This is a genomic window from Streptomyces sp. BBFR51 (assembly GCF_044591655.1).
GTDB lineage: Bacteria > Actinomycetota > Actinomycetes > Streptomycetales > Streptomycetaceae > Streptomyces.
Window position 1 is genome coordinate 9,084,931 of sequence record NZ_CP172448.1, and the last position, 56,567, is coordinate 9,141,497.

A 56,567-nucleotide genomic window follows, 5' to 3' on the forward strand; every position below is an offset into this window, starting at 1 on the left:
CGTACACCGGGTAGTCCTTCCCCAGCCGCTCGGTCCCGAACCGGGACCACTCGGTGCCCGTGACGTTCACCTCGAACAGGCCCGACGCGTCCAGTTGGCGCTCTATCTCGTTGAACTCCTGCCTGGTGGCCGACCCGTAGTGGTCGATCGTGTAGTTCAGGGTGAGGCGTACCGGCGTCTTCACTCCGTCGGCGGCCAGCAGCTTCCTGGCCTTCTCAACATTCGGTTCGCCGTATTTGTTGGAGAACGAGTTCACGTGCCCGAACATGTGCGCCGGGATGATGGAGTGGAGCTCTTTCCCTGTGTCGGGGTAGACCTTCTGCACGATGCTCGATCGGTCGATCAGCTGTGCCATCGCCTGCCGGACGGACCTCTTGGCGACAGCCGGGTTCTTGGAGTTGAAGACGAGATAGCGGGTTTCGAGGCTCGGCAGCTTGTAGAGGTTGATGGTGTCGTCCTCCCGCCACTGCAGTTCGCGCACCTGAGTGGAGGTGAACCCTCGGGTGATCACGTCGATTTCGGTCCTCTTGAGGGCCCTGCCCATGTCTTCGGCACTCTTGAAGATCTTCAGGTCGATGCCTGTGTTCTTTAGAGTGAGAGTTCCCTTGTACTTGGGGTTCTTGTCGAATGTGACTGATTTTCCGCGTTTGCCCTTTGAATTCACCTTCATGGTGTACGGGCCCGTTCCGTCGACGTCGAAACCCTTCCGTACGCTGGACGACGGATAGTACTTGTCGCTGACAATACTGGCGACGGGTGTGGACAGCTTGTAGGGGAAGGTGGCATCCGGTCGCTTGAGGTGGAAGACAATGTTCCGATCGTCACGGGCCTCCACCCTCGACACGTTTTCCAGGAGACCGAAAGGCCCTCCGGCATACTTGATCCGCAGCACACGTTCTATGGAATACTTGACGTCCTTGGACGTGACCGGTTCGCCGTCAGAGAATTGAAGGCCGTTACGGAGAGTGCAGGAAAATTCGGTCTCTTCGCCGTCGGCGAAGTAGCACTGCTCTGCCGCCTCGGGGGACGGCTTTCCGCCGGCCATCAACGGGGGCCTCAGCAGAGTCTGGAAAACGTTGCGCATGACGTTCCATGCGCCCAGGTCGTATGCGGCCGCGGGGTCCAGCGGGGCAGGGGCGTCAGCGCTGTACTCGAGCTGGTCCGTGGTACCCAGCGTGACACGGTTTTTTTCACTGCCAATAATTCCGCAACCCGTAGCCGCGGACACGGTAAGGATGCTTGCACAGAGGGCTACTGGGTATTTTCTGTTCACTGTTGAAGTAATCCTTCGAAGGCGGAGCCGGTCACGGCGGGACGCCAGGCAGCAGACGGGCACAGGCGCGCAGGGACTGGAACGTGGCTCCTGGCTGTTTGGTTCAGTTCGGATTCGTCACGCGGCCTCAAAGACAGGCCGGCCAGGGCAGCGACCGAAGAACAGCGACTCAGCGACTGTTCAGTCGCTGCGGCAGCTCAGGCAAAAGCGCAGGTCAGGCGGGTTGTCGAAAGCTTGCAGTGACTGAAGCGACTGAAGGTACGGGTATATGACGTCCTCATGTGTGCGTGTGTGCGTCATATATAGAGGTCTTCAGTCGCTTCAGTCGCTGTTTTGGCTCTGGCGGGTCTGTGACCTGGGGTTTTTCAAGAGACTGTGGAGAGTGACTGAACGGCCTTCAGTCGCTGTCGATGTTCCTTCGGTCGCTGGAGGGAGCCCGTGGCTCGAACGTCTGCCCCGGCAGGCCGCGCGTTACGGGATCACGTTCCACGACCTTGTGCGGCACGTTGGATAGGCTATGTCTGTCGTTGAGTCGCTTCGGTCGCTTATAAGGGGTGTGCGTGTCCGTTGAGCTGCGGGTTTTCTCCAACAAAGCCAAGCGATCGGGCTCCGTCGCCGCCACCAAGGACGCGCTGACGACCGCGAGTTGGTTCGCTCGTCGTGGCTGGCCGGTGCATCCGCTCGCTCCCGGGTGCAAGACCCCGGTGGCCAACTGCGCCCGCTGCCGCGAAGGTTCCCACCAGCCCGCGCAGTGTCCCTGCCACGCCGAGGGCCGGTGGTGTCACGGCTTCCACGCGGCGACCCTCGACCAACGACGCATCGCCGAGTGGTGGGGTGGTCGCCCCGGGCTGGGTATCGGCATCGCATGCGGACCCGCGCGCCTGGTCGTCATCGACATCGACGCGCACCCCACCCAACCCCCGGTCCGGGACCGGATCCTGCCGGGCATTCCCATCGCGGACCACGTGGACCTGACGGGGCTTGCGAACGGCTTTCACACACTGGCGGTCCTCGCGGCCCTCCGCGGCTGTCCCAGCCCCGCAGACGACGACACAACGCTCCGCGTATGCACGCCTTCGGGCGGCCTCCACGTCTGGTACCGGGCCACGGCCAACCGGCGCTGGCACTGTTCTTCCGGGTCGAGTTCGGGCCGTGCGCTCGCCTGGCAGGTCGACGTACGGGCTCACGGCGGCTACATCGTCGCTCCGGGCACCCGGACCCGGGACGGTGTCTACACCCCGGTCGGAGACGTGCGCGAGCCCGCCGTCCTCCCGGTCTGGCTGGAGCAGGAACTAGAGCGCACCGGGCACCTGTCCGCGGCAGCCGTCCCCGCACCCCGGCCGGTGCCGCTCCGTGCCCAACAGGCGGTGCTCGCTGCGGGAGGCCCCCACACGGGCGCTCAGGGGGTGCTCGCCGCCGTCATGGCGCCGGTCGAGGCCTGCGGCAGAGTCTCCGAGGGTGCGGGCTTCTCCGATGCTCTCAACCGGGCCGCGTACACGCTCGGCGGCCTCGTCGCGGCGGGCAGGATCGAGGAAGAGGCCGCACGACGAGTTCTGCGGGAGAGCGCCGCGGCCGCGCGCCCGGGTCAGGAACGCCGGGCGGAAGGAATCGTCGGCAGCGGCCTGTCGGCAGGTCGCGAGCATCCACTGCCCTCACGGGGAAGGCGCCCATGACATCGCCCCGTAACGAGGTTCTCTTCGACTTCGACCCCGATGCCGTCGCCGCGCAGATTCGTTCGCAGGACAAGGCGGTGCCGCTGCCCGTCCAGTCCGGCGGTCAGCCGGCCGTGTACGGCGAGGCGACGGCATCGGGACTGCTGCCCGACACCCTCACCGACCGGGGCAACGCCAAGCTCTTCGTGAAGCTCTACGGCCGCGACTACCGGCACGTCCCCGGGATCGGCTGGTATCGCTGGGACACCACGCGCTGGCAGATCGACGAGGACGACACCGTGCTCTGGGCGGCCGGTGACCTCGCGGAGGCCATCACCGTCCAGGACCCGCGCGGCATCCACACCGCCCAGGCCCTGCAGACGCATCGCCGCCGGGCGCTGTCCACGACGGGGATGAACGCGATGCTCGCCCAGGCGAAGTCGGCCCCGGGCATGGTCCTGAACGCCGCCCTGCTGGACGCCGACCCCTACGCCCTGTGCACGCCCGACGGCATCGTCGACCTGCGTACCGGCCTGGTCAAGCAGCCCGACCCGAACAAGGACTTCCACTCCCGGTCCACGTCCGTCGGGCCCGACCACGGACCCGCGCCGCGCTGGGTCCGCTTCATGACCGACACCTTCGGCGACGACGCCGAGGGCCGGGAAGTGATCGCCTACCTCCAACTGCTGCTCGGCTACTCCATCACCGGAGACGTCGGCGGCCAGATCCTGCCGTTCCTCTTCGGCTCCGGCAGGAACGGCAAGAGCGTCCTGCTGGACGTCCTGATGAAACTCCTCGGCGACTACGCCGACGCCGCTCCCCCCGGCTTCCTCATGGCCCGCCCCTACGAGGGCCACCCGACGGACCTCGCGGAGCTGCACGGCCGTCGCGTCATCGTCTGCTCCGAGGTCAAGCACGGCGACAAGTTCGACGAGGCCCGGGTCAAGCTGCTCACCGGCGGAGACCGCATCAAGGCCCGCCGCATGCGGCAGGACTTCTTCAGCTTCCAGCCCACGCACAAGCTGTGGCTGCTGGGCAACCACCGTCCCGAAGTGGGCACCGGCGGCTTCGCGTTCTGGCGCCGGATGCGTCTGATCCCCTTCGAACGCACCGTGTCCGACGACCGGAAGATCGACAATCTCGCCGACATCCTCGTCACCGAGGAGGGCCCCGGCATTCTCGGGTGGCTCATCGACGGGGCCCGCCGCTACCTCTCGGGCGACCGTGACCTGACCGGGCCCGAACGGGTCCGGATCGCCACCACGGCCTATGCCGAGACCGAGGACCACGCCGGCCGCTTCTACGACGAGTGCTGCCGCCTCGGCAGCGAACTGCGTGCCGAGCAGACGGCTCTCTACGCCGCGTATCGTGTGTGGTGCCAGAGTGAAGGTGCGCCCGCGATGACTTCACGCGCGTTCGCCACCCGCACTCGGGAACTGGTCGGGCTGGCTTCGCCGAAGGAGATGATCCTGTCCAACCAGCGCAAGCACTACCCGGGTATTGGCCTGCTCACCGAGGAAGAGGGGGAAGCGGCGGCGTGAGTTCCCTGATCACTGAGGACGAGATCAGCCATGAGACCGAGCTGGTGTGGCTGGAGGACATCGGACCGCTCGACTACGTTCGCCAGAGTCTCGACCGGCTGCCCACCCGCGGCGGCAAACCGGCCTACCACCGTGACGGACGCATGGTCGGATACGCCCGGCTGAGCCCCAGGGCGAAGGCGTCCCGTTCCTCCGGCACGTTCCGGCGCCGGGTGTTCTGGCTGCTGCCCCACGACCGCGACGCCGAGCCCGAGGGGCTGTACACCAAGGGCGCACCGGCCGAGGCCGTCGATCCCCGCACCCTCGACGCCCGCGTGAGGGGATACAAGACCGAGCGCTCGGAAGGCGGGCCCCCGTCGATCGCGATGCGGGAGCTGGGCATAACCCTGCCGTTGTGAGGCGGTCGCCTTCAACACCTGGCGGCAGCGGTGCGTATCCCCTTCCGTGGGTGTCGCGTTCGCCCGCAGTGGCATGCCCCTACTCCCCCCAGGGGGTTGTGCCGCCCGGGTACGGTTCGTCCCGATCGGACGGGCCGTACCCGGTCACGCCGCCGCTCACGCCCGCCGCCGCGCCGCGACGGCGAGCAGGTCGGCGGCAGGGCCGATCAGAGACCGGCCGGAGGGCCACACGGCCCGCAGCACACGCCGCAGTTCGACCCCGTCGACGTCCACCTGCACGAGCCGGCCGTCGGCGAGGTCCGTGCCCACCGCGAGTTCGCTGATGACCGCCGGCGCGGTGCCCGCGATCACGGCCCCCCGCACGGCCGCGGCCGAGCCCAGTTCCAGCAGTGGGCGGGTCTCCTTCACTCCGGCCCGGCGCAGGGCCTGCTCCAGAGCGACCCGGGTGCCCGAGCCGCGTTCGCGGACGACCAGGGCAGTGGCGGCGAGTTCGGCCGCCATCAGAGGTCGGCGGCGCCGGGCCCAGGGATGGGCGGGCGCCACCACGACGATCAGCCGGTCGGTGGCCACCGTCTTGCAGGTCAGCCCGCGGGGCACATGGGGCGACTCGATGAATCCGATCTCCACCGCGCCGCTGCGGAGCAACTCCGGGACCTGCTCGCTGTTGGTGACCTGAAGACCGACGTGCAGATGCGGGTGGTCGTGACACAGCTCGCCGATCCAGGGTGGGACCAGGTATTCCGCCACCGTCATGCTGGCCGCCACTCGCAGGGTGCCGTTGAGCCTGCCGCGCTGCGCCTCCACGTCGGCCATGAGCGCCGCGAGTTCGTCCAGAACACGCTGCGACCGGCCGGCCACCGCCTGACCGTCCGTCGTCAGGGTCGAGCCGCGCCGGGTACGTTCGATGAGCGCCAGACCCAGCCTGCGTTCCAGGGTCGCCACCCGCTTGCTCGCCGACGGCTGGGCGATGCCGAGCTCGGCAGCGGCCTTGCCCAGGCTGCCCAGTTCTCCGACGAGCACCAGCAGTCGCAGCGCTTCCACATCCGGCAGACCACTCATGCCGCAAGCGTAGGAACCGCTGACCGGCGAGTCAGCCCGCGCAGTCATTCCCCTTGTTTATGACCTCCCCACCATGAGAGGGCTACCGGCCTGGTCAGAGGGCTGCCCACAGTGTCGCCATGAGTGATGACAGCGGCAGTGCGGACCCTGACCGGAGCGGGAGGGCGACGGAACGGACCACCGGTGCACCGGCCGTGCCGGAACCCGGCGGCTCGTGGTCGCGGCGGTTCGTGGACCGGCTGCCGGGCCTGGCCGTCGCCGTGGCCGTCGCCGCCGTGGCCACCGTGGTGGGCGGCTGGTTCCCCCTGGTCGGGGGCCCGGTCGCGGGCATCGTCATCGGCGTCGTCCTGGCGGCCGTGCGGCGTCCGGCGGAACGGCTCAGGCCGGGTATCACCACGGCGAGCAAGTTCGTCCTGCAACTGTCGGTCGTCCTGCTGGGGTGCCAGCTCTCGCTCACTCAGGTGGTGCGGGTCGGGGGGAGTTCGCTGCCGGTCATGCTGGGCTCGCTGGTGGCCTGTCTGGCCGCCGCGTACTTCGTCGGCCGCAGGTTGGGCATCGGACGCGACCTGCGCACCCTGATCGGCGTCGGTACCAGCATCTGTGGTGCTTCCGCCATCGCGGCGGTTACTCCGGTCATCGGCGCCGTGAGCGCCGAGGTCGCCTACGCGGTGTCGACGATCTTCCTGTTCAACATCGCGGCGGTGCTCGTCTTCCCGGTCCTGGGTCATCTGCTGGACATGAGTCAGCAGGCCTTCGGGCTCTTCGCCGGAACCGCGGTCAACGACACGTCCTCGGTCGTCGCCGCCGCCGCGACGTACGGCGACGAGGCCGGACAGTACGCGGTCGTCGTCAAGCTCACCCGGACCCTCCTGATCATCCCCATCTGCCTGTGGCTGGCCGCGCTGACCAAGCGCCGTGCCCTCGCCGCGGGTACCGGCGCCGCGGGTACCCGCGGCCCGGGTCCCGGACCGCGTCTGAACGTCCTGAAGCTGGTTCCCTGGTTCCTCGTCGGATTCCTGCTGACCGCACTGGTCAACACCCTCGGACTCATCCCCTCCCGAGCCCACCCCGGCCTGACCACCCTGTGCGTCTTCATGATCACGGTGGCGCTCTCCGCGATCGGCCTGACGACCGACCTGCGCGGACTGCGCCGTGCCGGACCGAGACCCCTGCTGCTGGGAGCGTGCCTGTGGGTCGTGGTCTCGGTCACCAGTCTTGTGCTGCAGTACCTGACATCCTCCATGTGATGCGGAGGTCTCCAAAAACCGTGTGAACCGGGGGACGGTTCCCACCGTTGACGCGATGACGGCCCGGACAGTACTGCACCGCTGCCCGGGCCGTCATCGCCGCGAGAGGGAGACCAGCCAAGTGAATATCGCGTTGACGGCCGTGACCGTGCTCTACGGGGGAGTGTTCGTGGTGAGCGGCACGGGGCAACTCGCCGGTCGTGGACCCCTGCGGACCCCCGCCGCCGCGTGCGGCTTCTCACCGGCGGCGTGCCAGGGCATCGGGGCTCTCGAACTGCTGGGCGGCGCGGGTCTGCTGACGGCGCGCTATCTGACGGCGGCCGGTGCCGTCGCTGCCGCGGGGCTCTTCCTGCTCACCGCGGCGGCCTTCCTGTACCACGACGGCCAGGAGGACCGGGGGCCTCGCCTGTGGGCGCCCGCCGTGACGGCCGCGGTCATGCTGTGCGTTGCCGTTGGTCTGCCGTTGACCAGCGTCGGCTGAGTCGAAGACAGTGTGCCGACACGCCAGGAAGGTGTGTTGGCTGAGCCGGCCCGAACACCGCACCACCGGCATTCCCACCGGCCGGCTCAGCCGGCCCCCGGCCCTGGCGGATGCGGCAAGGAATCCGCCAGGGCCGTGCCACACGCGGCCGGGGAACCGTGCGTGGCGTCACCTGCCGGAAGCGCCGCCCCCACAGGCAAGTGCGGCTTCCGGCTTCCCACAACCGGCACAACGGCCTGGTCAGTGGTTCGGTTCACCGGACGGGAGGGAAATTTCTGACCGTGTGGGGCATCGGGCCGTCAGCCGTCGAGCACCCCCTGGTCCTCGAGCGCCTTGCGCAGCGCCCGTATGGCGTAGAAGGCGCGGCTCTTGACCGTGCCGGACGGGATGCCGAGGTACTCCGCGGCCTGGTCCACCGTGTACTCCAGGTAGTACACGAGCCCGATCACGGTGCGCTGCTGTTCGTTGAGGTCCAGCACCGCGTTGTGCACCACGTGGAGGGTGAGCTCGTGGTCCGGACGCTCCCAGACGGCGTCGAGTTGCTCGGCGGGCACCAGTTTCAGGGGCCTGAGTCCCGCGGCCCGGTGATGGTCGGTGACCAGGTTCCTGACCACGGTGAACAGCCACCCCCGTAGGTGCTGGTCATGACCGCGGAACACGTCTGCGTGCGTCCAGGCGCGGGCGGCGGTCTCCTGGAGGATGTCCTCCGCCTTGTGCGAGTCCCCTCCCAGCAGCCGTGCCGCGTAGCGCAGGAGCGAGGGGCCGTACTCGTCGTAGACGCCCCGGACGAAGCCGTCGCGGTCGGCGTCCTGGGTGGGACGCCGGGGTCGGACGGGGCGGATCCCCGCCTCCGTGATCCCGTGCATGGGTGGTGCCCAATCTTGTGCCGCCGGTCGTGTGGGGGTCACTCCCGTCCCGGACCAGGAGATTGGAACCAATACTCATCGCACGTCCTTGGCCGAACGTTGTCGTTCGCTTGCCCCCGGTTTCCGCACACGGTCTCGCTAGTGCTCTGACCGGGAAGGTTCGCCGGGTCGGCGGTTCCAGCGGTTGGATGTCACGGAGACGTCCGACCCAACCGTTGGGGGTGTGGTGGCTGAGCCTGTCCGTGTGCGCAGATTGACCGACCAGGACAGGAGGGGCAGAAGCTGCAGCAGATCGTGCACCGGGGCAGCACCAGCTCGGTGCGATACCGGCGCGCGATGATGCTGTTGGCCTCGGCCGGCGGAATCCGGGTCCCGGTGATCGCGAAGCTGGTTCAGGCTGACGAGGACACCGTCCGCGACGTGATCCACCGGTTCAACGAGATCGTCCTGGCCGGCCTGGACCCTCGCTGGGCGGGAGGCCGTCCCCGCCTGCTCAGTCCTGACGACGAGGACTTCGTCGTCCAGACGGCCACCACCCGCCCGACCAAACTCGGCCAGCCCTTCACCCGCTGGTCGATCCGTAAACTCGCCGCCTACCTGCGGAAGGTGCACGGCCGTGCGATCCGGATCGGCCGCGAGGCATTACGGTGCCTGCTCGCCCGCAGCGGCATCACCTTCCAGCGCACCAAAACCTGGAAGGAGTCGCCCGCCCCCGAGCGTGACGCTCGGCATCCGCCCCACCGCCGGGGCCGGCTGGGCTCCCGCCGGTCACCCCGAGCGCCATCCCGCGACCTACCACCGCACCCACGGGGTGCGGTACTTCCACGGCTGCCATTCCGTCGGCGACGACCGGCTGTGGGGCGTCAACCGCCGCAACCACAGCGTGCAAACCCGGGCCCTGCACGCCTACCCGCGCTGGCGAAACACCAACACCCGCCACCCCGACCTCCTCGCGGCGCAGCGTCGCGAACGTGCTCGCGTCCGAAGCGAGAAGGGCATCCGCTGGGGCGGACGTCCCTTGCCGTCGCAACCTGAACGATCTGACGAATCCATGCGGTCGCGGCCCGAACGTGCAGTAGAGCACTGGACAGACGAATCACTCGCGCATACGGCCTGACGCGGGCGAGGCGAGCATCGCTTTGAGGATACGTTGCAGCTCAACGCGGTCCCTGGGGGTGACCCTCGCCAACCTGCGGTCGTACTCCGCCGCGAGAGCTGCAAGTGCTCGATCGCGTGCTTGCGTGCCCTCAGCGGTCAGCACGAGCCGATGACGCCGCAAGTCCGCCTCGTCGATCTCGCGGCGGACAAAGCCCTTGGCGACGAGGTTGCGAACGTAGACCGTCACGCTCGCCTTGGGCAGCAGCAGCGCAGTCGCGATCTCAGCCGGGTATGGCGATGCCTCCACCTCGGCCAGGACGAAAAACTCCTTCGTCTCCAACCCGAGCTCGGCCAGCTCCCCCGTGCAGGCATCCATCACAACAGCCAGCAGCCGCTGGTTCAGCGTCCACAGCTGCGCCCCGTCGACTGACATCGACCCTCCATCCAGATGATACAGTTTCGTATTAGTTTTAGATCGTACAAGATATTGTTTTGTACTGGACTCCTATGGAACAACAATCTCACGAAGGAAGCCAGGCATGCTTCAGCACCTCACGATCCCGCGTGATCCCATCGACCTCGCCGCGGACCTCCACCTGCCCGACAACGCCGGCAGCAGAGCACCGCTGCGCGCCGTGGTGCTCTCCACCCCAGGCAGCAGCGTGAAGGAGCAGATCGGCGCCAACTACGCCTCCCGTCTCGCCGCCCGCGGCATCGCGGCGCTCGTCCTCGACCCCGCCCATCAAGGCCAGAGCGAGGGCGAGCCCCGCGACCTCGAAGACCCCTACCGCCGAGGTGAGGACATCTCCTACGCCATCGACGTGCTCACCACGACCCCCGGCATCGACCCGCAGCGCATCGGCGTCCTCGGCATCTGCGCCGGTGGAGGCTACGCCGTGCACACCGCCCGCACGGACCACCGCATCAACGCGGTCGGCACGGTCGTCCCCGTCAACATCGGCGCCTCATTCCGCAGCTTCCAGCCCGACGGTCCGGCCGCAGCACTCGACGCCCTCGCGGACGCACGCACCGAAGAGGCCCGCTCCGGCGAGACGACCCGCGTAAACTGGCTGCCCGACACCCTCGAGGACGCCACGGCAGCGGGCCTGACCGACATCGACACCACTCAGGCCATCACCTACTACCGCACCGAGCGCGGCGGCAACGAACACTCCACGAACCGGCGCCTCTTGCGCAGCGACTCCCACCTGCTGGGCTACGACGCGTTCCACCTGGCCGATCAGCTCATGACCCAACCACTCCAGGTCATCCTCGCCGGACGCATCGGCAACACCGGCTCCTACGACACCGGCATGCAGCTGTGGAAGCTGGCCCCCAACCCCGTCGACCTCCTGGTGATCGACGGCGCCGGCCACTACGAGATGTACGACGAACCCGAATACGTCGACGTCGCCGTCGAACGACTCGTCAGCTTCTATGCGAACAACCTGTAAGGCATGCGAACCGGCGAACCTATGCGGTCACAGCACTAGACTCCGTTCGTGGACATCGGCTGGCTGGAAAGCTTCCTCGCACTCGTCGAGCACGGCAGCTTCACGCGCGCCGCGGAGGCGCAGCACGTGAGCCAGCCCGCTTTCAGCCGCCGGATCCGCGCGCTGGAGATCTGGTTCGGCGAGCCGCTGGTGGACCGCTCGACGTACCCGGTGAGCCTGACTCCGGCCGGGGTCAAGGTCCGGGCCGGGGCGATCGAGACCGTGGCGGCCATCGGCGCGGTCCGTGACGAGATCCGCGGTCGGCAACGGGCACCGCGGGGCGCCGTGCGGGTCGCGGTCACCCACACGCTGGCGACGACGTTCTTCGCCCGGTGGTGGGCGCGCTGCGGTGAACAGGGGCCCGTGCCGTGCGTCCTGCTGCCGTCCAACACGCTCGACGCCTACGACGCGCTGTTCCACGGTGGCTGCGACCTGCTGCTCGCCTACGCGGATCCGTCGCTTCCACTGAGCATCCCGGTCGCCGACGTCGAGTGGATGGTACTGGCGGACGACGTGCTCGCCCCGTACACCTCGGTGCGGGGCGGACAGCCCGGCTTCTCGCTGCCCGGCACCGCGGCCCGTCCCGTCCCGGTGGTCACGCACAGCCAGGGAGCCTTCCTCGGCCGGGTGACCGAGCGTGTCCTGGCGGACCGGGACCTGCACCTCACACCCGTCGCGCAGAGCGACTTCACCTCCGGACTCGCGGCGCTGATCGGCGCGGGTCTGGGTGTGGGCTGGCTGCCTGAAAGGCTGGTGAGCGCCGAGCTGGCCGCCGGTGCCCTGCGGCAGACCGGCGACCCGTCGCTGACGGCGAGGCTCGAGATCCGGCTGTACCGGGTGCCGAGCGACAAGGTGCCCTCGCGTGCGGCGGCCATCTGGCACCGGGCCGCCGAACTGGCGATGACCGATACCTGACCGGGACCTGTCGGTGTGTCAGGTCACCGTACAGGTCCCGGCAGGTCCCTCCCGGCCGGCCCCCGTCCCGGTCGGGATCCCGGCCTCTACCCGGCCCGTCGCCGACCGGTCGCGGGCGGAAGGCCGCCGCACTCCCGGATCACCGCGTCGGCCAGCACATCGGTGGGGTCGAGGAGCTCGCTGTGGCCCACCGCGGTCAGGTGCCGTGCCGCCAGGGGGAGTTCGGTGCAGGCCAGGACGATCAGGTTCGCGTCGGTGCGGGCCATCGCGCGCACCGCGTTGTCGAGGTGCTGGCCGGCCTCCTCCGGGTTGCCCTGCTTGACCTTCCTGATCGCGAGGTCGACCTGCCACTGCGTCGGTTCCTCCGGCAGCACGACGTCGAAGCGTTCCTCGCGCAACCGGTCCTGGTAGAGGCCCGAGGCCAGCGTGGCGCGCGTGCCGAGCAGGCCGACCCGGCCCGCCGTGCCCTCCCGCCGCTCCAGTGCGGCCATCGTCTCGGCGACCATGTCCAGGAACCGCAGCCCCGAGTCCCTGACGAGGGCGGGCAGGAAGACGTGCGCGGTGTGACACGGCATCACGGCGACGGTCGTGCCGAGGTCGCGCAGCCGCCGCGCACCTTCCAGCATGGCCGGGTAGGGGTCGGTGGTGCCGCCGAGCACGGCCCCCACCCGGTCGGGGACGGTCGGGTCGGCCCAGATCGCGACCCGGAGATGGTCCTGGTCGCGGGTGACCGGCGTGCGCCGGATCAGCTTGGTGTAGAACTCGGCGGTGGCGGCCGGCCCCATGCCGCCGAGGATGCCCACCAGGTGGTCGGGCCCGCTCATGGCGTCTGGAACGTGGACCGGTAGCCGAACAGCGCCGCGCTCCCGCCGGTGTGCAGGAAGACGACGTTGTCGTCGGTGGCGAAGCGGCCCTCGGCTATGTTGCCCAGCAGGCCCGCGAATCCCTTGCCCGAGTAGACGGGGTCGAGCAGGACACCCTCGGTGGAGGCGACGAGGCGGACCGCCTCGATCATGGAGTCCGTCGGCACGCCGTAGCCGCCGCCGACCCAGCGGTCGTCGACCAGGACGTCGTCCCGGGTGACCGCGCCCTCGGCCCCGATCAGAGCCGCGGTGCGTTCCGCCAGACCCAGGACGGTGGAGATCTGCTTCTCCTCCGGCTGCCGCACACTGATGCCGAGCACCTTCGCCGGGCTGGTCATCGCCCGCAGCCCGGCGACGAGGCCGGCCTGGGTGCCCGTGCTGCCGGTGCCGTGCACGACCCAGTCGACGGGTACGGGGGCGGCCTCCAGTTCCTGGGCGCACAGGACGTAGCCCACCGCGCCCAGCGGATTGGAACCGCCGCCGGGAATCACGTACGGGCGCCTGCCCTGCCCACGCAGTTCGTCGGCCAGCATCTCCATGGCCTCCTGCATGTCGGTCCCGGCCGGCACGCGGTCCACGACCTCCGCCCCGAGCAGTTCGTCCAGGAGCACGTTGCCGGAGAGTTCGTACTCCTCGTCCCGCGTCTGGCGCTTCTCGAGGAACAGCTTGCACTCCATGCCGGCGCGGACGGCCGCCGCGGCGGTCTGCCGGGCGTGGTTGGACTGGGTCGCGCCCTGGGTGATGAGGACGTCGGCGCCCTGCTGAATGGCCTCACCGACCAGGAACTCCAGCTTCCGGGTCTTGTTGCCACCGGTCGCGAGCCCCGTGCAGTCGTCGCGCTTGATCCACAGGTTGGGCACCGAGGCATGGCTCTGCCGCAGATGGTCGGTCAGCCTCTCCATCGGTTCGAGGGCGGTCGGGAACTGTCCCAGAGGAAACCGTGCGAAACGTGCCGTCTGGACCATGGAATGCTCCTCTACAGGTGACCTCGGGAGAATGTGGCAACAGTTAAGCCGCCGGGTGATCCGCTGTCCAATGTCTGTTTCGGCGACGGCCATGCACAGGACGCATGACACGTTCCTCCTTCTTGACCTGAGGGGTGCGATCCCGCCAAATGTCTCCTCACCGGCAAGGGAAAGGGACGTGTTGCTCATGTCGAATTCAGGAACAGTCGTCGCGGAGAATGCTCCGCCCGCTGCGAGCCGCCGACGACGGATCACGCTGCCGCCCCTCGGCGTGCAGGTTCTGATCGCGCTCGTGGTCGGCGCCCTGCTCGGTGTGGTCGCGCCGGCCTTCTCCAACGAGCTGAAGATCGTGGGAGACGGCTTCATCCGGCTGATCAAGATGACCATCGTTCCGCTGATCTTCCCGCTCATCGTCGTGTCCGTGGCGCGCATGGAGTCGGCGAAGACGGTGGGGCGCATGGCCACCAAGGCGCTTCTCTACTTCGAGATCGTCACAACGGTGATTTTGGCATTCACGTTGTTCGCCGCCTTTGTTTCCGGAATTGGAAAGGGTGCGAACCTGGGATCTGTCGACCCTGCCGACACCGAAGGAATAGGCCGGAGTGTCGATCTGAAGAACCTGTTCCTCCACATCATTCCCGAGAACGTGTTCGCATCGGCGGGCGAGGGGGAGCTGCTGTCGATCCTCTTCTTCGCGGTCTTCCTCGGGATGGCGCTGACCAAGATCGGCGACAAGGCCAAGCCCGTGGTCGCCGTCTTCGACGCCGTCGCCGACGCGATGTTCCAGATGATCACATGGATCATCAAGCTGACCCCGCTGGCCGTCGTCGCGTTCGTCGCGTACAACACCGCTCACTACGGCTGGGACCTGGTGGTGAAGCTGGCGGTGTTCGTCCTCGTCTTCTACGCCGCCGTCCTCGTGGTCCTCGCCGTGCTGTTCCCGATCGTCGCCGTCGTCTTCCGGGTGCCGTACGTCCGGATGCTGCGCGCGGTCGGGGACCTGCTGTTCCTGTCGTTCGTGACGCGCAGTTCCGAGGTGGTCCTCGCCCCGCTGATCGAGCGCCTCGACAAGTTCGGCGTGGACCGGAAGGTGTCCTCGTTCACCCTGCCCCTCGGCTATTCCTTCAACGCCGACGGCGCCACGATGTACGAGGGCCTCGCGGTGGTCTTCCTGGCCCACGCGTACGGCGTGGAGCTGACGGTGCCGCGTCTGATCACCACCCTGCTCGTGCTGATGCTGCTGACCAAGGGCATCGCGGGCGTTCCCTCGGCGTCGATCGTCGTGCTGTTCTCCGCCGGCTCGACCATCGGCCTGCCCGCCGAGGGGATCGCCATCCTGCTGGCCGTCGACTTCGTGGTCGACATGGCACGGACCGGTCTGAACGTCACGGGCAACTCGCTCGCCGCTCTCGTGATCGCGAAGTCGGAGGGCCGGTTCACGGACCGGGCCAAGGCCGCCGACCCCGTCGCCGAGAGGGTGGAGGCCTGACCCCGGCCGACGACCGCCGTCGGCGCCCGTGACGCCTGCGTGACCGTCGCGTCGGCGCCGCCGCACCCCTGTGACCGTGACCGGGCCCGTGCCACCGCTTCCCGCGGTGCTCGGGCCGTTCGCGTGTCCCGTGCACCGAAGATCAGCGAATGCAAGGATGTGACCTGCGTGTTTTCCGCCGGACCAACAAATTTTCAAGCCCTTTCAACACGGATGTCGAAGGCCGCGTATCCCCTGGTGACCACATCGTCTGCGGAAATGGACGGCATCATGGCCCCCTGGCACGGATCGGACACGGACGGCCGCGTCGGTGAGCGGTAGCCCCGTGAAGTGGCTGCGCGGACGGTTCGCGTCGAAGGACGCGGAGCCGACCGCGCTGCGCACCGACCGCGAGGTGCAGGCCGCCTACGACCTCTACGGCGGTGAACTCTTCGGGTTCGCGTTCAAGGCCCTGGACGACCGGCAGCTCGCCGAGGACGTCGTCCAGGAGACCTTCGTGCGGGCCTGGAAGTCGCCCCGCGGCTTCGACCCCGCCCAGGGATCCATGCGGACCTGGCTGTTCGCCATCGCCCGGAACGCGGTGGTGGACGCCATCCGTCGGCGCAAGGTCCGCGAGGGCACCGGATACTCCTCGTGGGACGCCGTGTCCGAGTCGTCCTCGGCGTTCGACCCCGTCGATCAGCTCCTGGAGCGGATCCAGCTGGGGGAGGCGCTGGAGCGGCTGAGCCCGCAGCACAGGGAGGCGGTGGTGGAGGTGTACTTCGGCGGTCGTACCTGCGCCGAACTGGGGGAGGAGCTGGGGGTCCCGGCGTCCACCATGCGCAGCCGGCTGTACTACGGCGTGCGGTCGTTGCGGCTCATCCTCGAGGAGAACGGGTGGCTGGCACCATGAACAAGGCATGCGTCCCCTACCGGCCGCTCCTGACCGAGCACCTGCTGCTCGGCACCCCCCTGCCCGAGGAACTCTCCCGGCACCTCGACCAGTGCCCGGACTGCGCCCGCGAGGCCGCCGAGACCGAAGACGTGGTGCGCACGATGCGGCGGGTCGACCCGTTCGCCGACCTGGTGGGCGAAGGCGCCCCGGCGGTGCACCCGCGGCCCTCCAGCGATCTCGGCGACCGTATCCGCCGGGTCGTGGCCGCCCCGCAGCCCGTCGCACGGCCCCGGTACCGGCGCCGCATCGCTCTGGGCGTGTCCGCCGCCTTCGTCACGGCGGCGGCGGTGGTCGTCCCGCTCACGCTGGACCAGGACCAGTCGCCGCCCGCGACGACGGCGTCGGTGCAGCTCGTCCGTGACGGAGGGATGGTCGAGCGCCCCGGAGGCACCGAGGTGCCGGTCGTGCTGTCCGGGCTCAAGAAGGGCGAGACCTACCGGATGGTGACCGTCAACGCGGAGGGCAAGCGCTTGCCGGGCGGCAGCGTTCGGGCCGAGTCCGACGAGGACTTGTCCACCCGCATGATGACCGCCATGCGCCGGGACACCATCACCGCCCTGCTGGTCGAGGACGAATCGGGGCGCGTGGTGACTCATGTCAGCGTGTCGGCGCCCCCGCCGCCCTCACCGTCCGCGTCCCGGCCGGCCTGACACCGCAACCGGACCCCTTTACCAACTGACGCCGAAATCACCCGGGCGCTCGGGCGGTCCGCCGTACCCGAAAACCCCCGGCGGTCCGTCCTGCCCGGAAACAACAGCGAACAGACAACGGAGACAAGAGATGTCTACTGCGCGTCGTGCGACATGGATGCTCATCGCCACACTGGGAGTGGGGGGCGGCGGTGTCGCGGCCGCTTCCATTGCACAGGCGAGCCCCGAAGCCGCGGGGACCAAGACCGTCGCCACGGACAAGCACCGCCCGATCCCGGTCACGGGCCGCGACCGGATCTACACCGCCGACCAGTCGTCCAACACCGTGTCGGTGATCGACCCCTCGACCAACAAGACCCTGGGCACGATCGCCCTGGGCGACCAGCGCGTCGGCAGCACCTTCAGCCCCCAGTACACCGGCGACTCCGGGGTGCACGGCCTGGCCTACTCGTCGGACCACCACCTGCTGGCCGTGGTGAGCGTCTCGAGCAACACCGTCCACATGGTCGACACCAGGACCAACAAGGTCCTCAACACCACCGATGTGGGCCGCGCCGCACACGAGGGCAGCTTCACCGCCGATGGCAAGGAGTTCTGGGTCGCCAACCGCGGCCGGGACACGGTCTCCATCGTCGACACCAAGCACGGCGGCGTCACCGGCACCGTACGCGTCGGCGACGGCCCCTCGAAGGTGCTCATGAGTCCCGACGGCAAGTACGCGTACGTCAACTTCACCACCAAGGCCGAAGTCGACGTGATCAACGTGCGCTCGCACAAGATCGTCAAGCGCATCACCGGGCTCGGTTCCACCTTCTCCTCCGACCAGGCCATCTCCCCGGACGGAAAGCAGATCTGGGTCTCGCACAAGCGCGACGGCAAGATCAGCGTGCTCGACCTCAGGCGCAATGAACTCGTCACCGTGCTGAACACCGGCCCGGACACCAACCACCCGCAGTTCGTCGACAACCGCAAGGGGAAGTTCGTCTACCTGACGATGGGCGGACTCGACGAGACCTGGGTCTACAAGCGGACCGACGGCGCCCCGCAGCTCATCACCAAGATCAAGAATGGTGGTCACGCCCCGCACGGCGCCTGGGGCAGCGGCGACGGTTCCCGCCTCTACATCGGCCTGGAGAAGTCCGACGCGGTGGACGTGATCGACACGGTCACCAACAAGGTGGTCGACACCATCGCCTCCGGCCAGGAACCGCAGGCCATCGTCTACGCTCCCCGCGCCACCAACCGGCCCGGCGGCGCCCCCAACCTCGGCCACCAGGGACTGGGCCAGCAGGCCCACAACGTGCCCACCACGCTGCCCGACGGCAAGCGCGGCGACACCCTCGACCCGGTCAAGGGCCGCGTCCTGGAGGCCACCATCCGCCCCGTGGCCGGTCTGGACATGATCCAGCTCCAGGCGCGCGGGCTCAAGGCCGACACCGTTTACCAGGCCTACTCCGTGTCCGACAACGGCAAGAAGACTCCCCTGCGGACCTTCCCCACCGACAAGAACGGCACGACGCCCATGGCGCTCTCCTTCGGTGCCTTCGACGGCAAGAGCGTCTCGATCGAGGTCAAGGGCGCGGTGTCCCCCGTCCAGAAGGCGGCCTTCGCCTCCCAGGCCAACGGTCACACCCACGGTGTGAAGACCGCCGACCTGCTGTTCTGCGACTGCTGCTGACCCCGATCCCGACACCAATCCCGACCCCGACCTGAGAGGACGTTGCCATGTCCCGCCGCACTCGACGGCACATCACCCCACTGATCACTGTCGCCGGGGCGGCGGGCGCTGTCCTGCTCTCGGCCGGCGCCGCCACGGCCCATGTCCGGGTCATCGGAGATGTCATCCCCGGCAAGCCCGCCACCCTGCAGTTCCGCGTGCCCAGCGAGCTGGCGGAGGCCACCACCGTCCGGATCACGGTCGAGGTTCCGAAGGACCTGATGATCACCTCGGTGCCGAAGCTCGACGGATGGAACCAGGAGACACTGCCCGGGACGGGCGACAAGGGCACGCAGTTGGTGTGGACGGCGGAGCAGGGACACGAGATCCAGCCCGCCCAGAGCGAGACCTTCCAGGCGAACGTCGGCCCGATTCCGGACCGGTACTCCCTGACCTTCAACACGGAACAGACCTACTCCAACGGCACCGCCGTCGCGTGGAACCAGCCGCAGACCGGCGCCGAGGAACCGGAGTTCCCCGCCCCGGTCCTCGTCGTGGACCCCGAGGCCAGCCCGCCGCCCGGATCCGCCGACGGTGCCCAGCAGCCGGGCACTTCCGCATCCGCTCCTGCTCCTTCCGCCGACGCGGCGACACCCGCACCCGCCGCCGCCGAGGACTCCGACTCCGGTTCATCGCTCCCGCTGATCGCGCTGATCGGAGCGGGAGTCGCGGTGGCCGCCGCCCTCACCGCCGCCGTACTGCGTCGGCGCGGTGCGCGGGACGGCTCGCACGCATAGCCCCCTCCGGCCCACCAGGACACTCGGCCACGGTCTTGCCCCGACTCCCCAGAAGGCGACCCGATGTCCCACACGGCACTGTTACCCGACAGTGGTGACGCCGCCCCACCGCCCGCTCCGGTCCGCAGGAGGGCCGCGGTGGCCATGGAGGCACACGAGCAGGGCGTCCGCACCACCCGCCACTTCACAGCGGCCGTCCTGGTCCGCTGGGGAGTGCACGGGGAGGACCGCGAGGCGGCCGTGCTCATCGTGAGTGAACTCGCCACCAACGCGGTGCGGCACGGCCGGTCCGACCTGACGGTCGCACTCGCCCTGGCCGGGGACACCCTGCACATCGACGTCACCGACCACGGCGAGCCGTCCGCGTCGCCGGAGCCGCCCGCGCCCGGCGAATGCGGGCGCGGTCTGGACATCGTCGGCTGCCTGGCCGACCGGACCGAGACGGTCTGCCGGCCCTGGGGACGACAGGTGAGCGCCGTGCTCGGTGTCGCCGGACCGGAGCGGCCGGAATGACGCCCACGGCGCGGCGGACGTGTCAGGGGCGGCGGGCGTTCTCCAGGTAGTGCAGGATCGCGGCGACCCGCCGGTCGACCTGCTGGTTCGGTGCCAGGTCCAGCTTGGCGAAGATGTTGCGGATGTGCTTGTGCACGGCACCGTCCGTGACGACGAGGCGCTGGGCGATGGCGATGTTGCCGAGCCCCTCCGCCATCAGCGCCAGTACGTCCCGCTCACGCGGGGTCAGACGCTCCAGGCGTACGTCCTGACGCGAGCGGGTGAACAGTTGCGAGACGACTTCGGGGTCGATGGCGGTACCGCCGGCGGCCACCCGGTGCAGCGCGTCGAGGAATTCCTCCACCCGCCCGACCCGCTCCTTGAGGAGATAGCCGATGCCGCCGACGCCGTCGGTGAGCAGATCGGTGGCGAAGCTCTGCTCCACGTACGCGGACAGGACGAGGACGGCGAGCCCCGGGTGACGGCGGCGCGCCTCGACGGCCGCGCGGATGCCCTCGTCGGTATGGGTCGGCGGCATCCGCACGTCGAGGATGGCGACATCGGGCCGGTGGGCGTCGATGGCGTCCAGCACCTCGTCGGCCGAACCCACTTTGGCGACCACGTCCAGCGACTCCGCGCGCAGCAGCAGCGCCAGCCCCTCGCGCAGCAGGGAGTCGTCCTCCGCCATCACGATCCGCATGGGAAATCCACCTCGAGAACAGTCGGTCCGCCGTGCGGACTGGTCAGGCGCAGCACACCGTCGTGTGCCGCGATACGGCGCCGGATGCCGGTCAGACCGGACCCGCCCGTCTCGTCGGCGCCGCCGTGGCCGTCGTCCTCGACGCGCAGCAGGAGCCGTCCGCCCCGGCTGCGCACGGTGACGGCGACGTTGGCGGCGCCACTGTGTTTGGCGACGTTGGTGAGGGCCTCGGCCACCACGAAGTAGGCGCTGGCCTCGACCGAGGCGGGGCACCGCTCCGGGAGGTCGACGTCCGTCCGGCAGGGCACGGCGCTGTTCGCGGCCAGGCCGGAGAGCGCTCCGGCCAGCCCCCGGTCGGCGAGTACGGGCGGCAGGATGCCGCGTGCGACGGCGCGCAGCTCGGACAGTGCCTGTTCGGCGGCCGACTGGGCGCGTTCGAGGAGCTCCTCCGCGCCGGCGGGATCGCGGGCCACCATGCGGCGGGCCGCTCCGAGCAGCACGGTGACGCTGACCAGGCGGTTCTGCGTGCCGTCGTGCAGCGACCGCTCGATCCGGCGCAGCTCGACGGCGTGGGCGTCCAGCGCGGCGGCCCGCGTCGCGGTCAGCTCGGCGATCCGCAGGGAGAGGTCGGTGCCCGGACCGGCCGCGAGGAGCCGCACCGCGGGCCGGGACTGCAGGCGGGCCAGGCCGGGGCCCAGGCCCAGGATGATGGCGATCCACCCCACACCCAGCAGGGACACCACACTGGCCTGCGCCCACGAGTCGGCGGTGCCGAACCCCAGTGACGTGCTCGTGGCACCCGACGGGGCGAACGGCCACACCAGCGGAAAGGTGGTGTCGCGGACGGCGAAGACCGGCAGCAGCAGCCCGAGCAGACCGGTGAGCAGACCGAACGAGGCGTGGACCGCCAGCCAGCGCAGCTCACGCCGTGTGGTGTCGTCGGCCAGGGCGAGCCGCAGCCGGGTCGGTGGCGGATCAGGGGCGACGATCTCGACGCCGTGGCGGGACAGGCGCCCGCGTTCGCGGCGGGCGAGCGCGTGCACGGCCCGCAGAAGGGCGGGCGCGAGCAGCAGACCGACGCCCGCCAGACAGGCGACGGCCGTCAGCACGAGAAGGCCGAGGAGTGCCAGGGCGAGGACGGCCGTGCCGAAGCCGCCGACGAGCTGCCTGAGCGCGGCGAGCGCGGCGGACAGACTGCCGGCGACGGCCGCCTTCCAGGACTGACCCGGGCCGGTCCCGCTCGCGGTGGCTGGATCGTGTTTGTGCCGGGCGGTCACGTTTCGCCTTTCACCGGCCCTCCAGTACGCCGTCACCCTATGTGCCGTCACGGCGTGTGCGGAGGGGCGGAAGGAAAAGGTAGAGCCTGCTGTACCACCGATCCGGCGGCCTGAGGGATCGGCACACGGGGCGCCGGTCCGTAACGTCGAAGACCTCGCACCGTTTCTCCTCACCCCTCACGGAGCAGCCATGACCTACCCGGACCCCGCACAGCTTCCGCCGGTCTCCGTCCGCGGCGGGACTCCGCAGGAGGGCGCCGAGGGGGGAGTGCTCCGCACCGTGCTGTGGGTGGTCCTCGTGGTCAGCGTCGTGGGCAACACGGTGGCCTCCTTCGCCGGGGCCGGCACCTGGGTGCACCTGGTCGCGGGTGTCATGACCGCGGCGTGCGCCACCGTGCTGGCGGTGCGCCGGCTGCGCAGCGGACGCTGAGCGGCCGGAACACGCGTGTGTCCGAAGGCGGTTCATACCGGTGCGGCTCCCGGCGGCGTGACCACCGCGAGGGCGTCGACGCTGCCGCGGCGTTCGAAGCGCAGGGTGAAGCGGACGAGGTCCCCGGTGCGCCAGCCGGGCCGTGCCGTCAGGGTCACGTCCACACCGTGGGGGGACATGGACAGGGTGTCGCCGGCCGAGACGTCGACGGAGTCCAGGGACTTCTTGGACGCGGCGCCGCTGGGCGTCATGACGTGCCGGCTGAGGCCGGCCTCCCGGCCGGAGTAGGCCACCGCGACCAGCCGGTCCTCGGTGTCACCGGTGTTGGTGATGTCGAAGTAGGCGGACGTCTCCGTCGTCGCGCCGAACGGCAGGAAGACCCGGCCGTAGGAGACGTCGATCCGCACGGTGGGGCTGCCGGCCCCGCCCGCACCGGCCCAGGCGGTCAGGCCGCCGAGGGCGACGCCGCACGCGGCGACGGGGGCGAGGGCGGCCAGCGCGGTGTCGGCCAGCCGGCGCCGGGACAGGCGCCGCAGGAGTCCGTTCGTCGGGCCGGTCATCAAATCCTCCTGCGTGCGGGCGCGGGCTGCCAGGCGCGCAGCCGCAGACTGTTGCCGACCACCAGCAGGGAACTGAGCGACATCGCCGCGGCGGCCAGCATGGGGTTCAGCAGGCCGACCATGGCCAGCGGCACGGTCACCACGTTGTAGCCGAAGGCCCACACCAGGTTGGTCCGGATGGTGCGCAGGGTGTGCCGCGCGAGCTGCACCGCGTCGGCCAGGGCGTCGATGCTGCCGCGGGACAGTGTCACGTCGGCGGCTCCGATGGCCACGTCCGTGCCGCTGCCCATGGCGATGCCGAGGTCGGCCCCGGCGAGTGCGGCGGCGTCGTTCACACCGTCGCCGACGACCGCGACCCGGTAGCCCTGCTCCCGCAGTTCCCGCACCAGGGCGGCCTTGTCCTCGGGGCTGCGACGCGCGTACACGTCGGTGACACCGAGAGCGTCGGCGACGGCTTGTGCGGGCGCCTCGCGGTCCCCGGTGGCGAGCACCGGGCGCACCCCCAGCCGCCGAAGCCGCTCCACGGCCCGGTAGCTGCCGGGCCGTACGACGTCACCGACCTCGATCAGGGCCTGCTCCACCCCGTCCACGCACACCAGTACCGGGGTGTGCGCGGCCTTCTCGGCCTGTGCCAGCGCCCCGGCCAGCGGGCCGGGCAGGTCGTCGCCGGGTGCCAGGACCTCCACCCGGCGGTCCTCCACCCGCCCGGACACCCCGCGCCCGGTCAGCGCCCGGAAGCCGTGCACCTCGGGCAGGTCCTCGCCGGGCAGCTCCCGGCGCGCGTGTCCGACGATCGCGCGGCCCAGCGGATGCTCCGAGCCCTGCTCCACCGCACCGGCCAGCCGCAGTACGGCGTCCTCGCCCAGTTGGCCGGGGACCGCCGTCACGCGGGCGACGCTCATGTGCCCGGAGGTGAGGGTGCCGGTCTTGTCCAGTACGACCGCGTCGAGGTGCTGCAGGCCCTCCAGGGACTGCGGCCCCTTCACGAGAACGCCGATCTGGGCGCCGCGGCCGGTGGCGGCCATCAGCGCGGTGGGCGTGGCCAGACCGAGCGCGCAGGGGCAGGCGACGACCAGGACGGCGACGCACGCGGTGACGGCCGGCTGCGCGTCGGCTCCCGCGCCCAGCCAGAAGCCCAGCGTGGTCACGGCCAGCGCCAGCACCACCGGAACGAAGAACCCGGCGACCCGGTCCGCCAGCCGCTGCGCCTTCGCCTTGCCGGCCTGGGCGTCGGTCACCAGCCGTGCGATCCGGGCGAGCTGGGTGTCGGCGCCGACGGCGGTCGCCCGTACGAGCAGCAGCCCGCCGGCGTTGACCGCTCCGCCCACCACGGCCGATCCCGGGCCCACCTCGACCGGCTCGCTCTCGCCGGTGACCAGGGACAGGTCCACGGCGGAACTGCCCTTCACGACCTGCCCGTCGGTGGCCGCCCGTTCACCGGGGCGGACCACGAAGACCTGCCCCACGGTCAGCTCCTCCACGGGGACGAGCCGCTCGGTGCCGTTCTCGCGGACCGCCACCTCCTTGGCCGTCAGCCGTGCCAGCGAGCGGAGCGCCTCCCCGGTCCCGCGCCTGGCCCGTGCCTCCAGGAAGCGGCCCGCGAGCACGAACAGCGGGACGCTGACGGTCGCTTCGAGGTAGATCGCCGGGGCGTCGGTGGTCGCGCCGGGCAGGAGGGAGAAGGCCATCTCCATGCCCGGCTCCCCGGCACCGCCCAGGAACAGGGCGTACGTGGACCACGCGAAGGAGGCGACCACACCCAGGGAGACCAGGGTGTCCATGGTCGCGGCCGAGTGCCGCAGCCCCCGCAGGGCCCGCACGTGGAACGGCCACGCGCTCCAGAACACGACGGGGGCGGTGAGGGTGAAGCACAGCCACTGCCAGTTGACGAACTGCAACGCGGGCACCATGGACACGGCGAGCACGGGCAGCGAGAGCAGGGCGGTGACCACGAGCCGGTGGTGTTCTCGCCGGTCGGCCCCGCCCCCGGCCCCGCCGCCCGGGCCGGCGGTCTCGCCCGCGTCGTCCGCGGGCCGCGCCTCGCCGGGCGGTTCGGGGATCGCGGCGGTGTAACCGGCCCTTTCCACGGCCGCGACGAGTTCCTCGGCGCCGATGTCCGCGGGGTGCTCCACCCGGGCCCGGCCGGTCGCCAGGTTGACGCTGGCCGTGACCCCTTCCAGCTTGCCGAGCTTCTTCTCGACGCGGTTCACACAGGCCGCGCAGGTCATGCCGCCGACGGTCAGGTCGGTGGTCATGGTGACGGGATCCGGGGCAGTGGATTCGGTGTCCATCGGTGCTCTCCTCAGCCCATCTCGTCCATGTCGTCCTGGCCCCCTCCGGTCCCGCCCCCGCCGCCGTCCCCCGGGGACACGACTCCGCTGTCCGACGAGCCCGACATGCCGGGCGAGACCGGGCCGGCGGCGGACCCGACGGCGTACGACACCGCGAACATCAGGGCCAGCAGCAGGAGGAAGCCGTACAGAACCGGGGGCGGAGCGAGGGCTCGGGCCGACGCGCCCGCCTTGGGGGACTTTGGTCGGTATTCGGCCGTCACGGGTTCTCCAGGTCGCTCGCGGTGCGCGGCGTCGAAGGGATCGGGCCGCGTTTCCTGAGGAGTCGGGGAGCTCGAGGCGTGAGTTCCTCGACGGGCGCGTGGCGCGCGTCACAGGAGCGGCGTACGGGCGGCGCGCGGACGCCGGGCCGCTTCAACGTTTCGCCGCAACGGCGCGTAAACCCGCACGACACCCGGGGCCGCGCTCCCCGGCGGGAGGAGACCCCGCAGACAGCACAGACAGCACATGCCCGGCGTAAGGAGCTGGTGGCGATGACCCCCGAACGGCCCCACTCCGGCCCGCGTTCCGCCGTCGGCCGCTCCGGGAGGCGGCACACGGCGGCCTCCGACGCGGAGGCGACCCGGCTCGCGCTGGCCGCCAGAGACGGCGACGCCCGTACGGCCGATCTGTTCGTCCGGGCACTCCACCACGACGTGCGGACCTTCGTGGCCCACCTCAGCCCCGACCCGCAGGAGGTCGACGACCTCACCCAGGAGGTCTTCGTACGGGCACTGGTCGGTCTTCCCCGGTTCGAGGGACGTTCGGCCGCCCGCGTCTGGCTGCTGACCATCGCCCGGCGCACCGTGGTGGACAGCTTCCGGTACGCCGCGGCCCGGCCCCGGCGCGCCGACCGGGAGGACTGGTGCCGTGCGGCCGAGGAGGCCCAGCCCCGTGACCTTGCCGGCTTCGAGGAAGGCGTCGCCCTCAGGGAGCTGCTGGCGACCATCTGCGCGGAACGACGCGACGCCTTCGTCGTCACCCAGCTCCTCGGCTTCCCCTACGCCGAGGCCGCCGTCATCCTCGGCTGTCGCGTCGGCACGGTCCGTTCCCGCGTCGCGCGGGCCCGGACCGCGCTGGCCGGACTGGTCGGCGAAGCGGAGGCGGCGCACACGGGCGCCTGAGGACCGGGCCGCTACAGGTGAGAAATTCCGAACGGGCCGGGAACCCGGCGCCTCGCCACTGCGACCCCTTGTGCGGAGCCGGCTGACAGGGCTTCTCGATCGCACGCGACCATGGAGGTTGAACGTGTCCGGACTGTGGCGCCCGGTCAGTGGTGTCGTGCTCACCGCGGGGCTGCTCACCACCGCCTGTGGCGGGGACGGCGGCGGGAACGCGTCGCCGGCCGCGCAGGGAGCCGGCCCCCGGGTGTCGGTGCAGAACTGCGACGGTGAGAAGGTCACCTTCGACTCGCCCCCCGGCAGGATCGTCACGAGCAACGCGTCGGCGCTGGAAATGCTGCTGCGGCTCGGGGCGGGACCCAAGGTGATCGGTACCGGATTCCCGCCGGGAAAGGACGCGTTGCCCGCCGATCTCGCCGACCAGGCCTCCGACGTGCCGGTCCTCGGGCGGACGGTCATCCCCAAGGAGAAGCTGCTCGGTTCGGGCGCGGACGTCTACCTTCAGACGTTCCGGCCCGCGAACGGCACCTCCACCGGACCCCGCCCCGAGGAGTTCGACGCGGCCGGCATCGAAGTGGTGGAACTGCTCTCGACCGCCTGTGCCGCCGAACACCCCGGACCCCAGAAGGACCTGTCCGCGGTCATGGGCGACATCGAGCGGCTCGGGACCCTCACCGGGACGTCCGACCGGGCCGACGAGATCGTGGCCCGGATGCGCGAGAAGGTGGACGCGGCGGGGGAGCGGGTGGCGGCCGTGCCGGAGGCGGAACGGCCCACGTACTTCGTCTTCGACTTCGACGCGGGCACCAAGCAGCCCAGCGCGGTGTGCGGCGGGCAGGTGGCCAACGCGGTGATCACCCTCGCCGGGGCCCGCAACGTCTTCCGCGACTGCGAGGGCACCTTCGAGAAGACCGGCTGGGAGGACGTCGTCGCCAAGAACCCCGACTGGATCCAGCTGACGGTACGCAACCGGGGCAGCGCCGATGCCGACGAGAAGGCCTTCGACGAGGCCGAGCGGTTCCTCAAGTCCTTCCCCGCCACCCGCGGGCTGACCGCCGTCAAGAAGGAGAGGTTCCTGCGGATCCGGTCGGAACGGATGACGACCCCGTCGGTCGCCAACGCGGAAACGGTCGAGCAGATCGCCCGCACGCTGTACCCGGACCGGTTCCAGGACGTGCGGTAGATGCGGACGGCAACGTCGTCGTCCGCGGACGCGGCACGCGGGAGGGCACCGGAGCCCGGCGACCGGGACGCCAGGACCGTCCCCGTCGGCCTGCTGCTCGCCGGGCTCGCCGTGACGCTGCTGCTGGCGCTCACCGCGGCCGTGTCCTGGGGCTCCTCCAGTGTGCCCTTCACCGACGTGTGGTCCACGGTGCTGCACCGGCTGACCGGCGGGCAGCCGCGGCCGGGTACCCAGGACCTGATCGTCTGGCAGCTGCGGGTGCCCCGTGCGCTGCTCGCCGCCGTCGTCGGGGCCGGACTCGGCGTCGTGGGCACCGCGGTCCAGGCGCTGGTACGCAATCCGCTGGCGGATCCCTACCTGCTGGGCATCTCCAACGGGGCCTCGCTGGGGGCCGTCGCCGCCATCGTGCTCGGCGCCGGCACCGGGGGACTGCTCGGGCTCGGAGTCTCCGGCGCCGCCTTCCTCGGCGCGCTGCTCTCCTTCGCCCTGGTCTGGGCCGTGGCCCGGCGCGGGGGAGCGTTCTCCCCGCTGAGACTCGTGCTGGCCGGGGTGGCGATCGGTCAGTTCCTGTCAGGGTTCACCAGCTACCTGGTTTTGAGGGTGGGCGACGAACAGCAGACCCAGGGCGTGCTGTTCTGGCTGCTGGGCAGCCTCGGCGGGGCCCAGTGGAGCACCCTCGCCCTGCCGGCCGCCGCGGTGCTCCTCGGTCTGCTCGCCCTCCAGGCACGGGCCAGGGCCCTGAACGCCCTGCTGCTGGGCGACGAGACCGCGGCGGGCCTGGGCGTGGACGTGGCCGCGCTGCGCCGGGAACTGTTCGTCGTGACCAGTGTCCTGACGGGCGTCCTGGTGTCGGTGTCCGGCGCCGTCGGCTTCGTGGGGCTGATGGTGCCGCACCTGTGCCGGCTCGTCGTCGGCGGCGACCACCGCAGGCTGCTGCCCGTCTCCGCGCTGACCGGTGCCGTCCTGCTGGTCGTCGTCGACATCGTCTGCCGTACGGCACTGCCGTCGACGGAGCTGCCGGTGGGCGTGGTCACCGCCTTCGTCGGTGCTCCCGTGCTGCTGTTCCTGCTGGACCGCCGACTGGAGCGCGCCCGATGAGGATCGAGGTGGAGGGCCTGCGGGTGGCCTACGACGGCCGTACGGTGGTGTGCGGGGTGGACCTGTTCGCCGCACCCGGAGAGATCACCGGGCTGATCGGCCCGAACGGCAGCGGCAAGTCGAGTGTGCTGCGCACGGTCTACCGGCATCTGCGTCCCGCGTCCGGGCGGGTCCTGCTCGACGGCACCGACCTGGCGACGCTGTCCCCGGCACGGTCCGCCCGTCATGTCGCCGCGCTGCCACAAGAGCGGGGCGGCGACTTCGAGCTGACCGTGCGCGAGGTGGTGGCGATGGGACGCACCCCGTACAAGCGGGCCTTCGCCGGTGAGGACGACGGGGACCGGAAGATCGTCGCCGACGCCCTGGACCGGGTGGGCATGGCGCGGTACGGCACACGCGGGTTCTCGGCACTGTCGGGCGGGGAACGCCAGCGGGTGCTGCTGGCCCGCACGCTGGCCCAGGACCCGGACGTGCTCGTCCTGGACGAGCCCACCAACCACCTCGACGTACGCCACCAGGTGGAACTGCTGGCCCTGCTGCGGGCGCAGCACCGCACGACGCTGGTGTCCCTGCACGACCTGAACGCGGCCGCGTCCGTCTGCGACCGGCTCCATGTACTGCGCGCCGGTGAGGTCGTCGCCTCCGGCACACCGCTGGAGGTACTCACCCCCGGACTGATCGCTGACGTCTTCGGGGTGCGGGCGGCGGTGATCGAGCATCCCCTGACGGGAGACCCGCTGATCGCGTTCGACCACACGGCCACCGTGGCATCGGGCCCGAGGCTCTGGAGCGGGTCCGGGGCGCCGGACCTCAGGTGAAGCGGCCGGGCGTGGTAGCACAGCCTGTACCGCCAACGGTCACGCTGCCGTCATCGTGCCGGGTCGGCAGGATGCCTAGATTGACGAGTGGCCGATGAGCGGTCCGTCCGTGTGAACGCCCCTGTGGGACAAGGGTGTTCGACGCACACGGCAGCTGCGGCCCGACAGCCGTGTGCCAAGTCATTCACCAAGAAGGCCGACGACAGATGAGACCACCAGGGGACACGCGTACGACCGGGCATGGCACCGCCGGCGGAGCGCTTCGTTGCTGATCGACGATGTGAGCCAGGCGGCTCAGTACTCCATGGACCTCATCGGCATCTTCGCCTTCGCCCTGTCCGGGGGCATCCTCGCGGTGCGCAAGGACTTCGACATCTTCGGCACCGTGATCCTTTGTGAGGCGGCCGGCCTGGGCGGCGGCCTCTTCCGCGACCTGGTGATCGGCGTCCGGCCCGTCGCCTTCAGCGACCTCGGATACTTCCTGACGCCGTGGGCGGCGGCGGTCATCGTCTACTTCGGACACCGGCTCCACCGTGGCGGGACGGCACTCGAGAGCCGCCTCTTCGACCTGGGGGACGCGGCGGCGCTCGGCCTGTTCAGCGTCACCGGCACCATCAAGGCGCTGTCGCACGGTTTCAACGTTCCCGCCGCGGTCACCCTCGGCGCGGCCAGTGCCGTCGGCGGCGGCGTGCTGAGCAGCCTGCTCGCCCTCGAAGTACCGTCACTGCTGCGCTGGAACACCGACCTCTACGCGGTCCCCGCACTGGCGGGCGGTGTGGTGGTCACCCTGTTGCAGGCCGCCGGGCGGCTGAACGCCCCGACCGCCTTCGCCGCGGCCCTGCTCGGCTTCGGGCTGCGCATCCTCGCCCAGCGGCGCCGATGGCGGACTCCGCGGTCGTCCTTGTGGCGCGATCCCTTCGCGGGACTCCGGCTCCAGCGGGCACCGGAGCCGCCGCGCGAGGGCGCGCCGCCGGAAGCCGGTACGGCCGACGAGGCGAGGACCGCCGTCCTGCCCCTGTCGGAGTCGCCGACGCTCACCCTGCGAACCCGTCACGGCCGCCCCGCCGCCGCACCTCGGCACGACGCGTCGCGGCCACCGGACCCACGGCTCGTACCGCGGCGCCCAGCACCCCGATCGACGCAGGAGCGGCAGGGAGCGCTCCCGGACCGACCGGCGTAGTCATGGCCGGCGCGGAGAGGGAGTGCGGTGGCCTGCGGCGGGGTCCCGCATGCCACCGCACCGCCGGAGGACGCGTCACCGCACGGCCGGTACCACCCGGGTCGTCGACGGCCCGCCCGGCAGCGGCTGTACGCCGGTGAGGACCGCCAGCCCGTGCCGGTCGCCCCGGAGTTGGCTGCCGAAGAACGCGGTCGCGTAGGCGGTGAGCGCGTCCTGCTGCCGGTCGGGAGTCGCCTGCCGGTCCGGGCAGGTGCTGTCGTCCTCGCCGAACAGGAAGGGCGGCGTCCAGGTCGTGTTGAAGAAGTTGTGGTTCGCGTCGTGGAGCGACACGGAGTAGTCCGTCGCCCGGTTCCGCCCCGCGACGTCGTCCAGGTACTCCTGGCCGGCCTCGCGGACCGCTCCGTCGCAGCCGCCGGTGACCACGGCGAACGGGAGCCGGGTGACGAGTGTGTCGCTGTTGTCCCCCTCGGGGTCGTCGAACTTGACCGGGGCGAGTGCCAGGACGGCACGCACCCGCACCCCCGCCGGCCATTCGCCGCGGTGCTTGTCGGACGCCTGCCACATCACGCCCTTGCCGCCGCGCGAGTGGCCGAGGGTGCCGACGCGGGTCATGTCGACGTGGTCGGCGAAGCGCGCTGCGACCGGGTGCCCCGACCCGTCGACGAGCCGGTCGGCCAGGGCGCCGCCCCGGCCCGCGGCCAACTGCTGCCAAAGGCGCAGGTGTTCGTTGACGAGCCGGGCACGGTCGCCGTAGTCGAAGGACGTCTGGTTGATGCCGTCGACACTGATCGACGCGACCACGAAGCCGCGGGCGGCCAGCGCCGCGCCGAGATAGTCGTACCCGCGATGGCTCGGGAACGGCCGGGAGCCGGACGGGCAGGGCCAGGTGGCGGCGTCCATGCGGTCGCAGGCCCACCACGAGCCGTGCGCCATGACGATCAGCGGTGCCCGGCCGGTGAGGTGCCGCGGGTAGTGCACCACCGCGCGCACCTCGCTCACCGTACCGGTCTGCGGATCCCGGAAGGCCGTGTCGCCCAGGTCGTACTCGGCCACGGCGACCGGGTTCCGGTTCTCCTGCGCGGCGGAGGGGGCCTGAGCCTGTGCCGTCAGGACGCCGGTCAGGAGTAACAGCCCTGTCAGCAGTCGGAGCAAGGATCGGAGAGGTGTTCTCATGCCGGGTAAGAGTGGACGGACGTCACAGGCGTTGCCCCGGCGAGGCCGCCGGGGACCGGTGGACGGAGATCTCAGGCGGGGATCCGGGCCCGGGTCACGAGGGTGGTGTGTCGGCCCGGTCTCGCGGTTTCCTGCCTGCTTCCGTGCGCGGCGCGACGGTACGCAGATCCGTGAGCGTGTCCGTCAGCGGATCCCTGTCGCTGTGGCCGTCCATCTCCTGTCGCCACAACCGGTGCTCCCGGTTGGCCCAGGTCCGCGAGACCGTCCCCCGCCACATGCCCTCCCGGGCGCCGGGGTCACCGGCCGCCTTCCAGATGTGACCGGCAAGCACCACGGCGATCGTCAGGGCCAGCCAGTCGTGCACGAACGTCGCGCCCGTGCGGACGGACAGCGAGGCCAGCTCGGGGAACCAGAGCAGCAGTCCCGTCCCCACCATGACCAGGCCCGCGCCCGCCGTCCAGGAGGCGTAGAGCTTCTGGCCGGCGTTGAACTTGCCGGAGGGGATGTTCGAGGTCCCGGTGCGACGGACCGCTGCCCGCAGCCAGCGGCGGTCGTGGGGCGCGAAGCGGCTGAGCCGCCTCAGGTCCGAGCGCAGCGCACGCGAAGCCATGCCCAGCAGCACCGGCACGGATAGCGCGATTCCGGACCACTCGTGCACGACCGTCACCAGTGGCCGACGACCGACGAGTTGGGAGAGGGGTGAGATGTACAGGCACGCGGCGGTGAAGACGCACACCCCTGCCAGGATCGCGGTGGCGTGATGGGCCCAGCGCGCCGAGGCGGTGAAGCGCAGCAGCCGGCCGGTCCGCGACAGGGGCGAACCTTCGGCGGTGTCAGACCGTGGGGGCATCGTTGCGTCCGTTCGAGCGTCCCACCCACGCGTCCACGTCGTAGCCACGGCGTTCCCAGTAGCCGGGGATCACCTTGTCGGTGACGTTGATGCCGGACAGCCACTTCGCGGACTTGTAGAAGTACATCGGGGCCACGTAGAGCCGGACCGGGCCGCCGTGGGCGTGGGTGACCGGCTTGTCCTCCATGCTGGTGGCGACCAGCACCTCGGGATGCCTGGCCTGTTCGAGGGTGAGGCTCTCGGTGTAGGCGCCGTCGAAGCAGCTGAACCGGATGGCCTTGGCCTTGGGCGACACGCCCACGGCGTCGAGGAGGGTGGACAGGCGTACCCCGGCGAACGGGGTCTTCGGCACCCGCCAGCCGGTCACGCACTGCACGTCCCGCACCAGCCTGGTCTGGGGCAGTGCGGCCAGGTCGGACAGTCGGAAGGTCGTCTCCTTGTCCACCATGCCGCCGATCTGGAGACGGTAGGTCGCCTCGTCCATCTCGGGGGTGCTGGAGGTGACCGTGTAGTACCGGAAGCGGTTGCCCGGCAGCAGGTCCGACAGGCCCGTCGGATCCTTCTGCGCCACGGCGTCGACGCCCTTGGCGACCACATCCTGGATCGGGCCCCCGGCTGCTACGCCGAGGGCGCCCAGCCCGAGCATGCCCAGCAGCACCCGCCGGCCCACCGGGGCACCGCTGGGGTCGGCCTCGGGGCCCGGGAGTGGGGACGGCACCTTGGGAGGAGAGTCGCTCATGCCTGGTATACGCGTGTCCGCGGCACGGTGTTGAAGCCGGTACTCGATCGCTGCATGTGAGGAAAATCGAACACTGCCAAACTCTCTCTCCGGTGGCTAGCGTGATCAACAGCAGGGCTCCGGGGCGGTAACCGCCCGGGCCCCGTACTTCTCGATTCCGCAGCCACCTTGAAGGGACGGCCCACCATGGCCACATCGCGCATCCGACGCAGCACGGCCGCCGTACTCACCATGGCGGCTGTCGCCACCACGGTCCTGGTCGGTCAGGCGGTGGCGGACGAGGACCGGCCCGCCACCGCCCCGGCACATGCACCGGCGGCGACGGCCGAGGCGTCGGCCCGGTCCGAGCGCGTTCCCCGCATCGCCGCCGCGTGGCACTCCGCGTGGACCGGCGAGGACCCGAACGCGCTGGCCGGCCTGTTCACCAAGGACGGCACCCTCGTCGACCTGTCGGTGCCCTACACCTCGCGAGGGCGAGCGGAGATCACGGAGTTCAAGGCGATCACCGAGCGGCTCATCCCCGACGCGGACCTCGAGATCACCGACGCGTTCCGCAGTGGCGACCGCGTGGTGATCCGGACCGACTACTCCGGAACCCTTCCGGGGGCGTCCAAGCCGTTCAAGGTGCAGATGGCCAGCGTCCTCGAACTCCGGCACGGAAAGATCGCCGTCAACACCGACTACTACGACCGGGCCACGATGCTCCGCCAGTCCGGCCTGCCCGCCGACTGGAGGCCGCCGACGTAGCCCTGACACGACACACGGCCGCCGAACCGTTTCCCTCGGCGGACACCTCCCCACTTTCTTCACACGCCCGTACCATCGCTGCGCAGCAGCCCCGTGACGGCCGAGCAGCTGACAGGAGTGGGCGATGTCCGTCCAGGACGCGAGTGCCGGAAAAAGTGGACCGGTGGGAGGGCGCCGGGCCCGGGGTGACGGCGTTTTGGCGCCGTGGGCGGAGTTCGGGGCGCAGCTGCGGCACTGCCGTCGGCGCATGCAACTGACGCAGCGTCAGCTTGGGCGACTGGTCGGATACCACCACAGTCTGATCAGCAAATGGGAGAGCGGCACAAGAGAACCGACCGCCGGGGTGGTGTCCGGACTGGAACACGTGTTGAACGCCCGGGGAGTGCTCTCCGCGCTGGCCGGGGCCGGCGACGAGCGAGGGCGTCGGCCCCCCGTTTCTCCGGGGGCCGCGTTCTCCGGGCCGCTGCCGGGAGGGGGCGAGCAACGGCCGCTCGTACCGGGCCGGGCGGTGGACGACTGGCCGGAGTGGCTCGACGCTCACGGATGCGCGCTGCACGTCGGCGCTCAAGGATGCGCCGTGCCGCCGTTCGGAGACCTGGTTCTGCTGCCGGACCGGCTGCGGCAGGCCCGCGTGACGGCCGCTCCGGCAGCAGCGGAACCCGACCTGGTCCACCTGGTCCTCGCCCTGCTGGACCGGTGCGAGCACAGCGCGCTGCGCTCGACCTCGACCACCGCGCTCGGCACCGTGGAACAGGTGCTGCGCTCGTTGGCCGCCTGGGCCGAGGCGGCCGACGCCGCGCAGGGTCCGCCGCTGGTGCTGATGCGAATCGCGGCGCGATACGCCCAGCTCGCGGGCCGACTGCGGATGCAGCGGGGGCAGGGGGCGCTGGCGATGGCCTGGGTCGCCCACGGACTGCGGTGGGCCGAGGCGGCCGGCGACACGATCACGCGGGTGACGCTGACGACCGACCTGTGCACGCTGGCACGGCTGGACGGAGACGGTCCCTCCGCGCTCGGCTACGCGCAGGCCCTGGCCGGCCTCGGTGCCCGCGGCGGCTGGATCGCAACCCTGGCCCACATGTACCTGGCGCGAGGTTACGCGGCGACCGGCGACGGCGCGGAATGCCGCCGCCGCGCCTCCCTCAGCCGCGGTGGACTGGACGGCCTGGGCGGGCGCGATCTGGCCCAGGCGCCCTGGCTGGCGGACGGGCAGGGGCAGTTACGGGTCGAGTCGGCGGTCGCGGGCGGACTGCGGGACCTGGCCTTGCTGACGGGCGACCGCGCCACGGCACGCGGCGCCGCACGCGCCGCCGTGCTGGCGCTGGAACAGGTGCCGGCAGGGATGCTGCCCACCCGGCTGCTGCTGACGCTGCGGCTGGCCGACTGTCATGCGGGGGCGGGCGAACTGGACGCGGCGCTGGAACTGGCGACCCCGGTGGTGGAGCAGGCGGTGGCGGCGCGCCGGCGGACCATCTCGCACGAACTGGCAGGGCTGCACGGCCACCTGACCGGAACCTGGGGAGGCCTGCGCGAGGTGCGGGACTTCCAGGAGCGGATCCGGGCCGCCCGGGCGGATGCCGGGCCCTGAGTCCCCGGTCCGAGTCGCACGCGGTCTCGGCCGTGGGCGGGGCGGCGCGCGCTCAGGGCCGGGCGGCGTCCGGTACCGGGGTCCGGCCCCGCAGGCACCGGTCGGGCACGCCCGGCCAGGGACCGTATCCGTCCGCCGGGACGATCGCACGCGGCGCCTGGGCGGACGCGGCGGACCGAGTGCCGAATCCTCGGTAACAGAACTGCCCACACACCGACTTATGCCGAGTCGACGGGTGGTTCGGACAGCTTCCGGTGTCATGAGAGCACTGCGTTTTCCCGAGTACGGCCCCCCGAGCGCGCTGGAGATTGCCGACATGCCGGAGCCGCACGCGGGTCCGGAAGGATCCGGATCTCCGTGAAGGTCTCCGGTGTCACACCGGCCGACCGCGTCGTGCGCTCCGGCGGGTTTCGCGACGTGATGCCGGTGAGTGTGCCTCACGTGCCCGGAGTGGACGCCGCACGGGTGGCCGACGAGGTGGGCGCGGGAGTCAGCGGTGTGCGGCCGGGCGACGAGGTCTTCGGCATCGTGGATCTCGCGGGACGCGACCGTCGTCGCAACGGCGAGCGCGAACAACTATTTGCTCGCGGAACTGAGGGCGGCGGCGACCACCTACGGTCCCGGTCTGCGCGAGCGTGACGCCGCCCTGGTGCCCGCCGGCGCGGACGTCGAGCAGCGGCACTTCACCGTGCCGGTCGCGGCCGCCTTCCCACTCGAGGACGCTGCCGACGCACAGCGGCTGAGCGAGACCGGTCGTGCCCGGGGAAAGATCGTGCTCACTCACTGAAGGGCGATGGCGGGGCGGGGCCCCTGGTGCCGGGTCTGCCCTGGTGCCGTGTCGTCCGGGCAAGTCGGCGGCCGTCCCAACTGCCCCTGACATAGCAGTCGTTCACCCTGCTGACAGCTCCTCGTCCGTATATCGGTCCGTGCTTGCCGCTGTTTGACAACAGCACGTCGCGGTGGTGAACCCTGTTGACCCCCGGCGTGACCGGTGTGAGTGTTCTGGCCGCCCAGGCAGGAGCGCGCACTCCCCTCGCCATGTCAGGTCCATGACCATTTCAGTCATGGATCCTGCCACGTGGTGCTCCTGCTTCGGGTGCTCGACGCGATCACACAACGCGAAACCCTCACCTTTCGAGGAGCACCCGTGAAACGAAGACTCGCCGTGGCGGGCCTCTCCCTGGCCGTGGCCCTGGGAACAGTGGCACTGCCCGCCGCGACCACCGCCCAGGCGGCCGAAACGGCCACAGCGAACGCCGGCGCCGCGCGGCCGAAGCCCGTGGACCGCGCCGTCGCCGCCGCCGACAAGGTCACCGCCAGCGGATTCGACTCCCTCGCCAAGGGACCCGACGAACGCTACGACCGCCGGATGGTCACCCCCTGGCTCAAGGGGCTGTACTCGATCGCCTACGAGCGGACCTACCGCGGTCTGCCCGTGGTCGGCGGCGACGCCGTCGTCCTGGCCGACAAAAACGGTGACGTACGTGCCGTGCGCTCCGCCACCGACGTCCGGATATCCGTCGGCACCAAGGCACGGATCAAGGCCGACGCGGCCGAGCGCACCAGCCGCGCCGAACTGAAGAAGGCCGACAGGACCGAGTCGCGGCAACTGGTCGTGAAGCTGGCCGACGACAAGGCACAGCTCGCCTGGGAGACCGTCGTCACCGGCAGCACCGAGGACGGCACGCCCAGCCGGCTGCACGTCTTCGTCGACGCCCGCACCGGCAAGGTCGTCGACGCCTACGACGACGTACGCGCCGGCAGCGGCCACAGCCAGTGGAACGGCCCGAACCCGCTGTCCATCGACACCAGCCAGTCCGGCGGCAGCTACCGGCTCAGCGACGCGTCCCGGCCCGGACTGAGCTGCGCCGACTACAGCAACGGCCGCGTGTTCACCGGCCCGGACGACAGCTGGGGCAACGGCGACGCGAGCAGCAGGGAGACCGGCTGCGTCGACGTGATGTACGCGGCGCAGAAAGAGTCGGACATGCTCCGCGACTGGCTGGGCCGCGACGGTCACGACGGCAACGGGGGCAGCTGGCCGGCCGAGGTGGGCCTGAACGCGGTCAATGCCTACTGGAACGGCTCCAGCGTCGCCATCGGCCACAACGAGCAGAACGAGTGGATCGGCTCGATGGACGTCGTCGGCCACGAGTACGGCCACGGCATCGACCAGTTCACCCCCGGCGGCGCCCGCAACGAGAGCGGCCTGGGTGAGGCCACCGGCGACATCTTCGGCGCCCTGACCGAGGCGTACGCCAACCAGCCGGCGCCCTACGACACCCCCGGCGACTACGAGGTCGGCGAGACCGTCGACCTCGTCGGCAACGGACCGATCCGCTACATGTACGACCCCTCCCGGCTCAGGGACCCCAACTGCTACTCGTCCTCGATCCCGGACACCGAGGTCCACGCGGCTGCCGGCCCCCTCAACCACTGGTTCTACCTGCTCGCCGAGGGAAGCAACCCCGGTGGCGGCAAGCCGGACAGTCCCACCTGCAACAACTCCACCGTCACCGGCGTCGGCGTCCAGAACGCGGGCAAGATCTTCTACGGCGGCATGCTGCTGAAGACCAGCGGCATGACCCACAAGCGCTACCGCACCGCGACGCTGACCGCCGCCAAGAACCTCGACCCCACCTGCGACCTCTTCAACAAGACGAAGGCCGCCTGGAACGCGATCAGCGTCCCGGCCCAGTCCTCGGACCCGGCCTGCACCGGCAGCCCGGCCTCCGACTTCTCCATGGCGATCAGCCCGGCCTCGGGCAGCGTCGAACCGGGCCAGTCGGCCACGGCGACCGTCTCCACCACCGTCACCAGCGGCAGCGCCCAGTCCGTCGCGCTGTCGGCGGCGGGCGCCCCGGCCGGTGTCCAGGTGTCCTTCAGCCCGTCGTCGGTCACCTCCGGCAACAGCGCCACCATGAAGGTGTCCGTCGCCGACTCCGTCGCGCAGGGCACCCACACCCTCACCGTCAAGGGTGACGGCAGCGCGGCCGACCACACCGCGCAGTACACCCTGACCATCGGCGGCGGAGGCAACCCCGGAGGCCAGGCCCCCGACATCGACGCGGCCAAGGTGAAGGCCCACCTCGACGAACTCCAGGCCATCGCGACCCGCAACGGCGGCAACCGCCGCTCCACCGGAACCGGTTACGACCAGTCGGTCGCCTACGTGAAGGGCAAACTCCAGGCCGCCGGCTTCACCGTCGCCGAACAGCCCTGCACCTCCGGCTGCACCAGCGGCGCGGGCAACAACCTGATCGCCGAGTGGCCCAGGGGCGACGCGAACAGCGTCTACATGTTCGGCGCCCACCTGGACGGCGTCTCCGCCGGTCCCGGCATGAACGACAACGGCTCCGGCTCGGCGGCGCTCCTGGAGACGGCCCTCGAACTGGCCCGGCAGAACCCGGACATGCTGAACCGGGTCCGCTTCGCCTGGTGGACGGACGAGGAACAGGGCCTCAACGGCTCCGACTTCTACGTCCGCTCGCTCAGCTCCGCCGAGCGCTCGAAGATCAAGGCCTACTACAACTTCGACATGGTCGCCTCCACCAACGGCGGCTACTTCATCAACCACATCAACTCCGCGGCCGCCGCGCCGATGAAGGAGTACTGGGCCTCGCTGAACCTGGCACCCGAGGAGAACACCGAGGGCGCGGGCCGCAGCGACGACTACTCGTTCGAGCGCTACGACATCGCCACCTCCGGCTACGCGATGGGCGCCGGCGCGCGCAAGTCGTCGGCGCAGGCCGCCAAGTGGGGTGGTACGGCGGGCCGGGCCTACGACCCGTGCTACCACTCCTCCTGCGACACCATCGACAACATCAACCCGACCGGCCTCAACCGCGCGTCCGACGGAATCGCCTACACCCTGTGGGAGCAGGCGGTCGGCGGCGAGGCACCGGCCAACGACTTCTCCGTCGCGGTCTCGCCCACCTCCGGCAGCGTCAAGGCGGGCGCGTCGGCCACCGCCCAGGTGTCCACCGCCACCACCGGCGGCTCGGCGCAGCAGGTACGGCTCTCGGTGCCGAACGCGCCCGCCGGCGTCTCGGTGGCCTTCGACCCGTCAACGGTCCAGTCGGGTCAGCGCTCCGCCATGAAGGTCGCCACCGCGGCCTCGACCGCCCCGGGCACCTACACCCTCACCGTCACCGGCACCGGTACGTCGGCCACGCACACCACGACGTACACACTGACCGTCACCGGGGACGGCGGCGGCTGCGACACCGGCCAGAAGATCGTCAACGGCGGCTTCGAGGACGGCACGTCGCCGTGGACCGGTGACACCCGCACCATCGGAACGTACGACGGCCAGTCCGCGCACAGCGGCACCCGGTACAGCTGGCTGGGCGGCTGGGGCAAGACCAGCAACGAGACGATCAGCCAGAAGGTGACCGTCCCCGAGGGCTGCGCCGCGGTCAAGCTCGACTACTTCCTGCACATCGACACGAAGGAGACGACGAACACCCCCTACGACCACCTGCGGGTCCAGGTCGACGGCACCACCGTCAGTACCAGGTCCAACGCCGACGCCGCGAGCGGCTACGTCCGGCAGTCGCTCGACCTGAGCGCCTACGCGGGCCGGCAGGTCACAGTGACCTTCGCCTCCACCGAGGACGCGTACCTGCAGACGAGCTTCGTCATCGACGACGTGACGCTGCAGGGCAGCTGACCACTGCCCGACGAGCGCGGGGCCCGGACCGGGGAGACGGGGGCGGTCCGGGCCCCGCCCGTGCTCCCACGCGCGCAGGTCACGTCCGCGGCAGCCGTACGGTGAACACGGAGCCGGCACCGAGGGCGCTCGCCGCGGAAACCGAACCGCCGTGCGCCTCGGTCAGCTTGCGGACGATCGCCAGGCCGAGGCCGCTTCCGCCGGTGTGTCTGCTGCGGGACTTGTCCGCCCGCCAGAAGCGGTCGAAGACGTGCTCCAGCTCCGCAGGCTCGATACCGTCCCCGGAGTCGGCGACCTCCACGACCAGGTCACCGCCCTCTCCGCGGGCCCGTACGACGACCCGGCCGCCACCGGGGGTGTGCCGGATCGCGTTGGACACCAGATTGCCGATCACCTGCCGTAGCCGCACCCGGTCGGCGTCGGCCACCAGATCGGCGGCCACCTCGATCCGCAACGTCACCCCCGCCGGACCGGCCGTGCCCCGGTGGGCCGCCACCACCTGTTCGAGCAGGTCCCGCACGTACAGCGGTTCACGGTGCAGCACGAGGCTGTGGGTGTCGGCCGCGGCGAGGTCGCGCAGGTCGTCGATGACGTGCTGCAACAGCACCGCCTCCTCCAGCAGGAGCGCGACCAGGTCCTGGTCCACCGGGGTGAGGCCGTCCTGCCCGGCCTCCAGCCAGCCGCGCATGTTGGTCAGCGGGGTGCGCAGTTCGTGTGCCACGTCGCTGACCAGCGACTTGCGTTGCCGTTCGAGCGACTCCCGGCGGTCGGCGAGGTCGTTGAACGCGGCGGACAGCCGCCCGATCTCGTCCCGTGTCGTCACCGGGACACGCACGGCCACGTCCGCGGGGTGCTCGGCCGCGCTGATCAGGGCGCGGAGCGGACGTACCAGCCGCCCGCCCACCAGGGCGGTCAGTGCGGCGGCGACGGCCAGGACGAGGCCGGCGGCACCGGCGATGCGCAGGGTGTTCGCGGTGGACAGGTGGAAAGCCGAGGCGTTGCGGCTGTCGTGGTCGCCGACGAACAGCAGCACGGGAGGCGAGACGTAGGCGGAGAGCTGCTTGCTCCGGGCCTCGGTGACGCACTCCTGGGCCGCGCGGTCGGAGTTCTTGGGCCCCCTGTCGTTCAGGGTCCAGGAGAAGTCCGCCCAGACCACGAGTCCGTCACGGCCCTGCTGCTTCATGCACTCGGAGGCCAGCTCGTTCACCTGGTCCAGTGGCAGCCTTTCCGATCGCAGGGGCTTCCTCAACTCGAGTGCGTCGCACACGAGGCGTCCGTCCAGGCCGGGGTCGGGCCGCATCGTGGGCCGTCCGCTGGGCAGGGTGGTGAGCCGGACGGCAACGCCCTCGCGGCGCAGGCACCGGGCGATCCGGTCCGCGGTGCGCCGCAGCTCCCCCCGGTCCTTGGCCGGCAGCAGGAACGGGCCCACGGCACGCGGATCGATCGGGCCCGCGTCGGACAGGACCGGATCCGTCCGCAGCGGATCCACCAGCGCGGTCGGCCGGTAGGGCAGCCGGACACCCTCCTCGGACCCGGCGACCCGGGAGCGGGCCGGCGTGGTCACCGTGATCGCCCGGCCGGTCCGTGCCGCGAGGTCGCCGACCAGGTCCTGCACGCCGCTCCAGTCGGTGTGCGTGGCCGCGTATGCGATCAGGGCGTCGTAGACACGGGTGTCGTCGTCCAGCGACTGGCCCTGCTGGTCGCGGATCGCACCGGTCGTGCCGGCGACGGTGAGCCAGGCCGTGGCGGCCACCGCGCAGACGGCGACCAGCAGCGAGGTGGTGAGCAGGCGGGTGAACAGCCCGAGGTGCGGCCGGATCCTAACGCGGCCCAATTCCGCCCTCCCCGGTACCGCGACCCGGGGTCAGTTTGTAACCGATGCCGTAAACGGTGATCAGGTATTCCGGGCGGCGCGGGTCGGGTTCCAGCTTCTTCCGCAGATGCATCATGTACATGTCGATCGTGCGTTCCGACACCGAGGAGTCCCAGCCGACGGTCCGGTCGAGGAGCTGCCTGCGGGTGAACACCCGGCCGGGCTCCGCGGCCAGGGTTGTCAGCACGGTCAACTCGCCGCGGGTACAGGTGACCTGGCGGCCCGAGGGGCCGACCACCTCGTGGTGGAGCGGATCCACGGTGATGGGGCCGACCCGGAGAACGCCGTCGTCCGGCTGCCGCGTCGAGCCCTTCACCCGGCGCAGCAGCGTACGGATCCGGGCCATCAGCTCGCGTGGGCTGTAGGGCTTGGTCATGTAGTCGTCGGCGCCGAGGTCGAGGCCGAGCAGCAGGTCGTCCTCACCGGACCGCGCCGTCAGCATCAGGACCGGCATGTCAGACTCCTGGCGCAGGATCCGGCACACGTCGTGGCCGTCGGCCTTCGGCATCATCACGTCCAGCACCAGCAGGTCGGGCCGCAGCCGGCGCGCGGCGTCGATCGCGGCCCGCCCGTCGTGCACGACTGTCGCCTCGTGCCCTTCCGACCGCAGGTACATGCGCAGGACCTGTGCCTGTCGTTCGTCGTCCTCGGCAACCAGGATGTGTGCGCTCATGGCGGCGACTATAGGACGGTGTTTCGGCGGGCCCGGGACGCTGACAATCTCGCTACAACTTGGTGAAACCAGCCTGACGACGGTGTGAGACCTTCTGCTCCCATGATCCGAGTCACAGCGCACACCAGGGACGTCGGCGCGTCCCACCCGGCCGTGGAGCCCGGTCGGTGACCGGCGGAGAGACGGAGCCGATACCGGTCGCAAAAGCCCTGCCGGACGGGGACGTGCCGACTGTGGAGTCCGAGCGGGGCGGAGCACACGCGGCCCCGCGCAAGCGCCGTCGGCGCATCCGTACCGCCGTGGCCCTGACCGTGCTGACCCTGACGGGCGCGGGTGTCGCCGCGTCGGCGCCCTGGAAGTCTGGCGCCGACGCGGCGCAGGCCGAGCCGGAACCGGAGACCAGGACGGTCAAGGTCGTCCGCACCGACCTGACCGACACCCGGACACTCGACGGCGTCCTCGGATACGGCACGTCGCGCACCCTCAACGGCATCGGGAACGGCACGGTGACCTGGCTCGCGGCGTCCGGCACCACGGTGTCCCGGGGCGAGTCGCTGTACCGCGTCGACGACCGGCCCGTGCCCGCCCTCTACGGCAACGTCCCGATGTACCGGCGGCTGGAGGCCCTGAACACCGTGGGACGTGATGTCCGAGTGATCGCCGACAACCTGCGGGCCCTGGGCTACGACATCGGCCGTCAGCCCGGACCGGGGGAGACCGTCACCGGCCCGGTCGCCCCGACCGGCACGGAGCGGCCGAGCGGTACCGGGCCATCGGGCACGGAGCAGGACGGGAGGGCCGGAGGGGGTACGCCCGCAGAGGGAGGGCAGCGGCCCTCGTCCGGACCGTCGGTCGCTGCCCCGCAGCCGGGTACGGGGGACGGAGGGGACACGGACAGCAACACGTCCTCCGAGCAGCGGTCCGCCACCGGTCCGATCAAGATCCGCTCCGAGGACGGCGTACTCACCCGGTCGCTGATCGACGCGGTCAAACGCTGGCAGACCGACCTCGGTGTGCCGGCCACCGGTGTGATCGAACCCGGTGACGTAGTGGTGCTCAAAGGTGCCGTCCGGGTGGAGGGCGCCGAGGTCCAGCCCGGTGACCCGGCCGACGGGCCCCTGCTGCGAACCACCCCCACCAGCAAGGCGGTCACGGTCGACGTCAGCGCCTCCGAGGTCGGCGCCGTGAAGAAGGGAGACGCCGTGACGGTACGGCTGCCCGGCGGTGAGAGCGCCGCCGCCGAGGTGGCCTCCATCGGCAGCTCGGCCAAGAGCTCGTCGTCCGGACAGGGACTGCCCGGGGAACTGCGCGTGACCGTGACGGTCGCGTTCAAGGACCCCGGCAGGGTGAGCGGCCTCAACTCCGCTCCCGTCCAGGTCGAGTTCGGCTCCGAGTCACGCAGCAACGTGCTCGCCGTTCCCCTGACCGCGCTGCTCGCACTGCGCGAGGGCGGCTACGGGCTGGAACTCGTCGGCGGCCGGCTGGTGGCCGTGGAGACCGGACTGATCGCCAGAGGGATGGTGGAGGTCAGCGGTGACGGCATCACCGAGGGCGCCCGGGTGGTGACCGCGTCATGACGGCGGTGCTGTCGGTACGCGACGCGGTGGTCGAGTACCCCGGCGGAGTCAAGGCGCTGGCCGGTGTCTGCCTGGAGATCCAGGACGGCGAGTTCCTGGCCATCGTCGGGCCGTCCGGCTCGGGCAAGTCCACGCTGCTGAACGTCATGGGCACCCTCGACCGGCCGAGCAGCGGCGCCGTCGTCATCGCCGGACACGACGTCACCACCCTGCCCGACCGGCAGTTGTCCGCGCTGCGCGGCCGTTGGCTCGGCTTCGTCTTCCAGCAGTTCCACCTGACCGACGGACTCTCCGCCACCGAGAACGTGGCCACCGGCCTGCTCTACGCCGGAGTACCGCGCAGACGCAGGGCGCCCCTGGCGCGCGCCGCGCTGGAACGGGTCGGCCTGGGCCACCGTGCCGATCACCGGCCCCACCAGCTCTCCGGCGGCGAACGCCAGCGCGTCGCCATCGCCCGCGCCCTGGTCCACGAACCCGCACTGGTCCTCGCCGACGAGCCGACCGGCGCGCTCGACACCGCCAACGGCGTCGCGGTGCTGGAACTGCTCACCACGCTCAACGAGGAGGGGACCACCATCGCGCTCATCACCCACGACCGTGACATCGCCGCGAGCCTGCCCCGGCGGGTGGAGATCCAGGACGGGCGCATCGTCGCCGACCGGAGCGAGGGGCACCCGGTCGATCGGCCCGATGCCCCTACTGCCGTCTCGCGCGGCGCCCTGGGGAGCGCGTGGTGACGCCCGGCCGACGCCGCCGGTCAGCGACGGACCGGCCCGAGACCCCCTGGACCCGCCCGGTCAGGCTCTCCCCGGCCGACCTGCTCCGCCTCGGCCTGGTCGGCGTCCTGACCCGGCGGATGCGGGCGGTGCTGTCGGCCGTCGGCATCTCCATCGGCATCGCCACGATGATCGTGGTCACCGGCATCCCGGCCTCCAGCCAGCGGGCCCTCGACGACGAGCTGACCGCGCTGGGCACCGACCGGCTCCAGGCGGTCGCGGACCGGGACGCGGCGCAGGACGGCACGCCGGTCTCCTTTCCCGAGAAGTCGACCGCCATGGTGGAGCGCATCGGTGCCGTCGAGGCCGTCACCGCAGTGGCCAACACCCACACGTCCGTGAAGCGTTCGGACAGGGTCGGCCCGCTCGACGAGTCCGGCCTGACGGTCCTGGCCGCCCGGCCCGACCTCCTCGACGTCCTCAACGCCAGGGTCGGCTCGGGCCAGTACCTCACCCAGGTCACCGAGCGGTTCCCCACCGTCGTCCTCGGCTCAAAATCAGCTACCCGCCTGGGCTTCTCCGAGGTACGCCCCGGTGAGCCGGCGCCGCTCGTCCTCCTCGGCGACCAGTGGTTCAGCGTGAGCGGAGTCCTGCACTCCGTGCCGCTGGCTCCGGATATCGACCGGGCCGTCCTGGTCGGCTGGGACGCCGCGCGCCGCCACCTCGGCTTCGACGGCCGCCCCACACAGTTGTTCATCCAGGCGGACGACAAGCACATCGCGGACGTACGCGCGGTGCTCCCCGCCACCGTCAACCCCGAGTCCCCGAGCATCGTCCTGGTCAGCCGCCCGTCCGACGTCCTGGCGGCCAAGCGCTCCGCCGAGGCCACCTTCTCCGGGCTGTTCGTCGGCCTGGCCGGCCTGGCTCTGCTGGTCGGCGGCATCGGCGTCGCCAACACGATGGTGATCTCCGTGCTCGAACGCCGCCGCGAGATCGGACTGCGCCGGGCCCTGGGCGCCAACCGAGGACAGATCCGGGGTCAGTTCCTGACCGAGTCCGTGGTGCTGTCCGGCCTCGGCGGACTCACCGGGGTCGTCGTCGGCGTCCTCGCGACCATCGGCTACGCGGCGCTGAGCGACTGGCCTGCCGTGATCCCGCTGGAGGCGGTGACCGGCGGGTTCGCCGGCGCGGTGCTCATCGGTGTCGTGGCCGGTGTGTACCCGGCCGTCCGTGCCTCCCGCCTGTCGCCCACCGTGGCGCTGGCCACCACATGAACAAGGAGTCGACCACCATGCGTGATGCAAAGCGAACAGATTTCGGGTTCCACCGGGCGGGCCTCGTGCGCCGTCTCACCGTGGCCGCCGTGCTGGCCTCGTTCACTCTCCTCACCGCCTGTGGCGCAGGAGGCGGCGACTCGCGGGCCTCGTCCGGCGAGTCGGGGGACGACAAGGGGGTCGCGAGCGTGACCGGCGGGGACAGGAAGCCGACGGGGGCGGCGACGCAGGCCGAACGCCCCCTCCTCCGCCCCGACACGTCGGCGGAGGAGGAGGAGAGGCTCCACCAGGTCTACCTCAGCTGTCTGGAGCAGCACGGATACAAGAAGCTCGAGGGCTACAGCGGCAAAGTGGGTGACCCCCGCAAGCCGGACGCGGCGACGGTGGCGAGGAACGAGGAGAAGTTCGCACCGGCGCAGAAGGCGTGTGCCGCCAAGGAGCCGGAGGAACTCTGGCAGCGGGCCTACCGGGAGGATCCCCAGTACCAGGACAAGTTCGACAAGTGGCTGAAGTGCATGCGCTCCCACGGCCTCAAGGTCGCGCCCGCAGCCGACGATCCCGGCATCCTCTCCTTCGACCAAGGACTTCCGTCGGCCGACATGCAGAAGTGGGTCGACACGTGCGAGGCCCAAGCGTTCACGGGCGAGTAGCCGTGCCGGATCGGGCCATGGGAGAGGAGGAGTCCACCACCATGAGTGAGGGGGTGAGGACAGCTTTCCGGTCCCACGGCTCCGTTCCCCGATTCCCGCCCCGGAAAAGCCTGCGAATCCTTCAACACCGCCGCACCCTGCCGCGTATCCCCTGACGACGCCATTGTCCGGCGCCCTCACGCGCCGCAGGACGGAAAACTGAAGGAGAGGTCTCTTGGAAAATGAGGATCTACCACCCGCGGCACCCGCTCGCGAGCTGCGTCGCAGGACCGCGCTGCTCGGTATCGGGGCAGTGGCAGGTATCGGGGCGGTGGACGTCGGCGCGTTCGCGTACGTGAGCGGACGGGCGACGCCGGACAGGCTGACGCCGGCTCGGTTGGCGGACGGGTTCGAGACCGTGTTCGGCAAACATCCGGGGTACAGACGCAACCACGCCAAGGGGGTCAGCGTCACAGGGGAGTTCGTCGCCAACGGAGTCGGAACCGCGGTGTCGGAGGCCGTGGTGTTCGACGACGGCAGACGGACTCCGGTGACGGGGAGGTTCTCGCTGTCCGGGGGCGTCCCGGACGTCGCCGACGCCACCAAGACCGTACGGGGACTGGCGCTGCGCTTCGACCTCCCCGACGGTGAGCAGTGGCGCACCGCGATGGTGAACCTGCCCGTGTTCCAGGACCGCACCCCCCAGGGCTTCTACGACCGGATGCTCGCCTTCAAGGCGCTGCCGGACACTGGGCAACCGGATCCGGAGAAGAAGGCCGCGTTCCTGGCCGAGCATCCCGAGACAGTACGCGCCATGGAGCTCGCCAAGAAGCACCCGCCGACCTCGGGTTTCGCCGACAGCACGTTCAACGGCCTCAACGCCTTCCACTTCACCAACGATTCGGGCGGCAGCGTCCCGGTCCGCTGGTCCATGGTCCCCCTCCAGCCGGTGCACACGGCGGGCGAGGGGCCGATCGGCAGGAACGAGCTGTTCGAGACGCTGATCAGCGCGTTCGACAGCGGACCGCTGCGATGGCGACTGGTGCTCACCATCGGCCGGCCCGAGGACCCCGTCGACGACGCCACCGTCCCCTGGCCGGCCGGTCGCCGCACACTGGACACCGGGATCCTGACCCTCACCTCCGTCCACACCGGGGCGTCGGGCAACGCGCGGGACATCAACTTCGACCCCACGGTCCTGCCACGCGGCATCAAGGCGTCCAGTGATCCACTGCTGAGTGCCCGCTCGTCCGTTTACGCGCAGTCCTTCGCGCGGCGTACGGGGGAGCCGGACACGAAGGGTGCCGTGAAGGTGGCGGGGAAGCGCGATGACTGATGCCGCGGCGGGGGCGTCCGCGGCCCCCGACTTCCCGGTCCCGCAGGATCCGGTCGCCGACGTCCCGGACCGGTACACGCTCTTCTCCCGCTGGCTGCACTGGGTGATGGCCGTCCTCATCGTGGCCATGCTCTTCATCGGCGCGGCCATGGTGGCCTCCCTGGCCGACTACCGCCTGCTGGTGTCGGTGCACAAACCCCTGGGCATGGCCGTGCTCCTGCTCGCGGTGGTTCGGCTGGTGAACAGGTTCACCCGTCGGGCACCCCCGCACCCGAGGTCGATGGGCACGGGCGAGCGCAGGGCCGCCCTGGCGTCCGAGTGCCTGATGTACGGCCTGATGGTGTCCCAGCCGCTGGTCGGCTGGGCCATGGTGTCGGCGTCCGACACACCGTTCACCGTGCTCGGCGTGCGGGTGCCGCCCATCGCGCCGGCCGACCCCGGGGTCTACTCCGCTCTGCACGAGACCCATCTGGTCTTCGGCTACGCGCTGTTCATCCTCTTCACCCTGCACATGCTGGCCGTTCTGGTCCACGTCCTGGTACTGCGGGACGGGCTCCTCGGCCGGATGGCCCTGTGGCGGACGTCCCGGAAGGAACCGGTGGCAGTGCGGAGGGTGAGCCCCTGACCCACTGCTCGCGCCTCCCTTCGGCCCTTTCGCCGCCTGGTGCTCGAGACGTGGTGAGCGGTGCGCGTGGGGCGGGGGGGGAGGGGCGCGCGGCGACTCCCCCCCATCGAGGTCGCCGTACTCGGTCCTCGGTGTCGTGTCAGCTCTGGCGGACTCCTCGGCGCCAGATCGCGCTGATGTCGAGCGTGTGTGAGATGGCGTCGAGCGGGTTGCCGTCGACGAGGAGGAGGTCGGCGCGCAGACCGGGTGCGATCCTTCCGCGGTCGCTGAGGTCGAACCGTCGGGCCGGCACGGACGTCGCGGCGGCGAGGGCGGCCTGGGGGGACAGTCCGGCCCGGACGAGCAGGGTGAGTTCGTGGTGGACGCTGGCGCCGTGTGCGACGCCGCCGTGGCTGGGCACGGGGACAGAGGCGTCGGTGCCGGCGAGAATGTCGACGCCTGCGGCGTGCAGGGCGGCGACGCTGTCCAGGACGTGCTGGAACGTGCCCTGGGGGTAGGAGTTGAACGTGCCGCGCAGAGTGTCGAGCCATGGCTGTGACAGGCGACCGGCGACGCGGGGGTCGTCGGCGAGGTGCGCGGCGTCGCGGCCCATGAGCGAGGAACTGACGGCCAGGCACGGCGTGATGAAGACGTCGGCGTCGCGCAGGGCGCCGATGATGGAGTCGTCCGCCCGCTGGTCGATGAAGAGGTGGGCCAGGCCGTCGACACCGACGTCGAGGGCCTGGCGGGTGGCGGCCAGAGTGATGGCGTGGGCGATGACCTTGAGTCCCAGCCGGTGGGCCTCGTCCACTCCGGCCTTGATGGTCGTGGAGTCGATCACGGGAAGGCCTGCGTGGCCCATGACGGTGCCCTCTTCGATCATCACCTTGATGTAGTCCGCCCCGGCCTGGGCGAAGGCCTGGACATGGGCGCGGGCCTCGTCGGGCGTGCTGACCGACGGCATCTGCCACCCCTTGTGTTCACCGGCGGCCGGGTCGTGCTCGCCCAGGTCCCCCATGAGTTCGCTGGGGTGGCCGTCCTTGGCCATCATGGCGATCAGCGCGGAGCGCACGTCGGCGATGGTGTCGTCGTTCTCGACGTCGGTGCGCTGCTCGGGTGTCCAGTAGCCCTGCATCTCCAGTTCGGTGGTCACGCCGAAGCGCAGAGCCTCACGCAGGGAGTCCACCGAGGTGTGTACGTGGCTGTCGATGAGGCCGGGCAGCAGACAGCCGCCCCTCGCGTCGACGATCTCGGCGTCCCGGGGCGCGTCCAAGGCGCCGACGGCGGTGACGGCCTGGCCCTCCATGGTGAGGGTGGTGGCGTCCAGCAGTTGCCGGCCGTCGAAGACGCGGGCGTTGGTGATGTGTGTGGCGGTCATTGCGTGTCCTTCCATGGGAGTTGCCGGGATCCGCGGGCGCGGCGCACGGGGCGTCGGGGCCGGCGGACGACGCGGTTCGAGCAAGCCGTCCGTACTGACGGCGGTGCTCAGGTGGCGGAGGCACTGTCGGCCGCCCGCTTGGGCTCTGCCGCCGCCCCGCCGGGCTTGCCGCGTAGTGGCACTTCCTTGATGAGAAGCGACGCCGGAAGTGCGGCGAGAGCGATCAGCGAGCCGGTGAGGAAGATCAGGTGGGTGGCATGGACGACATCAGCCAGGTAGGCCTCCCGGGCGGCGTCGGACAGGCGCCCGGCGGCGTTGCCGGGGAGAGCTCCCTCGCCGGGCGCCTGGCCGGCACCGGCGACGGCACCGGTGAACAGGGAGGCGAACACGGCGAGGCCCAGGGAGCCGCCGAGGTTGCGGAAGAGGTTGGTGGCCGCCGACGCGGAGCCGATGTCGCGCGGCTCGACCGCGTTCTGGGCGATGGTGTTCGACATCTGCAGGGTGAGGCCGGTGCCCGCGCCCACCAGAGCCATGTAGGCGGAGGTCGTGAAGCGCGAGGTGTCGGTGTCCATCGTGGACAGCAGCCCCATTCCGGTCACGAGGAACAGTGAGCCGAGAACCGGAAAGATCTTGTAGCGGCCGGTGGCCGTCATGACCCGGCCCGCGATGTTCGAGGTGATCAGGGTCGCGATCATCAGCGGAAGCAGGAGGAGCCCGGAGTTGGCGGCCGAGGCACCCTGGACCACCTGCAGGTACAGCGGCAGGTAGAGCGTGGCTCCGAACAGTGTCACCCCGGTGACGGTGAGCAGGACGGCGGAGAGCGGGAAGTTGCGGTGGCCGCTGTAGATGCGCGGCGGCATCAGCGGTTCGGCCACACGGCGTTCCGTGGCGATGAACGCGGCCAGCAGCACGCTCGCGGCGAGCGCGAGGGCGACGATCTGCCAAGAGCTCCAGGCGTAGGTGCTGCCCGCCCAGGTCGCGGCCATGACGAACGCGGAGATCGCGCCGGTGAGGAATGTGATGCCCCACCAGTCGAGGGTGATCCTTCCCTGCCGCTTCGCCGCGGGCACGCGCAGCATGATCCAGCACCAGGCGATGCAGATCAGACCGATGGGCACGTTGATGTAGAAGGCCCAGCGCCAGCCGAGGTGCCCGGTCACGAAGCCGCCGAGCAGTGGGCCGCCGAGCTGGCCCAGAGCCGTGACACCGGCCACCATGCCCTGGTAGCGGCCCCGCTCCCGCGGCGGCAGCAGCGCGCCGATGAGAGCGAACGCGCCGGCGCCCATGCCGCCGGCGCCCAGCCCCTGGAGCACCCGGAAGACGATCAGCCAGTCGATCGAGGACGCCATACCGCACAGCACGGACGTGATGAGGAACAACACGATCGAGGTGAGGAACATCGTCTTGCGATTGAAGAGGTCACCCAGCTTGCCCCACACGGGCGTGGAACACGCCGTGGCCAGGGTGTAGCCGGTCACGACCCACGACATGTGCTCCAGACCGCCGAGGTCGGCGACGACGGTCGGCATCGCTGTGCCGACGATGAGCGCGTCCAGCATGGACAGCAGCAGGGCCAGCATGATGCCCAGCAGGACCCAGCGGATGTTCTTGGGCACTTCGATCGGATCGGTGGTCGCGGGTGTCCGGCCCGCTCCGGAGGGGGACGGCATGAGACTTGACCCCTTGAGGGCTAGACGGTCGGTTCGAGCTGACCCAACCGTAACGAACATGTTCGTAGCGAACAAGTTCGTTACGTGTTGGCTGTTCATGGCGCCGCTTCAGCACGGGATCCGGACCACCACCCGCCGCACACCGCCCTTCCAGATCGACTCCGTCACGAAGCTGTGGACGGCCACGCCGGTCACGCAGCTCGCGGACGAGGGCCTGACCGGCCTCGACGCGCCGGTGCGCGACCGGCTGCCGGAGTTCCGCATCGCCAGGGCTCCTGGCAGGCCGCGTTCCCGCCGCTCACGGTCACCCTGCCCGCCCGGAGCGTGCCCTTCGCCTCGGTCCCGACCCCGCCCGACGGCGGCGACTTCGGCTTCATCGAACCCGATCGGTCCGCCGGCTCGGCCGGCGGACCGCGGTGAGGATGTGAAGCGCCCGAAGGGCCGGGGAACGGTCAGTCGCCCAGGACGTCGGTCACCTTGAGTTGGTCCACGTCGACCTCGGCGACGGTCAGGTCGTCGTTGAGCACCCACGCGGTCTTCGAGTCGGCGCTGAAGCTGATCGCCTGGCGGGGCCCCTTCAGGGCGCCCTTGGAGCCGCTCTTCACCGTGCCGATCACGGAGTTGTCCTCCGTGTTCACGGCGGTCAGCGTGTTGTCCGCCATGTTCCCGGAGAGCAGGACCGACCCGTCGGGGGAGAGCGCGGCACCGTAGGGCGTGTCGCCCACGTGGACGCTGGTCCTCGCGCCGGACTCCAGGTTGATGACGGAGATCTCGTCGGACTCGCTGTTGGCCGCGTACAGACGGTCGCCCGCACGGTTGACGGACACCGCGCGCAGGCCCTTGAAGTCGCCGATCGTCTCCGGCTCGGCGCCCTTGTTCTTGAGGTCGACGATCGAGACCTCGCCCTCCCCGTAGTTGGTGACGTACAGCTTGTCACCCGAGTACGAGAGCTTGGTGCCCTGCCGCGGCTCGTGGAAGCCGGTGAGGACGTCCGTCGGCCTGTTGTTCTCGAGGTCGACGACCGTGACGGTGTCCGCCGCCGCGTTGTTGGCGTACAGCCACTTGCCGTCCCTGCTCTGCGCGGTGCCGAACACACCGGCTCCGAGCGGCAGACGCTGCGTGACGTGGAAGCCGGCCATGGAGATGCGGTCCACGACACCGCGCGCGCTGTCGGACACGGTGAAGCTCTTGCTGTCCGGCGCGAACAGGATGTTGCGCGGGCTGACGTAGCCCTTGATCTCGGCGACCTTGCGACCGCTCGGTACGTGGATCACGACCAGGTGGTCAGAGTACGAGTTCGTCGCCACGGCGAACCGCTCGTTCGGGCTGACCGCGAGGGTGTTGTTGGTGGCGTCGACGGTGGGGTCCTGGTCCTTGGGATCCTTGGGGTTCCCCTTCTCGATCTTGCTGGTGTAGGCGCCGAAGTCCACCACGGTGGTGGTGAACCCCTTCGACGACTTCGTCTCCGGTGAATCCGCGCTGGCCGTGGTCACGGCCGCGCCGGACAGGGCGAGCGCCGCGAGCGCGGTGGTGGTGATCATCGTCCGACGCGTGGTCCTGAGGCGTTTCACCTGGGCTGTCTCCTTGATCTGGGTGTCCCCCGCCGCGCATGACCGGTTCCCGGGCGCCGGCGGCATGGGAGCTGCTTACGGGCCGGTTCGCGCACTTGGTCGGCTCTGTAACCGTTGTCATGAGGTGATACGCGGCCGTGCTCCGTCGTGTTGAAGAGGAAGTGGATCAATTTGCACGGGCGGCGACCGGGCCGGAGCCGGGACCCCACCGGGCAACGGCCCGCCGAGATCGGCGGCGTGAACCGAACCGGTGGCGGCCCCGTTCGGGCGGGAGGAAGGCCAGCGACCTCACGGAAGGACTCGCCTTGCGTTCTCCTCACACCGGCTCCGGCGGCCGGCGCAGATCCCGCACCTCGACCGCGTTCCTGCTCACCGCAGCCCTCGGCACGACGCTCCTGGCCGGGACCCGGCCGCCTTCGCAGCGGACCGGCAGACGGCCGGCCAGGGCGTGGCGGAGCCGGGCACCGACATCACCGGGAACGGCGGTGTCCTCACGGCCCAGTACCCCGAGAGCGGTGACGAGAGTGAGCACAAGCTCATCGACGACGACGTCACCACCAAGTACTTCACACCGCGTCCGTCCGCGTGGCTGCAGTACCGATCGACGACCGCGGCCGCCATCGACCACTACACCCTGACCTCGGCCGACGACGCGGCACCGCCTGACCGGACCGACCCGGAGAGGGAGCCGGGACACCGACGCCCCCTGCGGCCCACCCCACCCGGCACGGTAGTGCCTGCGCTACCACGGCTCGGCAGTGGACGGGATCGAGACGCCATGGGCTTCCGAGGGACGCTGATCCATGTCAGCAGGAGCGTCCAGCAGGGAGTTTCCCCGTGTCTCAGCATCGTGCCTCCAGGTCCCGTCTCCGTCGCCGGTCGGCCATCGCGGTGTCCGCACTCGCGGTCCTGGGCGGGATGGTGGCGGTGGGTCTGCCCTCGGCGAGCGCCGACCAGCCCGCCGCCAGGCCGAACGCCAAGGTCCAGCGGAGCCTGGACGACCTCGTGGGCGACCACGGCTTCCCCGCCGCGCTCGCCTCCGTGCGCGACGAGAAGGGGCACACCCGCAACTACACCGCCGGCGTGGGCGACCGGGCCAAGAAGAGGTCCAGGGTCCCGGTCGACGGACAGATCCGCATCGCCAGTACCACCAAGCTGTACACCTCGACCGTGGTCCTTCAGCTGGTGGGCGAGGGCCGGATCGGTCTGGACACGACGGTGGAGACCTACCTGCCGGGCCTGGTGCGCGGTGAGGGCATCGACGGCCACGACATCACCGTGCGGCAACTGCTCCAGCACACCAGCGGACTGCCCAACTACACGGAGACCATGCCGAAGCTCTCCGAGTGGCAGCACACCTTCGTCGACGACTACGACCTGCTCGACAAGGCCTTCGAGGAGAAGGCGTCGTTCCCCCCGGGCAAGGGCTGGGAGTACAGCAACACCAACTACACCCTCGCCGGCCTGATCGTGCAGAAGGTCACCGGCCGCCCCATCGGTGAGGAGATCACCGACCGGATCATCGAGCCCCTCCGACTGCGTCACACCTACTGGCCCGGCCAGGGCGAGCAGACCATCCGTGAACGCCACCCGCACGGCTACGGGTCCGACACACCCGGCGGTCCGCTCTTCGACGCCACCGAGCTGGACCCCTCATGGGGCGGAGCGGCCGGGCAGCTCATCGCCCGCCCCAGCGACGTCAACCGTTTCCTGACCGCGCTCATGGACGGCAAGCTCCTGCGGCCCGCCCAGCTCAAGGAAATGCGCACCACAGTGGAGACCAAGGGCCTGCACGACGGCTGGCGTTACGGCCTGGGCATCGTCGAGATGCCGTTGAGCTGCGGCGGTGTCGCCTGGGGCCACGGCGGCGACTTCGACGGCTACGAGAACCGCAACGGCGTCACCGACACGGGCCGGGCGGCCACCGTCGCCGTCACCGCCCTGCCCTCCACCCTCAAGGCCGCCGAAGGCGTCAACGCCGCCCTCGACACCGCCCTGTGCACCCGCTGACCCACACCCCCACTGCTGCTTCCGCTGTCCGCAAGGAGAACAGTCATGCCGAACCGTCGTCACACCCTGACCGCCCTGGGCGGGATCGTCGCGGCTCTCGCCCTGTCCGTGCCCGCGGCGAACGCGCTCACCGACGACTCCGCCACGACCGGCACCACCGTCGCCCGAAGCCAGGACACCTTCAAGGGCCGGACCGACGCCGCCGTCCGCAAGAGCCTGAAGGACCTGGTCAAGAAGGACGGTTTCCCCGGCGCACTGGCTTCCCTGAGTGACCCGGGCGGCCGTGCCCGCAACTACACGGCCGGAGTCGGCAACCTGAAGACCAAGTCGAAGGTGCCCCTCGACGGGCAGGTACGCATCGCCAGCAACACCAAGATGTTCACCGCGACCGTCGTCCTGCAACTCGTCGGCGAGGGCAGGGTCAGCCTCGACGCGCCCATCGAGGACTACCTGCCCGGCCTCGTCCGCGGCGACGGCATCGACGGCCACGACATCACCGTACGACAGCTCCTCCAGCACACCAGCGGACTGCCCGACTACGACGAGGAAGTCGTCCAGGACTACGTCGCCAAGCAGCAGCACCGCTACTTCGAACCCCGCGAGATCCTCCAGTTCGGCCTGAACAAGAAGGCGCTCTTCGCGCCCGGCACCGGCTGGAGCTACAGCAACACCAACTACGTCCTGGCCGGTCTCCTCGTCCAGAAGGTCACCGGCCGCCCCGTCGGCGAGGAGATCACCCACCGCATCATCGAGCCCCTCGAGCTGCGCCACACCTACTGGCCCGGCCTCGGTGACCAGACCATCAAGGAACGACACCCCCACGGCTACTTCGCCGCAGCGCCCAACACGCCCTACGCCGACGTCACCGAGCAGGACCCCTCCGCCGGCTGGGCGGCGGGAGGACTCATCGGCACCCCCGG

The 56,567-nt window shown here is 70.6% G+C and carries 51 protein-coding genes and 2 pseudogenes (2 of these 53 only partly in view); 33 read left to right on the top strand and 20 right to left on the bottom strand.

The features are described from left to right. Nucleotides 1–1,273: the 5' portion of an ABC transporter substrate-binding protein gene (locus ACGH7X_RS40985; protein WP_399896241.1), read on the bottom strand. It extends 326 nt beyond the left edge of the window; only the first 1,273 of its 1,599 coding nucleotides appear in the window; its start codon is at nt 1,271–1,273; the stop codon falls past the left edge of the window. Between the two features lie 671 nt (nt 1,274–1,944). Between ACGH7X_RS40985 and ACGH7X_RS40990 the strand changes: the two genes are divergently transcribed. Genes ACGH7X_RS40990 through ACGH7X_RS41000 form a run of 3 tightly spaced genes read left to right on the top strand, consistent with a single transcriptional unit; the run spans nt 1,945 to nt 4,864 of the window. Further along, a complete protein-coding gene (locus tag ACGH7X_RS40990) occupies nt 1,945–2,946 on the top strand; it encodes a bifunctional DNA primase/polymerase (RefSeq protein ID WP_399897710.1) in 1,002 nt (333 codons plus the stop codon). After that, nucleotides 2,943–4,466: a phage/plasmid primase, P4 family gene (locus ACGH7X_RS40995; RefSeq protein WP_399896244.1), complete on the top strand. Its 1,524-nt coding sequence runs from the start codon at nt 2,943–2,945 to the stop codon at nt 4,464–4,466. Before ACGH7X_RS40990 ends, ACGH7X_RS40995 begins: the two co-directional genes overlap by 4 nt. Beyond that, on the top strand, nt 4,463–4,864 hold the full coding sequence (locus ACGH7X_RS41000; RefSeq protein WP_164386892.1) for a DUF6009 family protein: 402 nt from the start codon (nt 4,463–4,465) through the stop codon (nt 4,862–4,864). Before ACGH7X_RS40995 ends, ACGH7X_RS41000 begins: the two co-directional genes overlap by 4 nt. A gap of 156 nt (nt 4,865–5,020) precedes the next feature. Here ACGH7X_RS41000 and ACGH7X_RS41005 read toward each other — a convergent pair whose 3' ends face one another. Then, nucleotides 5,021–5,923 carry a LysR family transcriptional regulator gene (locus ACGH7X_RS41005; RefSeq protein WP_399896247.1) on the bottom strand — a complete coding sequence of 301 codons (903 nt, stop codon included), beginning with the start codon at nt 5,921–5,923 and terminating at the stop codon, nt 5,021–5,023. Between the two features lie 119 nt (nt 5,924–6,042). Between ACGH7X_RS41005 and ACGH7X_RS41010 the strand changes: the two genes are divergently transcribed. Together ACGH7X_RS41010 and ACGH7X_RS41015 are read left to right on the top strand one after the other, a co-directional pair. Further along, nucleotides 6,043–7,170 (top strand): YeiH family protein, encoded by a 1,128-nt coding sequence (locus ACGH7X_RS41010; protein ID WP_399896250.1) that lies wholly within the window; start codon nt 6,043–6,045, stop codon nt 7,168–7,170. A gap of 121 nt (nt 7,171–7,291) precedes the next feature. Then, the gene (locus ACGH7X_RS41015; protein ID WP_399896253.1) at nt 7,292–7,651 is read left to right on the top strand and encodes a DoxX family protein; all 360 of its coding nucleotides are present in this window, start codon (nt 7,292–7,294) and stop codon (nt 7,649–7,651) included. Nucleotides 7,652–7,950: 299 nt separating this feature from the next. Here the strand turns inward: ACGH7X_RS41015 and ACGH7X_RS41020 are convergent, their stop codons facing one another. Next, entirely contained in the window at nt 7,951–8,517 is a 567-nt protein-coding gene (locus tag ACGH7X_RS41020; protein ID WP_399896256.1) for a sigma-70 family RNA polymerase sigma factor, read from the bottom strand. Between the two features lie 226 nt (nt 8,518–8,743). Here ACGH7X_RS41020 and ACGH7X_RS41025 point away from each other — a divergent pair. After that, nucleotides 8,744–9,538 (top strand): annotated as a pseudogene (locus ACGH7X_RS41025) (helix-turn-helix domain-containing protein); the annotation flags it as partial. Nucleotides 9,539–9,613: 75 nt separating this feature from the next. On the opposite strand, the gene ACGH7X_RS41030 reads toward ACGH7X_RS41025, so the two are convergent. Beyond that, on the bottom strand, nt 9,614–10,048 hold the full coding sequence (locus ACGH7X_RS41030) for a MarR family winged helix-turn-helix transcriptional regulator (protein ID WP_399896257.1): 435 nt from the start codon (nt 10,046–10,048) through the stop codon (nt 9,614–9,616). A 106-nt stretch (nt 10,049–10,154) separates the two neighbouring features. On the opposite strand from ACGH7X_RS41030, the gene ACGH7X_RS41035 reads away from it, so the two are divergent. Further along, the gene (locus ACGH7X_RS41035; protein ID WP_399896260.1) at nt 10,155–11,069 is read left to right on the top strand and encodes an alpha/beta hydrolase; all 915 of its coding nucleotides are present in this window, start codon (nt 10,155–10,157) and stop codon (nt 11,067–11,069) included. A 48-nt stretch (nt 11,070–11,117) separates the two neighbouring features. After that, the gene (locus ACGH7X_RS41040) at nt 11,118–12,023 is read left to right on the top strand and encodes a LysR family transcriptional regulator (protein WP_399896263.1); all 906 of its coding nucleotides are present in this window, start codon (nt 11,118–11,120) and stop codon (nt 12,021–12,023) included. An 86-nt stretch (nt 12,024–12,109) separates the two neighbouring features. Here ACGH7X_RS41040 and ACGH7X_RS41045 read toward each other — a convergent pair whose 3' ends face one another. Together ACGH7X_RS41045 and ACGH7X_RS41050 are read right to left on the bottom strand one after the other, a co-directional pair. Continuing rightward, nucleotides 12,110–12,847: an aspartate/glutamate racemase family protein gene (locus ACGH7X_RS41045; RefSeq protein WP_399896266.1), complete on the bottom strand. Its 738-nt coding sequence runs from the start codon at nt 12,845–12,847 to the stop codon at nt 12,110–12,112. Beyond that, entirely contained in the window at nt 12,844–13,851 is a 1,008-nt protein-coding gene (locus tag ACGH7X_RS41050; RefSeq protein WP_399896269.1) for a D-cysteine desulfhydrase, read from the bottom strand. Before ACGH7X_RS41050 ends, ACGH7X_RS41045 begins: the two co-directional genes overlap by 4 nt. A 187-nt stretch (nt 13,852–14,038) precedes the next feature. Between ACGH7X_RS41050 and ACGH7X_RS41055 the strand changes: the two genes are divergently transcribed. The 6 genes from ACGH7X_RS41055 (at nt 14,039) to ACGH7X_RS41080 (ending at nt 19,891) form a co-directional block, all read left to right on the top strand. Next, nucleotides 14,039–15,340, top strand: coding sequence for a dicarboxylate/amino acid:cation symporter (locus ACGH7X_RS41055; protein WP_399896272.1), 1,302 nt, complete (start codon nt 14,039–14,041; stop codon nt 15,338–15,340). Between the two features lie 310 nt (nt 15,341–15,650). Then, nucleotides 15,651–16,232, top strand: coding sequence for a sigma-70 family RNA polymerase sigma factor (locus ACGH7X_RS41060; protein ID WP_399896275.1), 582 nt, complete (start codon nt 15,651–15,653; stop codon nt 16,230–16,232). Next, nucleotides 16,217–16,924, top strand: coding sequence for a hypothetical protein (locus ACGH7X_RS41065; RefSeq protein WP_399896278.1), 708 nt, complete (start codon nt 16,217–16,219; stop codon nt 16,922–16,924). The genes ACGH7X_RS41060 and ACGH7X_RS41065 overlap by 16 nt, the downstream gene beginning before the upstream one ends. Before the next feature lie 130 nt (nt 16,925–17,054). After that, the gene (locus ACGH7X_RS41070; RefSeq protein ID WP_399896280.1) at nt 17,055–18,602 is read left to right on the top strand and encodes a beta-propeller fold lactonase family protein; all 1,548 of its coding nucleotides are present in this window, start codon (nt 17,055–17,057) and stop codon (nt 18,600–18,602) included. A gap of 47 nt (nt 18,603–18,649) precedes the next feature. Beyond that, entirely contained in the window at nt 18,650–19,378 is a 729-nt protein-coding gene (locus ACGH7X_RS41075; protein ID WP_399896283.1) for a DUF1775 domain-containing protein, read from the top strand. A gap of 144 nt (nt 19,379–19,522) precedes the next feature. Beyond that, nucleotides 19,523–19,891 carry an ATP-binding protein gene (locus ACGH7X_RS41080; RefSeq protein WP_399897713.1) on the top strand — a complete coding sequence of 123 codons (369 nt, stop codon included), beginning with the start codon at nt 19,523–19,525 and terminating at the stop codon, nt 19,889–19,891. 22 nt (nt 19,892–19,913) lie between these two features. On the opposite strand, the gene ACGH7X_RS41085 is transcribed toward ACGH7X_RS41080, so the two are convergent. Beyond that, on the bottom strand, nt 19,914–20,570 hold the full coding sequence (locus ACGH7X_RS41085; protein ID WP_319709025.1) for a response regulator transcription factor: 657 nt from the start codon (nt 20,568–20,570) through the stop codon (nt 19,914–19,916). Next, entirely contained in the window at nt 20,558–21,763 is a 1,206-nt protein-coding gene (locus tag ACGH7X_RS41090; RefSeq protein ID WP_399897716.1) for a sensor histidine kinase, read from the bottom strand. Before ACGH7X_RS41090 ends, ACGH7X_RS41085 begins: the two co-directional genes overlap by 13 nt. A 274-nt stretch (nt 21,764–22,037) precedes the next feature. On the opposite strand from ACGH7X_RS41090, the gene ACGH7X_RS41095 reads away from it, so the two are divergent. Next, nucleotides 22,038–22,277 carry a hypothetical protein gene (locus ACGH7X_RS41095; RefSeq protein ID WP_399896286.1) on the top strand — a complete coding sequence of 80 codons (240 nt, stop codon included), beginning with the start codon at nt 22,038–22,040 and terminating at the stop codon, nt 22,275–22,277. 32 nt (nt 22,278–22,309) lie between these two features. On the opposite strand, the gene ACGH7X_RS41100 is transcribed toward ACGH7X_RS41095, so the two are convergent. The 3 genes from ACGH7X_RS41100 to ACGH7X_RS41110 are packed head-to-tail and all read right to left on the bottom strand — an operon-like array spanning nt 22,310 to nt 25,391. Beyond that, nucleotides 22,310–22,837, bottom strand: coding sequence for a copper chaperone PCu(A)C (locus tag ACGH7X_RS41100; RefSeq protein ID WP_399896289.1), 528 nt, complete (start codon nt 22,835–22,837; stop codon nt 22,310–22,312). Next, nucleotides 22,837–25,128, bottom strand: a complete 2,292-nt coding sequence (locus tag ACGH7X_RS41105) for a heavy metal translocating P-type ATPase (protein WP_399896291.1) — start codon at nt 25,126–25,128, stop codon at nt 22,837–22,839. The genes ACGH7X_RS41100 and ACGH7X_RS41105 overlap by 1 nt, the downstream gene beginning before the upstream one ends. Before the next feature lie 11 nt (nt 25,129–25,139). Beyond that, a complete protein-coding gene (locus ACGH7X_RS41110) occupies nt 25,140–25,391 on the bottom strand; it encodes a hypothetical protein (RefSeq protein WP_399896294.1) in 252 nt (83 codons plus the stop codon). Nucleotides 25,392–25,661: 270 nt separating this feature from the next. Here ACGH7X_RS41110 and ACGH7X_RS41115 point away from each other — a divergent pair, with 270 nt between their 5' ends. The 5 genes from ACGH7X_RS41115 (at nt 25,662) to ACGH7X_RS41135 (ending at nt 30,567) form a co-directional block, all read left to right on the top strand. After that, the gene (locus ACGH7X_RS41115; protein WP_399896297.1) at nt 25,662–26,291 is read left to right on the top strand and encodes a sigma-70 family RNA polymerase sigma factor; all 630 of its coding nucleotides are present in this window, start codon (nt 25,662–25,664) and stop codon (nt 26,289–26,291) included. A gap of 124 nt (nt 26,292–26,415) precedes the next feature. Further along, complete coding sequence (locus tag ACGH7X_RS41120) at nt 26,416–27,471, top strand: ABC transporter substrate-binding protein (RefSeq protein WP_399896300.1); 1,056 nt, start codon at nt 26,416–26,418, stop codon at nt 27,469–27,471. After that, the gene (locus ACGH7X_RS41125; protein WP_399896303.1) at nt 27,472–28,569 is read left to right on the top strand and encodes a FecCD family ABC transporter permease; all 1,098 of its coding nucleotides are present in this window, start codon (nt 27,472–27,474) and stop codon (nt 28,567–28,569) included. Then, nucleotides 28,566–29,387 carry an ABC transporter ATP-binding protein gene (locus tag ACGH7X_RS41130; RefSeq protein WP_399896306.1) on the top strand — a complete coding sequence of 274 codons (822 nt, stop codon included), beginning with the start codon at nt 28,566–28,568 and terminating at the stop codon, nt 29,385–29,387. The genes ACGH7X_RS41125 and ACGH7X_RS41130 overlap by 4 nt, the downstream gene beginning before the upstream one ends. Before the next feature lie 265 nt (nt 29,388–29,652). Then, the gene (locus ACGH7X_RS41135; protein ID WP_399896308.1) at nt 29,653–30,567 is read left to right on the top strand and encodes a trimeric intracellular cation channel family protein; all 915 of its coding nucleotides are present in this window, start codon (nt 29,653–29,655) and stop codon (nt 30,565–30,567) included. Nucleotides 30,568–30,642: 75 nt separating this feature from the next. On the opposite strand, the gene ACGH7X_RS41140 is transcribed toward ACGH7X_RS41135, so the two are convergent. The 3 genes from ACGH7X_RS41140 to ACGH7X_RS41150 all read right to left on the bottom strand — a co-directional run bounded on the left by ACGH7X_RS41140 (nt 30,643) and on the right by ACGH7X_RS41150 (nt 33,329). Continuing rightward, on the bottom strand, nt 30,643–31,740 hold the full coding sequence (locus ACGH7X_RS41140) for an alpha/beta hydrolase family protein (protein ID WP_399896311.1): 1,098 nt from the start codon (nt 31,738–31,740) through the stop codon (nt 30,643–30,645). A gap of 94 nt (nt 31,741–31,834) precedes the next feature. Further along, the gene (locus tag ACGH7X_RS41145) at nt 31,835–32,590 is read right to left on the bottom strand and encodes a cytochrome b/b6 domain-containing protein (protein ID WP_399896314.1); all 756 of its coding nucleotides are present in this window, start codon (nt 32,588–32,590) and stop codon (nt 31,835–31,837) included. Further along, the gene (locus ACGH7X_RS41150) at nt 32,574–33,329 is read right to left on the bottom strand and encodes a molybdopterin-dependent oxidoreductase (RefSeq protein WP_399896316.1); all 756 of its coding nucleotides are present in this window, start codon (nt 33,327–33,329) and stop codon (nt 32,574–32,576) included. The genes ACGH7X_RS41145 and ACGH7X_RS41150 overlap by 17 nt, the downstream gene beginning before the upstream one ends. 186 nt (nt 33,330–33,515) lie before the next feature. Between ACGH7X_RS41150 and ACGH7X_RS41155 the strand changes: the two genes are divergently transcribed. From ACGH7X_RS41155 to ACGH7X_RS41170, 4 genes and pseudogenes are all read left to right on the top strand, one after another. Then, a complete protein-coding gene (locus ACGH7X_RS41155; RefSeq protein WP_399896319.1) occupies nt 33,516–34,076 on the top strand; it encodes a nuclear transport factor 2 family protein in 561 nt (186 codons plus the stop codon). A gap of 124 nt (nt 34,077–34,200) precedes the next feature. Further along, nucleotides 34,201–35,664 (top strand): multiprotein-bridging factor 1 family protein, encoded by a 1,464-nt coding sequence (locus tag ACGH7X_RS41160; RefSeq protein WP_399896322.1) that lies wholly within the window; start codon nt 34,201–34,203, stop codon nt 35,662–35,664. Between the two features lie 259 nt (nt 35,665–35,923). Next, nucleotides 35,924–36,451 (top strand): annotated as a pseudogene (locus tag ACGH7X_RS41165) (zinc-binding dehydrogenase). A 414-nt stretch (nt 36,452–36,865) separates the two neighbouring features. After that, a complete protein-coding gene (locus tag ACGH7X_RS41170; RefSeq protein WP_399897719.1) occupies nt 36,866–40,336 on the top strand; it encodes a M28 family peptidase in 3,471 nt (1,156 codons plus the stop codon). A 79-nt stretch (nt 40,337–40,415) separates the two neighbouring features. Here ACGH7X_RS41170 and ACGH7X_RS41175 read toward each other — a convergent pair whose 3' ends face one another. Continuing rightward, nucleotides 40,416–42,170 carry a sensor histidine kinase gene (locus tag ACGH7X_RS41175; protein WP_399896325.1) on the bottom strand — a complete coding sequence of 585 codons (1,755 nt, stop codon included), beginning with the start codon at nt 42,168–42,170 and terminating at the stop codon, nt 40,416–40,418. Further along, nucleotides 42,157–42,882, bottom strand: coding sequence for a response regulator transcription factor (locus tag ACGH7X_RS41180; RefSeq protein WP_399896328.1), 726 nt, complete (start codon nt 42,880–42,882; stop codon nt 42,157–42,159). Before ACGH7X_RS41180 ends, ACGH7X_RS41175 begins: the two co-directional genes overlap by 14 nt. A gap of 167 nt (nt 42,883–43,049) precedes the next feature. Here ACGH7X_RS41180 and ACGH7X_RS41185 point away from each other — a divergent pair, with 167 nt between their 5' ends. From ACGH7X_RS41185 to ACGH7X_RS41210, 6 genes are all read left to right on the top strand, one after another. Beyond that, nucleotides 43,050–44,459, top strand: a complete 1,410-nt coding sequence (locus tag ACGH7X_RS41185) for a peptidoglycan-binding protein (protein WP_399896330.1) — start codon at nt 43,050–43,052, stop codon at nt 44,457–44,459. After that, entirely contained in the window at nt 44,456–45,196 is a 741-nt protein-coding gene (locus ACGH7X_RS41190) for an ABC transporter ATP-binding protein (RefSeq protein WP_399896332.1), read from the top strand. The genes ACGH7X_RS41185 and ACGH7X_RS41190 overlap by 4 nt, the downstream gene beginning before the upstream one ends. Beyond that, nucleotides 45,190–46,449: an ABC transporter permease gene (locus ACGH7X_RS41195; RefSeq protein WP_399896335.1), complete on the top strand. Its 1,260-nt coding sequence runs from the start codon at nt 45,190–45,192 to the stop codon at nt 46,447–46,449. The genes ACGH7X_RS41190 and ACGH7X_RS41195 overlap by 7 nt, the downstream gene beginning before the upstream one ends. Before the next feature lie 17 nt (nt 46,450–46,466). Continuing rightward, entirely contained in the window at nt 46,467–47,099 is a 633-nt protein-coding gene (locus ACGH7X_RS41200) for a hypothetical protein (RefSeq protein WP_399896338.1), read from the top strand. A 214-nt stretch (nt 47,100–47,313) separates the two neighbouring features. After that, nucleotides 47,314–48,414, top strand: coding sequence for a catalase family peroxidase (locus ACGH7X_RS41205; protein WP_399896341.1), 1,101 nt, complete (start codon nt 47,314–47,316; stop codon nt 48,412–48,414). Continuing rightward, nucleotides 48,407–49,039: a cytochrome b gene (locus tag ACGH7X_RS41210; RefSeq protein WP_399896344.1), complete on the top strand. Its 633-nt coding sequence runs from the start codon at nt 48,407–48,409 to the stop codon at nt 49,037–49,039. Before ACGH7X_RS41205 ends, ACGH7X_RS41210 begins: the two co-directional genes overlap by 8 nt. 139 nt (nt 49,040–49,178) lie before the next feature. On the opposite strand, the gene ACGH7X_RS41215 is transcribed toward ACGH7X_RS41210, so the two are convergent. Together ACGH7X_RS41215 and ACGH7X_RS41220 are read right to left on the bottom strand one after the other, a co-directional pair. Then, nucleotides 49,179–50,396, bottom strand: a complete 1,218-nt coding sequence (locus tag ACGH7X_RS41215; protein ID WP_399896347.1) for an amidohydrolase family protein — start codon at nt 50,394–50,396, stop codon at nt 49,179–49,181. A 107-nt stretch (nt 50,397–50,503) separates the two neighbouring features. Further along, a complete protein-coding gene (locus ACGH7X_RS41220) occupies nt 50,504–52,066 on the bottom strand; it encodes an MDR family MFS transporter (RefSeq protein ID WP_399896350.1) in 1,563 nt (520 codons plus the stop codon). Between the two features lie 97 nt (nt 52,067–52,163). Between ACGH7X_RS41220 and ACGH7X_RS41225 the strand changes: the two genes are divergently transcribed. Continuing rightward, nucleotides 52,164–52,547: a serine hydrolase gene (locus ACGH7X_RS41225; protein WP_399897722.1), complete on the top strand. Its 384-nt coding sequence runs from the start codon at nt 52,164–52,166 to the stop codon at nt 52,545–52,547. Here ACGH7X_RS41225 and ACGH7X_RS41230 read toward each other — a convergent pair. Continuing rightward, entirely contained in the window at nt 52,519–53,637 is a 1,119-nt protein-coding gene (locus ACGH7X_RS41230) for a YncE family protein (protein WP_399896353.1), read from the bottom strand. The two genes, ACGH7X_RS41225 and ACGH7X_RS41230, sit on opposite strands and share 29 nt — an antisense overlap. A gap of 316 nt (nt 53,638–53,953) precedes the next feature. Beyond that, nucleotides 53,954–54,169, bottom strand: coding sequence for a hypothetical protein (locus ACGH7X_RS41235; RefSeq protein ID WP_399896356.1), 216 nt, complete (start codon nt 54,167–54,169; stop codon nt 53,954–53,956). 305 nt (nt 54,170–54,474) lie between these two features. Between ACGH7X_RS41235 and ACGH7X_RS41240 the strand changes: the two genes are divergently transcribed. Together ACGH7X_RS41240 and ACGH7X_RS41245 are read left to right on the top strand one after the other, a co-directional pair. Next, the gene (locus ACGH7X_RS41240; protein ID WP_399896359.1) at nt 54,475–55,647 is read left to right on the top strand and encodes a serine hydrolase domain-containing protein; all 1,173 of its coding nucleotides are present in this window, start codon (nt 54,475–54,477) and stop codon (nt 55,645–55,647) included. 45 nt (nt 55,648–55,692) lie between these two features. After that, nucleotides 55,693–56,567: the 5' portion of a serine hydrolase domain-containing protein gene (locus ACGH7X_RS41245; protein ID WP_399896362.1), read on the top strand. 322 nt of this gene lie beyond the right edge of the window; 875 of the gene's 1,197 nt are visible here — the first part of the coding sequence; the start codon lies at nt 55,693–55,695; its stop codon lies off the right edge, out of view.

Excerpts from the sequence above, each read along its gene's own strand:
- ACGH7X_RS41145 (WP_399896314.1), bottom strand. The coding sequence starts at position 32,590 with ATGCCCCCACGGTCTGACACCGCCGAAGGTTCGCCCCTGTCGCGGACC.
- ACGH7X_RS40995 (WP_399896244.1), top strand. The coding sequence starts at position 2,943 with ATGACATCGCCCCGTAACGAGGTTCTCTTCGACTTCGACCCCGATGCC.
- ACGH7X_RS41105 (WP_399896291.1), bottom strand. The coding sequence starts at position 25,128 with ATGGACACCGAATCCACTGCCCCGGATCCCGTCACCATGACCACCGAC.
- ACGH7X_RS41115 (WP_399896297.1), top strand. The coding sequence starts at position 25,662 with ATGACCCCCGAACGGCCCCACTCCGGCCCGCGTTCCGCCGTCGGCCGC.
- ACGH7X_RS41095 (WP_399896286.1), top strand. The coding sequence starts at position 22,038 with ATGACCTACCCGGACCCCGCACAGCTTCCGCCGGTCTCCGTCCGCGGC.
- ACGH7X_RS41075 (WP_399896283.1), top strand. The coding sequence starts at position 18,650 with ATGTCCCGCCGCACTCGACGGCACATCACCCCACTGATCACTGTCGCC.
- ACGH7X_RS41125 (WP_399896303.1), top strand. The coding sequence starts at position 27,472 with ATGCGGACGGCAACGTCGTCGTCCGCGGACGCGGCACGCGGGAGGGCA.
- ACGH7X_RS41150 (WP_399896316.1), bottom strand. The coding sequence starts at position 33,329 with ATGAGCGACTCTCCTCCCAAGGTGCCGTCCCCACTCCCGGGCCCCGAG.
- ACGH7X_RS41050 (WP_399896269.1), bottom strand. The coding sequence starts at position 13,851 with ATGGTCCAGACGGCACGTTTCGCACGGTTTCCTCTGGGACAGTTCCCG.
- ACGH7X_RS41020 (WP_399896256.1), bottom strand. The coding sequence starts at position 8,517 with ATGCACGGGATCACGGAGGCGGGGATCCGCCCCGTCCGACCCCGGCGT.
- ACGH7X_RS41005 (WP_399896247.1), bottom strand. The coding sequence starts at position 5,923 with ATGAGTGGTCTGCCGGATGTGGAAGCGCTGCGACTGCTGGTGCTCGTC.
- ACGH7X_RS41220 (WP_399896350.1), bottom strand. The coding sequence starts at position 52,066 with ATGCCGTCCCCCTCCGGAGCGGGCCGGACACCCGCGACCACCGATCCG.
- ACGH7X_RS41190 (WP_399896332.1), top strand. The coding sequence starts at position 44,456 with ATGACGGCGGTGCTGTCGGTACGCGACGCGGTGGTCGAGTACCCCGGC.
- ACGH7X_RS41140 (WP_399896311.1), bottom strand. The coding sequence starts at position 31,740 with ATGAGAACACCTCTCCGATCCTTGCTCCGACTGCTGACAGGGCTGTTA.
- ACGH7X_RS41045 (WP_399896266.1), bottom strand. The coding sequence starts at position 12,847 with ATGAGCGGGCCCGACCACCTGGTGGGCATCCTCGGCGGCATGGGGCCG.
- ACGH7X_RS41225 (WP_399897722.1), top strand. The coding sequence starts at position 52,164 with ATGGCGCCGCTTCAGCACGGGATCCGGACCACCACCCGCCGCACACCG.
- ACGH7X_RS41085 (WP_319709025.1), bottom strand. The coding sequence starts at position 20,570 with ATGCGGATCGTGATGGCGGAGGACGACTCCCTGCTGCGCGAGGGGCTG.
- ACGH7X_RS41180 (WP_399896328.1), bottom strand. The coding sequence starts at position 42,882 with ATGAGCGCACACATCCTGGTTGCCGAGGACGACGAACGACAGGCACAG.
- ACGH7X_RS41210 (WP_399896344.1), top strand. The coding sequence starts at position 48,407 with ATGACTGATGCCGCGGCGGGGGCGTCCGCGGCCCCCGACTTCCCGGTC.
- ACGH7X_RS41215 (WP_399896347.1), bottom strand. The coding sequence starts at position 50,396 with ATGACCGCCACACACATCACCAACGCCCGCGTCTTCGACGGCCGGCAA.
- ACGH7X_RS41070 (WP_399896280.1), top strand. The coding sequence starts at position 17,055 with ATGTCTACTGCGCGTCGTGCGACATGGATGCTCATCGCCACACTGGGA.
- ACGH7X_RS41055 (WP_399896272.1), top strand. The coding sequence starts at position 14,039 with ATGTCGAATTCAGGAACAGTCGTCGCGGAGAATGCTCCGCCCGCTGCG.
- ACGH7X_RS41030 (WP_399896257.1), bottom strand. The coding sequence starts at position 10,048 with ATGTCAGTCGACGGGGCGCAGCTGTGGACGCTGAACCAGCGGCTGCTG.
- ACGH7X_RS41160 (WP_399896322.1), top strand. The coding sequence starts at position 34,201 with ATGTCCGTCCAGGACGCGAGTGCCGGAAAAAGTGGACCGGTGGGAGGG.
- ACGH7X_RS41035 (WP_399896260.1), top strand. The coding sequence starts at position 10,155 with ATGCTTCAGCACCTCACGATCCCGCGTGATCCCATCGACCTCGCCGCG.
- ACGH7X_RS41130 (WP_399896306.1), top strand. The coding sequence starts at position 28,566 with ATGAGGATCGAGGTGGAGGGCCTGCGGGTGGCCTACGACGGCCGTACG.
- ACGH7X_RS41080 (WP_399897713.1), top strand. The coding sequence starts at position 19,523 with ATGGAGGCACACGAGCAGGGCGTCCGCACCACCCGCCACTTCACAGCG.
- ACGH7X_RS41100 (WP_399896289.1), bottom strand. The coding sequence starts at position 22,837 with ATGACCGGCCCGACGAACGGACTCCTGCGGCGCCTGTCCCGGCGCCGG.
- ACGH7X_RS41200 (WP_399896338.1), top strand. The coding sequence starts at position 46,467 with ATGCGTGATGCAAAGCGAACAGATTTCGGGTTCCACCGGGCGGGCCTC.
- ACGH7X_RS41155 (WP_399896319.1), top strand. The coding sequence starts at position 33,516 with ATGGCCACATCGCGCATCCGACGCAGCACGGCCGCCGTACTCACCATG.
- ACGH7X_RS41010 (WP_399896250.1), top strand. The coding sequence starts at position 6,043 with ATGAGTGATGACAGCGGCAGTGCGGACCCTGACCGGAGCGGGAGGGCG.